The 56,207-nt window shown below is 38.2% G+C and carries 67 protein-coding genes (2 of these 67 cut by a window edge); 15 read left to right on the top strand and 52 right to left on the bottom strand.

The genetic code is table 11. The features are described 5' to 3' along the window. The 4 genes from QF042_RS05755 to QF042_RS05740 all read right to left on the bottom strand — a co-directional run. A protein-coding gene (locus QF042_RS05755; protein WP_307526197.1) for an RNA polymerase sigma factor crosses the window boundary here: on the bottom strand, positions 1 to 39 show its beginning. 480 nt of this gene lie to the left of the window's left edge; 39 of the gene's 519 nt are visible here — the first part of the coding sequence; it begins with the start codon at positions 37 to 39; its stop codon lies off the left edge, out of view. A gap of 124 nt (positions 40 to 163) precedes the next feature. After that, a complete protein-coding gene (locus QF042_RS05750; RefSeq protein WP_307526195.1) occupies positions 164 to 814 on the bottom strand; it encodes a response regulator transcription factor in 651 nt (216 codons plus the stop codon). Between the two features lie 40 nt (positions 815 to 854). Continuing rightward, positions 855 to 1,931, bottom strand: coding sequence for a PAS domain-containing sensor histidine kinase (locus tag QF042_RS05745; protein ID WP_307526194.1), 1,077 nt, complete (start codon positions 1,929 to 1,931; stop codon positions 855 to 857). A gap of 521 nt (positions 1,932 to 2,452) precedes the next feature. Continuing rightward, positions 2,453 to 2,878 (bottom strand): helix-turn-helix domain-containing protein, encoded by a 426-nt coding sequence (locus tag QF042_RS05740; RefSeq protein ID WP_307526192.1) that lies wholly within the window; start codon positions 2,876 to 2,878, stop codon positions 2,453 to 2,455. 269 nt (positions 2,879 to 3,147) lie between these two features. Between QF042_RS05740 and QF042_RS05735 the strand changes: the two genes are divergently transcribed. From QF042_RS05735 to QF042_RS05705, 7 genes are all read left to right on the top strand, one after another. Next, complete coding sequence (locus QF042_RS05735; RefSeq protein WP_307526189.1) at positions 3,148 to 3,564, top strand: DUF1801 domain-containing protein; 417 nt, start codon at positions 3,148 to 3,150, stop codon at positions 3,562 to 3,564. A gap of 389 nt (positions 3,565 to 3,953) precedes the next feature. Then, on the top strand, positions 3,954 to 6,371 hold the full coding sequence (locus QF042_RS05730) for a S9 family peptidase (protein WP_307526187.1): 2,418 nt from the start codon (positions 3,954 to 3,956) through the stop codon (positions 6,369 to 6,371). A 410-nt stretch (positions 6,372 to 6,781) separates the two neighbouring features. After that, a complete protein-coding gene (locus tag QF042_RS05725; protein ID WP_307526185.1) occupies positions 6,782 to 7,672 on the top strand; it encodes a J domain-containing protein in 891 nt (296 codons plus the stop codon). A 5-nt stretch (positions 7,673 to 7,677) separates the two neighbouring features. Continuing rightward, positions 7,678 to 7,983, top strand: coding sequence for a chaperone modulator CbpM (locus QF042_RS05720; protein ID WP_307526183.1), 306 nt, complete (start codon positions 7,678 to 7,680; stop codon positions 7,981 to 7,983). Between the two features lie 94 nt (positions 7,984 to 8,077). Continuing rightward, on the top strand, positions 8,078 to 9,652 hold the full coding sequence (locus QF042_RS05715; RefSeq protein WP_307526181.1) for a helicase HerA-like domain-containing protein: 1,575 nt from the start codon (positions 8,078 to 8,080) through the stop codon (positions 9,650 to 9,652). 124 nt (positions 9,653 to 9,776) lie between these two features. Next, positions 9,777 to 10,676: a sugar phosphate nucleotidyltransferase gene (locus tag QF042_RS05710; protein WP_307526179.1), complete on the top strand. Its 900-nt coding sequence runs from the start codon at positions 9,777 to 9,779 to the stop codon at positions 10,674 to 10,676. After that, a complete protein-coding gene (locus tag QF042_RS05705; protein WP_307526177.1) occupies positions 10,667 to 11,743 on the top strand; it encodes a phosphotransferase enzyme family protein in 1,077 nt (358 codons plus the stop codon). Before QF042_RS05710 ends, QF042_RS05705 begins: the two co-directional genes overlap by 10 nt. Positions 11,744 to 11,917: 174 nt before the next feature. Here the strand turns inward: QF042_RS05705 and QF042_RS05700 are convergent, their stop codons facing one another. Then, the gene (locus QF042_RS05700) at positions 11,918 to 13,129 is read right to left on the bottom strand and encodes an IS4 family transposase (RefSeq protein ID WP_307526175.1); all 1,212 of its coding nucleotides are present in this window, start codon (positions 13,127 to 13,129) and stop codon (positions 11,918 to 11,920) included. 528 nt (positions 13,130 to 13,657) lie between these two features. After that, positions 13,658 to 15,568: a molecular chaperone DnaK gene (gene dnaK, locus QF042_RS05695; RefSeq protein WP_307526173.1), complete on the bottom strand. Its 1,911-nt coding sequence runs from the start codon at positions 15,566 to 15,568 to the stop codon at positions 13,658 to 13,660. A gap of 431 nt (positions 15,569 to 15,999) precedes the next feature. Between dnaK and QF042_RS05690 the strand changes: the two genes are divergently transcribed. Next, positions 16,000 to 16,359 (top strand): DUF1304 domain-containing protein, encoded by a 360-nt coding sequence (locus QF042_RS05690; protein ID WP_307526171.1) that lies wholly within the window; start codon positions 16,000 to 16,002, stop codon positions 16,357 to 16,359. Positions 16,360 to 16,495: 136 nt separating this feature from the next. Here the strand turns inward: QF042_RS05690 and QF042_RS05685 are convergent, their stop codons facing one another. Next, positions 16,496 to 17,683 carry an SAM-dependent methyltransferase gene (locus tag QF042_RS05685; protein WP_307526169.1) on the bottom strand — a complete coding sequence of 396 codons (1,188 nt, stop codon included), beginning with the start codon at positions 17,681 to 17,683 and terminating at the stop codon, positions 16,496 to 16,498. 321 nt (positions 17,684 to 18,004) lie between these two features. Here QF042_RS05685 and QF042_RS05680 point away from each other — a divergent pair, with 321 nt between their 5' ends. Together QF042_RS05680 and QF042_RS05675 are read left to right on the top strand one after the other, a co-directional pair. Continuing rightward, positions 18,005 to 19,666 carry a GMC family oxidoreductase gene (locus tag QF042_RS05680; protein WP_307526166.1) on the top strand — a complete coding sequence of 554 codons (1,662 nt, stop codon included), beginning with the start codon at positions 18,005 to 18,007 and terminating at the stop codon, positions 19,664 to 19,666. Positions 19,667 to 19,677: 11 nt separating this feature from the next. Further along, positions 19,678 to 20,310: a gluconate 2-dehydrogenase subunit 3 family protein gene (locus QF042_RS05675; protein WP_307526164.1), complete on the top strand. Its 633-nt coding sequence runs from the start codon at positions 19,678 to 19,680 to the stop codon at positions 20,308 to 20,310. 181 nt (positions 20,311 to 20,491) lie between these two features. On the opposite strand, the gene QF042_RS05670 is transcribed toward QF042_RS05675, so the two are convergent. From QF042_RS05670 to QF042_RS05500, 35 genes are all read right to left on the bottom strand, one after another. Then, entirely contained in the window at positions 20,492 to 23,461 is a 2,970-nt protein-coding gene (locus QF042_RS05670) for a glycoside hydrolase domain-containing protein (RefSeq protein WP_307526162.1), read from the bottom strand. Positions 23,462 to 23,791: 330 nt separating this feature from the next. Further along, positions 23,792 to 24,316 carry a 50S ribosomal protein L17 gene (gene rplQ, locus QF042_RS05665; RefSeq protein WP_307526161.1) on the bottom strand — a complete coding sequence of 175 codons (525 nt, stop codon included), beginning with the start codon at positions 24,314 to 24,316 and terminating at the stop codon, positions 23,792 to 23,794. Between the two features lie 111 nt (positions 24,317 to 24,427). Next, positions 24,428 to 25,420 carry a DNA-directed RNA polymerase subunit alpha gene (locus tag QF042_RS05660; protein WP_025145205.1) on the bottom strand — a complete coding sequence of 331 codons (993 nt, stop codon included), beginning with the start codon at positions 25,418 to 25,420 and terminating at the stop codon, positions 24,428 to 24,430. Positions 25,421 to 25,505: 85 nt separating this feature from the next. Then, entirely contained in the window at positions 25,506 to 26,114 is a 609-nt protein-coding gene (rpsD, locus tag QF042_RS05655) for a 30S ribosomal protein S4 (RefSeq protein WP_029282720.1), read from the bottom strand. A gap of 62 nt (positions 26,115 to 26,176) precedes the next feature. Beyond that, positions 26,177 to 26,566, bottom strand: coding sequence for a 30S ribosomal protein S11 (gene rpsK / locus QF042_RS05650; RefSeq protein ID WP_131532654.1), 390 nt, complete (start codon positions 26,564 to 26,566; stop codon positions 26,177 to 26,179). Between the two features lie 95 nt (positions 26,567 to 26,661). Next, positions 26,662 to 27,039, bottom strand: a complete 378-nt coding sequence (gene rpsM / locus QF042_RS05645; protein ID WP_307526157.1) for a 30S ribosomal protein S13 — start codon at positions 27,037 to 27,039, stop codon at positions 26,662 to 26,664. Between the two features lie 68 nt (positions 27,040 to 27,107). Beyond that, positions 27,108 to 27,224 carry a 50S ribosomal protein L36 gene (rpmJ, locus tag QF042_RS05640; protein ID WP_010599887.1) on the bottom strand — a complete coding sequence of 39 codons (117 nt, stop codon included), beginning with the start codon at positions 27,222 to 27,224 and terminating at the stop codon, positions 27,108 to 27,110. Position 27,225: 1 nt separating this feature from the next. After that, positions 27,226 to 27,444 (bottom strand): translation initiation factor IF-1, encoded by a 219-nt coding sequence (infA, locus tag QF042_RS05635; RefSeq protein ID WP_010599888.1) that lies wholly within the window; start codon positions 27,442 to 27,444, stop codon positions 27,226 to 27,228. Between the two features lie 71 nt (positions 27,445 to 27,515). Beyond that, positions 27,516 to 28,301, bottom strand: a complete 786-nt coding sequence (map, locus tag QF042_RS05630) for a type I methionyl aminopeptidase (RefSeq protein ID WP_307526155.1) — start codon at positions 28,299 to 28,301, stop codon at positions 27,516 to 27,518. Positions 28,302 to 28,309: 8 nt separating this feature from the next. Beyond that, the gene (gene secY / locus QF042_RS05625) at positions 28,310 to 29,650 is read right to left on the bottom strand and encodes a preprotein translocase subunit SecY (RefSeq protein WP_187072094.1); all 1,341 of its coding nucleotides are present in this window, start codon (positions 29,648 to 29,650) and stop codon (positions 28,310 to 28,312) included. A 7-nt stretch (positions 29,651 to 29,657) separates the two neighbouring features. Then, entirely contained in the window at positions 29,658 to 30,104 is a 447-nt protein-coding gene (gene rplO / locus QF042_RS05620) for a 50S ribosomal protein L15 (protein ID WP_307526152.1), read from the bottom strand. Between the two features lie 104 nt (positions 30,105 to 30,208). Beyond that, a complete protein-coding gene (gene rpmD / locus QF042_RS05615; protein WP_010599892.1) occupies positions 30,209 to 30,388 on the bottom strand; it encodes a 50S ribosomal protein L30 in 180 nt (59 codons plus the stop codon). Positions 30,389 to 30,392: 4 nt separating this feature from the next. Continuing rightward, entirely contained in the window at positions 30,393 to 30,911 is a 519-nt protein-coding gene (gene rpsE / locus QF042_RS05610) for a 30S ribosomal protein S5 (protein ID WP_010599893.1), read from the bottom strand. A gap of 17 nt (positions 30,912 to 30,928) precedes the next feature. Continuing rightward, positions 30,929 to 31,282, bottom strand: a complete 354-nt coding sequence (gene rplR, locus QF042_RS05605) for a 50S ribosomal protein L18 (protein WP_029278655.1) — start codon at positions 31,280 to 31,282, stop codon at positions 30,929 to 30,931. Positions 31,283 to 31,287: 5 nt separating this feature from the next. Then, on the bottom strand, positions 31,288 to 31,845 hold the full coding sequence (gene rplF, locus QF042_RS05600; RefSeq protein WP_307526151.1) for a 50S ribosomal protein L6: 558 nt from the start codon (positions 31,843 to 31,845) through the stop codon (positions 31,288 to 31,290). A gap of 18 nt (positions 31,846 to 31,863) precedes the next feature. After that, on the bottom strand, positions 31,864 to 32,262 hold the full coding sequence (gene rpsH, locus QF042_RS05595) for a 30S ribosomal protein S8 (RefSeq protein ID WP_056869756.1): 399 nt from the start codon (positions 32,260 to 32,262) through the stop codon (positions 31,864 to 31,866). A gap of 175 nt (positions 32,263 to 32,437) precedes the next feature. Beyond that, positions 32,438 to 32,707 (bottom strand): 30S ribosomal protein S14, encoded by a 270-nt coding sequence (gene rpsN / locus QF042_RS05590; RefSeq protein ID WP_025145214.1) that lies wholly within the window; start codon positions 32,705 to 32,707, stop codon positions 32,438 to 32,440. Further along, entirely contained in the window at positions 32,707 to 33,273 is a 567-nt protein-coding gene (rplE, locus tag QF042_RS05585; protein ID WP_088301915.1) for a 50S ribosomal protein L5, read from the bottom strand. The genes rpsN and rplE overlap by 1 nt, the downstream gene beginning before the upstream one ends. Continuing rightward, positions 33,270 to 33,611: a 50S ribosomal protein L24 gene (gene rplX / locus QF042_RS05580; protein WP_116250180.1), complete on the bottom strand. Its 342-nt coding sequence runs from the start codon at positions 33,609 to 33,611 to the stop codon at positions 33,270 to 33,272. Before rplX ends, rplE begins: the two co-directional genes overlap by 4 nt. Position 33,612: 1 nt before the next feature. Continuing rightward, positions 33,613 to 33,981, bottom strand: coding sequence for a 50S ribosomal protein L14 (gene rplN, locus QF042_RS05575; RefSeq protein WP_010599900.1), 369 nt, complete (start codon positions 33,979 to 33,981; stop codon positions 33,613 to 33,615). A 1-nt stretch (position 33,982) separates the two neighbouring features. After that, positions 33,983 to 34,237: a 30S ribosomal protein S17 gene (gene rpsQ / locus QF042_RS05570; RefSeq protein WP_010599901.1), complete on the bottom strand. Its 255-nt coding sequence runs from the start codon at positions 34,235 to 34,237 to the stop codon at positions 33,983 to 33,985. 13 nt (positions 34,238 to 34,250) lie between these two features. Continuing rightward, a complete protein-coding gene (rpmC, locus tag QF042_RS05565; protein ID WP_025145217.1) occupies positions 34,251 to 34,463 on the bottom strand; it encodes a 50S ribosomal protein L29 in 213 nt (70 codons plus the stop codon). Positions 34,464 to 34,536: 73 nt separating this feature from the next. Beyond that, positions 34,537 to 34,959, bottom strand: a complete 423-nt coding sequence (gene rplP, locus QF042_RS05560; protein ID WP_010599903.1) for a 50S ribosomal protein L16 — start codon at positions 34,957 to 34,959, stop codon at positions 34,537 to 34,539. A 40-nt stretch (positions 34,960 to 34,999) separates the two neighbouring features. Then, positions 35,000 to 35,851, bottom strand: a complete 852-nt coding sequence (rpsC, locus tag QF042_RS05555) for a 30S ribosomal protein S3 (protein WP_215124795.1) — start codon at positions 35,849 to 35,851, stop codon at positions 35,000 to 35,002. Between the two features lie 9 nt (positions 35,852 to 35,860). Continuing rightward, on the bottom strand, positions 35,861 to 36,223 hold the full coding sequence (rplV, locus tag QF042_RS05550; RefSeq protein WP_029278650.1) for a 50S ribosomal protein L22: 363 nt from the start codon (positions 36,221 to 36,223) through the stop codon (positions 35,861 to 35,863). A 7-nt stretch (positions 36,224 to 36,230) separates the two neighbouring features. Then, positions 36,231 to 36,497 (bottom strand): 30S ribosomal protein S19, encoded by a 267-nt coding sequence (gene rpsS, locus QF042_RS05545; RefSeq protein WP_010599906.1) that lies wholly within the window; start codon positions 36,495 to 36,497, stop codon positions 36,231 to 36,233. Beyond that, positions 36,497 to 37,321, bottom strand: a complete 825-nt coding sequence (rplB, locus tag QF042_RS05540; RefSeq protein ID WP_057932151.1) for a 50S ribosomal protein L2 — start codon at positions 37,319 to 37,321, stop codon at positions 36,497 to 36,499. Before rplB ends, rpsS begins: the two co-directional genes overlap by 1 nt. Before the next feature lie 20 nt (positions 37,322 to 37,341). After that, a complete protein-coding gene (gene rplW, locus QF042_RS05535) occupies positions 37,342 to 37,632 on the bottom strand; it encodes a 50S ribosomal protein L23 (RefSeq protein ID WP_086547743.1) in 291 nt (96 codons plus the stop codon). A gap of 1 nt (position 37,633) precedes the next feature. Further along, entirely contained in the window at positions 37,634 to 38,263 is a 630-nt protein-coding gene (gene rplD, locus QF042_RS05530) for a 50S ribosomal protein L4 (RefSeq protein ID WP_307526140.1), read from the bottom strand. 4 nt (positions 38,264 to 38,267) lie between these two features. After that, complete coding sequence (gene rplC / locus QF042_RS05525; protein ID WP_029278646.1) at positions 38,268 to 38,885, bottom strand: 50S ribosomal protein L3; 618 nt, start codon at positions 38,883 to 38,885, stop codon at positions 38,268 to 38,270. Positions 38,886 to 39,164: 279 nt separating this feature from the next. Beyond that, positions 39,165 to 40,460: a hypothetical protein gene (locus QF042_RS05520; protein WP_307526136.1), complete on the bottom strand. Its 1,296-nt coding sequence runs from the start codon at positions 40,458 to 40,460 to the stop codon at positions 39,165 to 39,167. 87 nt (positions 40,461 to 40,547) lie between these two features. Continuing rightward, entirely contained in the window at positions 40,548 to 40,943 is a 396-nt protein-coding gene (locus QF042_RS05515; protein WP_307526134.1) for a DUF1634 domain-containing protein, read from the bottom strand. Then, positions 40,943 to 41,776, bottom strand: coding sequence for a sulfite exporter TauE/SafE family protein (locus tag QF042_RS05510; protein ID WP_307526132.1), 834 nt, complete (start codon positions 41,774 to 41,776; stop codon positions 40,943 to 40,945). Before QF042_RS05510 ends, QF042_RS05515 begins: the two co-directional genes overlap by 1 nt. Positions 41,777 to 41,957: 181 nt before the next feature. Beyond that, positions 41,958 to 42,551 (bottom strand): hypothetical protein, encoded by a 594-nt coding sequence (locus tag QF042_RS05505; protein ID WP_307526130.1) that lies wholly within the window; start codon positions 42,549 to 42,551, stop codon positions 41,958 to 41,960. A gap of 10 nt (positions 42,552 to 42,561) precedes the next feature. Further along, positions 42,562 to 43,818: a prephenate dehydrogenase gene (locus QF042_RS05500; protein WP_307526128.1), complete on the bottom strand. Its 1,257-nt coding sequence runs from the start codon at positions 43,816 to 43,818 to the stop codon at positions 42,562 to 42,564. Positions 43,819 to 43,989: 171 nt separating this feature from the next. On the opposite strand from QF042_RS05500, the gene QF042_RS05495 reads away from it, so the two are divergent. After that, the gene (locus tag QF042_RS05495; protein WP_307526126.1) at positions 43,990 to 44,601 is read left to right on the top strand and encodes a hypothetical protein; all 612 of its coding nucleotides are present in this window, start codon (positions 43,990 to 43,992) and stop codon (positions 44,599 to 44,601) included. A gap of 670 nt (positions 44,602 to 45,271) precedes the next feature. On the opposite strand, the gene QF042_RS05490 is transcribed toward QF042_RS05495, so the two are convergent. From QF042_RS05490 to QF042_RS05475, 4 genes are all read right to left on the bottom strand, one after another. Beyond that, the gene (locus QF042_RS05490) at positions 45,272 to 46,159 is read right to left on the bottom strand and encodes a PorP/SprF family type IX secretion system membrane protein (protein ID WP_307526123.1); all 888 of its coding nucleotides are present in this window, start codon (positions 46,157 to 46,159) and stop codon (positions 45,272 to 45,274) included. A 4-nt stretch (positions 46,160 to 46,163) separates the two neighbouring features. Further along, a complete protein-coding gene (locus QF042_RS05485) occupies positions 46,164 to 46,667 on the bottom strand; it encodes a gliding motility-associated C-terminal domain-containing protein (RefSeq protein WP_307526121.1) in 504 nt (167 codons plus the stop codon). A 5-nt stretch (positions 46,668 to 46,672) separates the two neighbouring features. After that, positions 46,673 to 48,889 (bottom strand): hypothetical protein, encoded by a 2,217-nt coding sequence (locus QF042_RS05480; RefSeq protein WP_307526119.1) that lies wholly within the window; start codon positions 48,887 to 48,889, stop codon positions 46,673 to 46,675. Positions 48,890 to 49,165: 276 nt separating this feature from the next. After that, a complete protein-coding gene (locus tag QF042_RS05475; RefSeq protein WP_307526117.1) occupies positions 49,166 to 50,509 on the bottom strand; it encodes a deoxyguanosinetriphosphate triphosphohydrolase in 1,344 nt (447 codons plus the stop codon). A gap of 136 nt (positions 50,510 to 50,645) precedes the next feature. Here QF042_RS05475 and QF042_RS05470 point away from each other — a divergent pair, with 136 nt between their 5' ends. The 4 genes from QF042_RS05470 to QF042_RS05455 all read left to right on the top strand — a co-directional run bounded on the left by QF042_RS05470 (position 50,646) and on the right by QF042_RS05455 (position 51,968). Further along, complete coding sequence (locus QF042_RS05470; protein ID WP_307526115.1) at positions 50,646 to 50,990, top strand: hypothetical protein; 345 nt, start codon at positions 50,646 to 50,648, stop codon at positions 50,988 to 50,990. Then, on the top strand, positions 50,977 to 51,294 hold the full coding sequence (locus QF042_RS05465) for a hypothetical protein (protein WP_307526113.1): 318 nt from the start codon (positions 50,977 to 50,979) through the stop codon (positions 51,292 to 51,294). Before QF042_RS05470 ends, QF042_RS05465 begins: the two co-directional genes overlap by 14 nt. A 107-nt stretch (positions 51,295 to 51,401) precedes the next feature. Further along, positions 51,402 to 51,764, top strand: coding sequence for a hypothetical protein (locus tag QF042_RS05460; protein WP_307526112.1), 363 nt, complete (start codon positions 51,402 to 51,404; stop codon positions 51,762 to 51,764). 9 nt (positions 51,765 to 51,773) lie between these two features. Then, complete coding sequence (locus QF042_RS05455) at positions 51,774 to 51,968, top strand: YtxH domain-containing protein (protein WP_307526111.1); 195 nt, start codon at positions 51,774 to 51,776, stop codon at positions 51,966 to 51,968. A 275-nt stretch (positions 51,969 to 52,243) separates the two neighbouring features. On the opposite strand, the gene QF042_RS05450 is transcribed toward QF042_RS05455, so the two are convergent. The 6 genes from QF042_RS05450 to rpsL form a co-directional block, all read right to left on the bottom strand. Continuing rightward, positions 52,244 to 52,513 carry a hypothetical protein gene (locus QF042_RS05450; protein WP_307526110.1) on the bottom strand — a complete coding sequence of 90 codons (270 nt, stop codon included), beginning with the start codon at positions 52,511 to 52,513 and terminating at the stop codon, positions 52,244 to 52,246. A gap of 136 nt (positions 52,514 to 52,649) precedes the next feature. Beyond that, the gene (locus QF042_RS05445; RefSeq protein WP_307526109.1) at positions 52,650 to 52,943 is read right to left on the bottom strand and encodes a hypothetical protein; all 294 of its coding nucleotides are present in this window, start codon (positions 52,941 to 52,943) and stop codon (positions 52,650 to 52,652) included. Between the two features lie 51 nt (positions 52,944 to 52,994). Beyond that, positions 52,995 to 53,300, bottom strand: a complete 306-nt coding sequence (gene rpsJ, locus QF042_RS05440) for a 30S ribosomal protein S10 (RefSeq protein ID WP_008244591.1) — start codon at positions 53,298 to 53,300, stop codon at positions 52,995 to 52,997. A gap of 140 nt (positions 53,301 to 53,440) precedes the next feature. Next, positions 53,441 to 55,555 (bottom strand): elongation factor G, encoded by a 2,115-nt coding sequence (gene fusA, locus QF042_RS05435; protein WP_307526108.1) that lies wholly within the window; start codon positions 55,553 to 55,555, stop codon positions 53,441 to 53,443. Positions 55,556 to 55,685: 130 nt separating this feature from the next. Further along, positions 55,686 to 56,153 (bottom strand): 30S ribosomal protein S7, encoded by a 468-nt coding sequence (rpsG, locus tag QF042_RS05430; protein WP_307526105.1) that lies wholly within the window; start codon positions 56,151 to 56,153, stop codon positions 55,686 to 55,688. Between the two features lie 17 nt (positions 56,154 to 56,170). Further along, positions 56,171 to 56,207: the end of a 30S ribosomal protein S12 gene (gene rpsL, locus QF042_RS05425; protein WP_029278631.1), read on the bottom strand. The gene runs 377 nt beyond the window's last position; only the last 37 of its 414 coding nucleotides appear in the window; its start codon lies beyond the right edge, outside the window — the gene reads right to left on this strand; the stop codon is at positions 56,171 to 56,173.

The following is a 56,207-nucleotide window of genomic DNA, read 5'->3' as shown; positions in this document are numbered from 1 at the left end:
GTATTGGTATATGTCACAATTGAAATTTAATGTTTCCATGATAGTTTTAGGGCTTTTTGTAGATATTCAACAAACAGCACCATTCAATGTTATTTGTAGAAATACGCGATTTTTTACGGTTTATTAAAAACGTTAAAAAATTGCCCTTAAACGATCAAAAATACTAGGCTACATAACCATTTCGCATGGCAAAACGCACTAAAGAAGCAGAGTTTTTCGTGCCGGTTCTACTGATTAAAGCTTCTCTTTGGCTCTCTACTGTTCGCCTGCTTAAGTACAATTTATCAGCTATTTCCTGATTCGTCAAGCCATCAGCAATGAGTTTTAATACGTTAATTTCGCGTTCAGAAAAATTGATTTCGGTATTCATTTTTTGCGAAAGCATATTTAACTGGGTATTAAAACGCTCTAAAATGGAGATGCATAAATTAGAAGAAAGGTAGCGTTTTCCCTTCATTACATGCTGTAGGCAAAACAGCAATTCATCTTCTTCAATGTCCTTTGATAAGTAAGCAAAAGCTCCTGAGATAAAGGCATTTGAGGCATACTTTTCATCGTCTAAAATAGATAAAACAACTACTTTAGTAGTGTATCCCCGCTCTTTAATGGTTCCGGCTAAACCTATTCCATCGAGGCCTGGCATTACAATATCTGATAAAATGATATCAGCTTTTATTCCTTTTTCGAGAAGTTCCAAAACTGCTAAACCGTCTGATACTTCTGCAACAACTTTGATGCCTTCATGTTTTTCTATAAGTGCTTTAAGTGAGGTCCGGATAATATGGTGATCATCCGCAAGAATAATGTTAATCATAATTCAAATATAACTTACGCCATTTTAAAATTAAAAACGGCTACTTAGGTAGCTCGATATAGAAGGTGGTTCCGATGCCAATTTTGCTCTTAAACCAGATCTTTCCCTGATGTAACTCCACAATGGCCTTGATTATACCCATACCAAATCCTCCCGATTCTTCACCTTTAAGGCCTGGCCTTAAGGTTTCGGGTAAGTGGTCAAAAAGCCCGGCCTGCAGCTCTTCCGGAATTCCGATCCCATTATCAGCAACGGTAATTAAAACAGTATTTTCATATTCCTCGGCATGTAAAGTAATATTTCCTTGATCGGCAGTAAATTTTAATGAATTTGAGATGAGGTTATTTATAACCTGTAAAAATTTCATGCTATCAAGATGCAGATAAATTTGTTCAGCAGAACTTGTAAACTTAATGTTCCTCATTTTACCTAGCTTCGATCGTTTATAAAAACGAACCACATCTCTAAGTTCCCAAACCAAATCCGCCCGCTCCTTGCCAATTTCTACTATCGATGATTTTAAAAATTCCCGGTTAATCATGCTCCGTACCAAAAGCAGGTTACGCTCGCACATATCATGAATAAACGCTAGCGAATTTATCATCTGCTCATTGCCTGTTTGCGCAACGCCATCTTTCATAGATGAAGCAGTTAATTTCATCATGGCCAGCGGTTCTTTTAAATCGTGCGCCAATACTTCTAATGTTATATTTTTTCGGGCGTTTATTTGTTCAATATGGATCTTATTGTGGCGCATTATCGTGGTATCTTCTACTGTACCCACTAAATGCTTAACTTCTCCATCTGAAACTGCAAACACAATTACCCGCACATATTTCTCTCTATCAGCAAACAGCAAACGGAATTCATATTTTTTCTCCGTACCATCTTCAAGGCATTCCTGATAACAGGATATTACATGTGCCAAATCTTCAGCATGTACCTGCTCTGCCAGTAACTGCGGATTGGCTATAATTTCGTCAAGGCCGAGTTCCCAAATATTACTTATCGATTTATTGAGGTATGTGAAATTTTGTTCGGTAAAGTCGAAAATAAAATATCCATCAACAGAACGGTCGCCCAGGTTACAAAAAAGCTCTTTATTTAATTCGACCATGATTTATTGTTTGGTGGTTAACCAATAAATAATTTAATTATCTCATTGGTAGTAACCACATCACAAACACCGCACACCGTAAAAAGTTTTTATATAAAAAATTGCGTTTAATTGCCTCGCAAACGAACATATAAATAACGGTTAAGTTATTTCCAGAGATATTAACATTTTCCACACGATGTGCAAAATTATTTTGCAAATAAAAACTAACTATTGCCTAAATTGTTAAACATAAAAGAAAGATAAAAAAGTCCTGTGAGCGGGAGATCCGCGGAGGGCAGGCACACCATAGAGAAGACACCATTTTTCTTATCAATAGCCATCGCACAGGTGGCTATTTTTGTTATATATCAGGCTATTTCAAAAACACCTTTTTACTTGTTTGGGAAATAATTTCTCCTTTTAAATTGCAGATAATATTACCATGTTGAAGACAGGAAAATGAAATAAACCAGTGTAATGCGAAATAAAAGAAAAATCTAACGGGATGACTTATCGCATTTCTATTTGTTAAAACTTAGTTATTGATATAAAAATGTTTCAGGTCTTTTATTTCTAAGTGGAAATTCCTTATTAATTGGATCGAGCTCTTGTGGCTCTTCTGTAATTAAAAGGTCGTTGTATTTTTCTAACAGATGAATATATTTATTCATCCAGAAATACACAGAATTATTATCCGAACCGATCTGTTTACCGGGATCTGCAGTTTGATTGGTGGATTCGGGGTTGTACTTGGGGAAAGCTTCTGGAAATGCCGAAGAAAGATCCTGACCTAATAACTTGCCTACCTGCCAAATTACTTCATGCCCAATTCTGTCTTGACCAAACCAGTTGTAAATTGTTCTGCGGCTCACATTAAGCTTCCTGGAAAGCTCGCTGATGCCCATACGATCTCTGCGCACTAAACGCTCAAGAATTTCTCCTTGTTTTAATTGTTGTGTTGTCATTGAGATAATTAATTTTTAAAAATGAAAAAAATAATTAAATCAGTTATCGGGGACGATTGACAATTCAAATGTAAGAATAAGTGTAAAAGGTTGTATAAAAGGTGTTAATTTTTTGACATATGTCAAACTCCATTAACAAATTATTGTAAAAACCTCGAAAACAGGCTGTTGTTAACCATGTTGTTTTTTTGAAATGGCGTATTACTTTAAATACAATCATCACGAAAATGAAATTATTTAGCTAAACTTATATTCATAACAAAAATGATATGGCACAGAATAAAACTACAGAAAACGATTTAAGCGTTTCTGATTTTCTAAATACCATTCCTGAAGAAAATAAAAGAGTTGATTGTTTTAACTTATCGGATATTATAAGCCAGGTAACTGGCTTTAAAGCTAAAATGTGGGGTAATGCCATTGTTGGTTTTGGAAGTTACCATTATAAATATGAGAGCGGCCGTGAAGGTGATGCCCCTTTGGTTGGTTTTTCGCCACGTAAAGATACCATAGCTTTATATCTATCTGCTCAATTTAAAGATCGTGAAGAACTCCTGGCTAAATTTGGCAAGCACAAAACAGCAAAAGCCTGTATATACATAAAAAAAATGAGCGATATCCATATCGACGTTTTAACAGAAATGATTAGCAATTCCGTAGCACGGATCAGTAGTTTGTATCCTTAAATGATGGAGGATAAAAAATCTAGGATGGAATTTGGCTTTCCGTTGATTAACCAAAGTATTTTTTGCCACGGAAGCACAGACGACACGGAATTAATTGGCTAATTATCATCCTGATTGCAACGAAGAATCTTAATCATGGATATTATTATGTGCCTATTTTGCAGTTAAAGATTGTCACATGCATAACCTTAACTTTTCTTAACTCCTAAATGGTTAAAACATGATTACCATTGAGAAATTAAGAAGAGGCATTTATTAAAAAAATTCTTCACTGCATTCAGAATGACAGCAGGAAGTATTCGCTTAACCATGTAAATAAGAAGTTACGCTACAATAATTTAAATTTTACAATATTTGATTATTCCTTATTCTGAATAAACTAACTGGAAATGATTAAAAAACTACACCTCTATTTATTGATAGCAGGCGCTTGTGTTTCGCTTAATTCGGCCGCACAAGATGCAGTAAGCTACCAAACACCTCCAAAAGAAATTGCCGATTTATTACTTGCCAAACCAACACCTGGCGTAAGCATTGATGGCAAAGCAGAATGGATCTTATTTAGCGAGCGCAATTCTTATCCTTCGGTAGAAGAGCTGGCCATGCCCGAATACAGGATTGCAGGGCTAAGGTTAAACCCAAATAATTACTCACCAAGCAGACAAACCTATATTAACAATTTGAGTTTAAAAAACATCAAATCCAACCAAACGTTTCAAGTTGCAGGATTACCAACACCTTTATACGCCAGCAACATTAGCTGGAACCCATCAGAAAATAAAATTGCCTTTACCCATACCACTCAAAAAGGAGTAGATCTTTACATTATTGATCTGATTACAAAAAAAGCAGTTAAAACCAATAAGGCTTTTTTAAACGTAGTTTTAGGGAGTGGTCTTACCTGGTTAAATGATAACACCATTATCTACCGTACAGTAACTAAAGCAGCAAGTGCTGCACCAACAAAACCCTTAATGCCTAAAGGGCCAACTATACAGCAAAACTTAGGTAAAGCTGCACCTAGTGCCACTTTTCAGGATCTCATTAAATCACCTTTTGATGAACAATTGTTTGAGTTTTTTGCAACCTCGCAATTGGTAAAAAATACAGCAGGTATAGAAACAGCCATTGGTAAACCAGCTATTTATGGCTCTACAAGTTTATCGCCTGATAAAAATTACATGATGATCGAAACCATCCGCAAACCTTTTTCTTATCTGGTTACCGCAAATGGATTTCCATCCACAGTAAGCATTACCGATTTAACCGGTAAAACCATTAAAGTGATCGCTGAGTTACCTTCATCAGAGGGAACTCCATCTGGCTATGATAATACACAAAATGTACCTCGCGGTTTCGACTGGAGAGATGATGAACCTGCAACATTGGTTTGGAGCAAGCCATTGGACAGTGGTTTAATTAAAAAAGATGTTCCCTATCATGATGCAGTTTATGCGTTAAGCGCACCTTTTACCGGAGCAGAAAAAGAATTATTTAAAACAACTACCCGTTACCGTGGTGTACAATGGGGCGATGCCAACCTTGCCCTTATTATGGAAGGTTTACGTAGCAAACAAACCAGTAAAGTGAGCCGTTATAACCCCACAACCGGAGCAGTGGAAGAATTGTACAGCCGTAACCAGACAGATGCCTATGGTAACCCAGGCACGCCGGTTACTACTAAAAACAAATATGGCAGGCAGGTAATTAAAACGGTTGACAATGGCACTAAACTGTTAATGAATAATATAGTAGGTTCATCAGAAAAAGGAGATTTGCCTTTTCTGGCCAAATTCGACTTAACTACTAAGAAGAACGAAATTATCTGGCGCAGCGCCGAAGGAACCTTCGAATATGTAAGTGATGTAATTAACCCTGATAAACTGGTATTACTCACCCGTAAAGAAAGCCAGAAATTAGTACCCAACTACTTTATTAAAAACCTGATGCTTCGCATCGCCGATCAATCAATTACGAATTTCACTAACCCATACCCATCTTTAGAAGGCATTACCAAACAGAAAATTTCTTATAAACGTGCCGATGGTGTAGATTTAACAGGCGACCTGTATTTACCAAAGGGCTACAATAAGGATAAAGATGGGCCATTACCCTCGTTAATTTGGGCTTATCCACGCGAATTTAACTCTGCAGCAGATGCCGCACAGATCCGTGGATCGAAAGATAAATTTACAACCATTAGCTGGGCTTCTCCTATTTTTTGGGTAACCCGTGGTTATGCGGTGCTAGATAATGCAGAAATGCCAATTGTTGCCAAAGACGGTAAAAAACCTAACGATACTTTTGTAGATCAGTTACAATTAAATGCTGAGGCAGCTATTAATAAACTGGCAGACTTAGGCGTTGGCGATAAAAAACGTATGGCTGTTGGGGGGCATAGTTATGGCGCATTTATGACCGCAAACTTATTGGCCCATACCAATCTTTTTGCTGCAGGTATTGCCCGTAGCGGAGCTTATAACCGTACGCTTACGCCCTTTGGTTTTCAAAATGAAGAACGTACCTATTGGCAGGCACCTCAGTTGTATTACGAAATGAGTCCATTCAGTTATGCCGATAAAATTAAAACTCCGATATTGTTAATCCATGGCGATTCTGACGATAATCCAGGCACCTTCCCTATTAATAGCGAACGTTTGTTCAATGCCATTAAAGGAGCTGGTGGTACTACCCGTTTTGTATTTTTACCGTACGAAGCACACAGTTACCGTGGCAAAGAAAACCTGTTGCACATGCTTTGGGAGCAAGACCAATGGTTAGAAAAATACGTAAAAAACAAAAAATAATTCTCTCTACCTTTATCGATTAAAGTGCCTCTATATGGGGCACTTTTTTTGTTTAGTTTTTTCCGTGGTGTCAGATATTTCTATCTGCACTCAACCCATTGTCCTTTAAAGTCAGCTGGTAACAGCTGACTGCACTTCTAAACAAATATTTAATTCAATCACTTAGTTTCTTCCTTTTTGATAATTAGCATTGTTTTAAGTGATGGATCAGCCAGATGGCAACATTTGACAGCACATTTATATATTTAATATTATAATTAAAAACCTTAATGTCCTTAATCTCTTAATGGTCAAAACTTGCAATAATAATGGCTAACGCGGTTAACACAATCCCATTGAAATACACCATTATTAAACCTACATTTATACAATAAAACTGAACATTCCCTTTACTTATTTGTTAAACGATTATGGACTACATAGACTATTATAAAATCCTCGATTTAAAAAAAGATGCAACAACCGAAGATATTAAAAAAGCATATAGAAAATTAGCCCGAAAATATCACCCCGATCTTAACCCCAACAATGAAGAAGCCAATAAAAAATTCCAGCAAATTAATGAGGCTAATGAGGTTTTAAGCGATCCTGAGAAACGGAAGAAATATGATAAATATGGTAAAGATTGGCAACATGCCGATCAGTTAGATGCCCAGCAACAGCAGCAAAGGCAATACCAATCGCAAGGCGGGGGTTATGGCAATAGCTATTCCGGAGGTTTTGGCGGCGAAGATTTTTCTGATTTCTTTTCCTCCATGTTTGGTGGTGGAGGTAGAAGCAGTAGAAATTCTCCTTTTAAAGGACAGGATTACAATGCCGATCTTCAACTAAACCTGCTCGATGCCTATACTACACACAAACAAACTTTAACTGTAAATGGTAAACAAGTGCGTATTACCATCCCAGCAGGTGTAGAGAATGGCCAGAAAATTAAACTACCGGGTTATGGTGCACCAGGTGTTAACAATGGCCCTCCCGGAGATTTGTACATCAAATTTAATATTACGGATAACCCTAAATTTAAACGAAAAGGAAACGACATTTATATCGAGGAAGAAATAGATGTATATACCGCCATTTTAGGAGGCGAAAAAATTGTAGAAACCTTAAACGGCAAGGTTAAGCTTAAAGTACCTGAAGGTACACAGCCCGATGCTACTTTACGTTTAAAAGGAAAAGGGTTTCCCCTTTATAAAAAAGAAAATCAGTTTGGCGATTTATATATCAAGTGGAAGGTAAAATTACCAACCAACCTAAATGTCGAACAAAAAGAACTATTCGAAAAACTTTCCAAATTCTAACCATTATGGGAACCAATCTAATACCTGTAGAAGACATATGTGCTTATCACCATGTGGAGATTAACTTTATCCAATCGCTGGAGGATTTTGGCCTGATCCATACTACGGTTAAAAAACAATCGCTCTTTTTGCCAGTTGATGAATTGACCAAATTGGAGCAGTATCTTCGTTTAGCGCAAGATCTGGAGATCAACTTAGAAGGCATCCATGCTGTTTCCCATCTGCTTAATCAGGTAGAACAAATGCAGGAAAAAATAACTGCGCTACAGAACGAACTAAATTATTATAAGCAATTTAGCCAGCATCACTAAACAACCGTTTGTGCATAATTTTGCGTCAAAACTAGGAACAAAAAAACAACCTTTTTAAGATTTGTTTCTTAAATTGGCAATCTAATTTTAAAAAATGAGCGATCTTTCTTCAAAATTCATCGAAAAAATAAAATCATCCTATGCCCCTACAGGCTCATACATTTATTTAGGTGCCGGCATTTTAGACGGTCAGGTTTATAGCGAAGCTGAGGTTAATTTGTCTTTAAAAATGATGAACAGACACGGCTTAATTGCCGGGGCAACCGGAACAGGTAAAACACGGACCCTGCAATTATTAGCAGAACAACTGTCAGATGCCAGCGTTCCTGTTTTTATGTTGGATGTTAAAGGAGATTTATCGGGTTTAAACCAACCAGGTTCCATCAATCCAAAAATAGAAGAAAGAGCACAACAGCTCAACAAACCTTTTTCTCCTTCTGGCTTCCCCGTCCAAATTTATTCGCTTTCGGGCAAAATGGGTGCTCAGATGCGGGCAACAGTATTGGAATTCGGCCCAACACTTTTATCAAAGGTGTTAGATCTAAACGATACCCAGTCAGGTGTTATGGCAGTAATATTTAAATATGCCGATGATAACAAAATGCCTATTATCGACTTAAATGATTTAAAGAAACTGGTTTCTTATCTATCAGAAGGTGCCGGCGCAGCCGAAATAAAAAGTAGTTATGGTACTATTTCTACAGCTACTTCTGGTACCATATTAAGAAAAATTGTAGCCATAGAGCAGCAAGGATTAGCAGGCATGTTTGGCGAAAAGTCTTTTGATATTGAAGATCTTTTCGAACGTGTTGATGGCAAAGGGACCATAAGTTTGTTAAACATTGCCGATGTTCAAAATCAACCTGTATTATATTCTACATTTTTATTGAGCTTACTGGCTGAATTATTTAACACCATGCCCGAAGTTGGCGATTTAGATAAGCCAAAACTGATATTCTTTTTTGATGAAGCACATTTATTGTTCAAAAATTCTTCGAAAGCATTTTTAGAACAGATTGAAACCATCATCAGGTTAATCCGCTCAAAAGGAATTGGTGTTTTCTTCTGTACCCAGGCCCCTACCGATGTGCCTGAAAGTGTTTTAGGGCAATTAGGTAACCGTGTACAACATGCATTAAGGGCATTTACGCCTAATGATGTGGATGCTTTGAAAAAAACAGTTAATACGTATCCAAAATCAGATTTTTATGAGATTGATAAAATATTAACCTCATTGGGAACAGGCCAGGCTTTGGTTACTGTATTAAATGAAAAAGGTATTCCAACGGAGGTATCTGCTACCATGCTTACTCCACCAAGGGCAGTAATGGGACCGCTAACAGCTGCAGATTTCGATCAGCTTGTTCATGCCAGTCCAATATACACTAAATATAAAGACCCTATTGATCCTGAAAGTGCTTATGATATTTTAACTAAACGCATTAATGAGCAAACTGCGGCAGCAGAACAGGAAAAACAGGAAGCGGAGGCTCAAAAACAGGCCGAACAAGAAAGCAAAGCTAAACCAGGCGAAAAGAGTCTTGTTGAACAGGTAATGGGTGCAACAATAACCCGCCAGATTGGTAAAGAAATTGTTCGTGGCATTTTTGGTATGCTTACAGGAAAGAAAACACGTTCAAAAACTGGCGGCGGACTTTTTGGATTTTAAAAAACTAATAATTAACAGTAAAAAAACGCTCAAATAATTAATTTCGCAAAATGAAGCCTGGATGATAAGTTAAATATTTCATCATAAAGGATTCACCCACAAAATAAAAAACAATAAATAATTGATGAAACCCACCCTATTAATATTGGCTGCAGGTATGGCAAGCCGTTACGGAAGTATGAAACAGATTGATGGTTTTGGCCCTAATGGCGAAACCATTATCGATTATTCTATATATGATGCCATTAATGCAGGCTTTGGTAAAGTTGTATTTATCATTAAAGAAGAGTTTGTAGATAACTTTAAAGCTATTTTTGAGCCTAAACTTGCGGGTAGAATTGAAACTGATTATGTTTTCCAAAATTTCGATTTAAAACAATTTGGTATAGAAGAAGAAATATACAGAGAAAAACCCTGGGGTACAGCTCATGCAATCCTTTCGGGCAGGAACGTAATTAAAGAACCTTTCTGTGTAATTAACGCTGATGATTACTATGGTTTTGATGCCTTTAAAAAAATGGTCGATTTCTTAACTACAGAGGTGACAGACAGCAACTATGCCATTATCGGTTATGAGATTGGCAAAACTTTATCAGAATTTGGTGCTGTTTCGCGTGGCGTTTGCAAGGTAGATGCATCAGGCAATCTTGAAGAGATTGTAGAACGCACAAAAGTTTATCCTAAAGACGGTAATATCTTTTACGAAGAAAATGGCGAAGAATTTCCTTTGGCTTATGAAACTCCCGTTTCAATGAATTTCTGGGGATTTACACCAGCAGTCTTCAAAATTACGGAAGAATTGTTCAGAGAATTTGCAGAAGCAAACAAAGACAAACCAAAGGCAGAATTCTTTATCCCGTTAATTGGCGAAAACCTGGTAAAAAGTAATATAGCAACCTTTAAAGTAGTGCCTACCGCTAACAAATGGTTCGGAGTAACCTATAAAGAAGATAAACCGTATGTTCAGGACAGTATTAACCAATTGGTTAAAAATGGAACATATCCAGAAAAACTATGGAACTAAATTTAGATTCCGAAGTTTTAAAAGCCTACGGATACGCTAAAGAAAATACAAAAATTACGCAAATAGGTACGGGTTTAATTAACCGTACTTATTTGCTTTCGCCCCTATCCGAAAAGAAGAAATATATTCTTCAAAACATAAATACTTCGGTTTTTAAATCGCCACAAGCTATTGCGAATAATCTCCGCGCTATTGCCGATTACCTTACTTTCACTTATCCTGAGTATCTTTTTATTAAGCCTGTTTCTACAACAAATAGTGAAGAAATGGCGCATATCCATCATGAATATTGGCGGATGCTTCCTTTCGTGCCCAATACCATCTCGCTAGACGTTTTAGCCGATCCTAAGCAAGCATATGAGGCTGCTAAACAATTTGGCAAACTGAGCAGATTGTTAGATCATTTTGACGCGAAAACACTTCAGCCTACTATCCCGGGTTTCCACAATTTAGGTTTAAGGTACGAACAGTTTACATCAGCATTAAGCCAGGCAGCAGAAATGCTAAAGCATAAGGCAAAAGCACAAATTGAAGATGCTTTGGCACATAAGTACATTTTAGATTATTATACCTCATACTCACACAGGACTGATTTTCCAGATCGTGTAATGCACCACGATACTAAAATCAGCAATGTTTTATTAGATGATGAAACCTATGAGGGGATTTGCGTAATTGATCTGGATACCATCATGCCCGGTAAATTCATTTCCGATTTGGGCGATATGATGCGCACTTACCTTTGTGCTTTCTCCGAAAATGAAACCGATCTTGATAAGATAAAGATACGTTTACCCTACTTTGAAGCGATGATAAGAGGCTATCTATCGGAAATGAAAAGCATTTTAACCCAAACAGAAAAAGAACTTATCTTATTTTCGGGCAAATACATCATTTATATGCAGGCATTGCGTTTTTTAACCGATTTTTTAAGTGGTAATAATTATTATCCGACAAGCTATTCTACACAAAATTTAGATAGGGCAAAAAATCAATTTAAACTACTGTATGAATTATCTATAAATGAGAAAGAATTACAAGATATTATTGAAGAGAATTTGGTTTAATACTTCATCTTTACTTTCAAAGAACCGATAATCTCAGTTCGGTTTATATTCATTCATAAAAATCAATTTTAGTTCTGCTATCTAACGCGATCGTCATGCTGAATTTATTTCACTGTTGTCCGGTAAAAATAGATTTTAACGATAAAACAAGTTTTATCCGCATTCTAGAGGTGTTTATGTCTTAAAATCTATTTCCAAGGCCCCCAATTTTAGCTGGTTGTTATTACCTTTTCCCATACTTAGCTTTTCAGGATTGTTAAGGAATTTGTACAAGCTAATGTAGCTCATCATGTGTAGCCTGATAATTGACCTTAAATTGGAAAATGCCCATTTTCTTTTGAGCTGTACCTGTACAACTTTTATCAGCAGATCGGATATAAAAGCACACCATATCTGGATTGCGTTTTCATTGTCCCCAAGGAAATATTTAAGGGGAAAGTTCTGCTTTACCCTTTTGAAGAGCATCTCGATGAGCCAGCGCTTTTTGTATATTTCTGCGATCTCTTCGGGCAACAGGGAGAAATTGTTGGTTAGGAATTCGAATGTCCGTCCCGATTCCGCATCAAAAAAGGTAACCATACGTACGTTCAGCCTGATCTTTTCCCGTTGCGTACGTGTCCCCTGTATCAATATCTGATCATTCTGCACACCTGCCATCATGCTCTGCAGGGTCAGTTCCCTACTTTCAACGATCTCATATCTTGCATCTTTTTTCTGTCTGGTGACAAAAAAAGCGCCCTGTTTTCCGATTCTCTCATACTCCGAATAATCCACATAACCTTTGTCAAAAACAATAAATGACCCTTCTTCAAGGTCTATCTCTTTCAGGAAGGGCATGTCATTCGCACTAGCGGCAGTAAAACTGATTTTTAAGGGCACATGCTCAGCTGCACCGATCAGGGTGTGAACCTTGATCCCGCCCTTTCTTTTTCCGTTCATCTTCCCAGGGCTGGGCGCATCGAGTATCCGTTGGAAAAGCGTGATGGTGGATGAATCCGCAATGAAGAGCTTATCATACTGTTTTAATCGGCTGTCCGGTAAAAGATGCCGGTGCCGTTTGTATAAAAGCTCGTAAATCTGTTGAAAAACATCGAAAGGCCTTTTACTGTTGGCATCGCACAGGGTACTTCTTGCCGGGGGGCTGCTTATACCCAAATGAAGAAGCTTGGAGTGGCATGCGTGCATCCCGCTGACCACTTCGCGGGTGCTGGTGCAATTGTTCAAGCTACTATAGAGCATTGTAACCAGGTGGCAAAAAGTATCAAAATACTTATAATAATGGTCGTAACCGCCACGGCGTGACAATGACCTCACAGAATTTCGGTCGATCAAACTTAATAGCTGGTTTAAGACCGGCTGTCCGGTAAAAAATGTATTTTTGCTCATGCTGTTGGTTTAAGCGTCGTAACTCAAATATAACAGCCTAAAGGGTAGCTTTAATCGCTACCCTTTTTTATTAATAAAAATAATTTCTCCGGACAACAGTGAATTTATTTCAGCATCTTTCTTGCAAGTAGACCCTGAAATGAATTCAGGGTGACGAAGCTAGAAAAATCGCTATCCAAACACTTCCCAAAAGCACTAAACTCCCCTTCCTAAACCCGACAGCAGCGAAAATACTTTTTAAAAACAGTAGCTTTTATATGAAGCAAAGTAACAAATGAAAAAGATGCTTCGTTCCTCAGCATGACAGTTGTTGTTTAAAAAGATTGTAGCGAATGGCGGGACTATAGTTTCCGAAAAGCACCTGAACATTCATTTCCAAATCTTGCTGATCATATAAGCTCAAAACCTATCAGGTTTTAAAAACCTAATAGGTTTGAACCAAAGACACAAAAAAAGCGTTCCTGAACTTAATCAGAAACGCTTTTTATATCCTCCCAAGACTCTCGACTCGGGAATCAGACTCAAGACTTATTTCTTATCGTCTTCTTTTACTTCTTCAAAATCAACATCAGTAACGTTATCGCCACCACCTTGAGGCTGACCATCAGCTTGTGGTTGTTCGCCACCCTGAGGTTGCTCACCAGCTTTGTACATTTCTTCTGATGCTACGTTCCATGCAGCTTGTAATTCAGCTTGTGCTGCATCGATATCTGCAAAGTTACGTGATAAATGCGCTGCTTTTAATTTCTCTAAACCAGCTTCGATTGGTGCTTTTTTATCAGCAGATAATTTATCACCAAACTCTTTTAATTGTTTCTCAGTTGAGAAAATTAAAGCATCAGCACCGTTGATTTTATCAGCTTCTTCTTTCTGCTTAGCATCATCTGCTGCATTAGCTTCAGCTTCTTCTTTCATTTTTTTGATCTCCGCATCAGTTAAACCTGAAGATGCTTCGATACGGATTTTTTGCTCTTTACCAGTAGCTTTATCTTTAGCACTTACGTGTAAAATACCGTTAGCATCAATATCGAAAGCAACTTCTACCTGAGGCACACCACGAGGTGCTGGTGGAATACCATCTAAAATAAAACGGCCAATTGTACGGTTCTGAGCAGCCATTGGGCGCTCACCTTGTAAAATATGGATTTCTACTGAAGGCTGGTTATCAGCTGCAGTTGAGAAAGTCTCCGATTTTTTAGTTGGGATAGTTGTGTTAGACTCGATTAATTTAGTCATTACACCACCCATAGTTTCAATACCTAATGATAAAGGTGTAACGTCTAATAACAATACATCTTTCACATCACCAGTCAACACACCGCCTTGAATAGCAGCACCGATAGCTACAACCTCATCAGGGTTAACACCTTTACTTGGTTCTTTACCGAAGAAAGCTTTAACCGCTTCCTGGATAGCAGGAATACGTGTAGAACCACCTACCAGGATAATTTCGTCGATATCGCTTGTGCTTAAACCAGCATTTTTCAAAGCAGATTTACAAGGGTCGATAGTACGTTTAATTAAGCTATCAGCCAATTGCTCAAATTTAGCACGAGATAATGTACGTACTAAGTGTTTAGGGCCACTAGCATCAGCAGTAATGTATGGTAAGTTAATTTCAGTTGAAGTTGTGCTTGATAATTCAATTTTCGCTTTCTCAGCAGCTTCTTTTAAACGTTGTAAAGCCATTGGATCTTTAGCTAAATCCATGCTGTTTTCAGCTTTGAATTCGGTAGTTAACCAATCAATAATAATGTGGTCAAAGTCATCACCACCTAAGTGCGTATCGCCATCGGTCGATTTTACTTCGAAAACACCATCACCTAATTCCAATACAGAAACGTCATGTGTACCACCACCACAGTCAAACACAACAATTTTCATGTCTTTATGTGCTTTATCTAAACCATAAGCTAAAGCAGCTGCAGTAGGTTCGTTAATGATACGTTTTACAGTTAAACCTGCAATTTCGCCAGCTTCTTTAGTAGCCTGACGTTGCGCATCGTTAAAATAAGCTGGTACAGTAATTACTGCTTCAGTTACTTCCTGACCCAAGAAATCTTCGGCAGTTTTTTTCATTTTCTGCAAAATCATTGCAGAAATTTCTTGTGGAGTATATTTTCTGTCGTCGATTTCAACACGTGGTGTGTTGTTATCACCTTTAACTACTTTATAAGGTACACGCCCAGCTTCTTTCGCACTTTCGTCGTAGCTGCTACCCATAAAGCGTTTAATCGAATATATCGTTTTTGTTGGGTTGGTTATAGCCTGACGTTTAGCAGGCTCGCCAACCTTACGCTCACCGTTTTCTGCAAAAGCAACAATAGACGGTGTAGTACGTTTACCCTCACTGTTTGCGATAACTACAGGCTCGTTGCCTTCCATTACGCTTACGCAAGAGTTTGTTGTTCCTAAGTCTATTCCAATAATTTTTCCCATTGTATTTTAATTTCTCTTTTTAAAGTATTATAATTTCTACTCCTATCAAACAATGCTTGTGCCAATTGGTTTTTGGCAGATAATATGAGTAAAAGACTGATAAAATGTTAAAAAAGAGGCTATAGTTTACTGACAGCATGACAGAAACAAGCTGAAAGGCTAAAGCTTAAAGACTAAAGCAAAGTGCAAATTTCTTAAAATGATTTGAAAATGAAAGTCAGCAGTGCTTCGGTAGCAGCAGCCCCGCTAACCGCTTTACTTCGTTGCACTCGTGTTCGCTATTATCGGGTTTATTGAACAGCGTTTTAATGCGCTTCGGTGATAAAAAACAAACAGAATAATGAGTGATCATCTAAATGCCCTCAAAGTTTTATATATTTAAAGTACAATCAATCGATGCAATCATTTAAATCTGTGTAATCCCTTATAAAATGCAATTAGCAGCACAAATCGTAATCGGCTTAGTAGCTTTCATCCACATCTATATCCTTTGGTTAGAAATGTTTGCCTGGACCACCAGAGCACCAAAAGTTTTTAAAACCATACCAAAAGATTTATTTGTGCCAACCAAAACATTAGCAGCAAACCAGGGATTATATAATGGCTTTTTAGCAGCGGGTTTAATCTGGTCGTTATGCATAACCGATCATCACTGGAGATTTTATGTGGCTATATTCTTTTTAACCTGTGTAATTATAGCTGGCATTTATGGCGCTGCAACGGCGAGTAAAAAAATCCTTTATGTACAGTCGATACCAGCACTGATCGCTTTGATTTTGTTGCATCTGTAAGTTTGGTCATAACGGTTAGCATGATAGATTCTGAAACAAGTTCAGAATGACGATCACCTTAACGGCAAATTTGCATCATAATTTAGTTATGGCTTTGCGTTTCTTTGCGAAAAACCTAGCGTTCTTTGCGGTTAAACTACAACTCCAACAATTTTTCTAAATGATGGTAACCAATTCCAAAATATTCTTTGCTTGCTTTAATTTTCTGTAAAACATCTGCTTTCTTCTCTGCTCCATGCTCCTTGCCCTTTACCCCCACCACAAGCACATTCTTAGGCGTATGTGCATCCGAAATAAATTCGAACACTTTGGTTTTATATCCGAAGTATTCTAAAATCAGCGCTCGGATTCCATCCGTAACCATCTCAGCCTGACGTTCTAAAAAGATGCCATATTTAGTTAAAAATGAAACATCGTTCTTCACTTTATTTTGCTCAATTTCTCTGCGGATTTGTTTATGGCAACAAGGTGCAACAACAATCAGTTCGGCATTGGCTTTAATTCCCTTAAATATAGCATCATCCGTTGCTATATCGCAGGCATGTAACGCAATTAACAGATTTACATCGTCGGCCAGGTAATCTTCAATGGTCCCCTGAACAAAATCCAGTTTATCAAATGCAGACTTAACAGCAACCTGATTACACAGATCAACCATATCCTGGCGGTACTCCACTCCCACTACTTCGGTTTCCAACTTTAAAACCGAATGTAAGTAGTCGTATAGTGCAAAAGTTAAATAGCCTTTGCCAGAGCCCATATCGGCTACTTTTTTAATGGTTCCTGCAGGTAGTTCCTTAATTAAGGAGCTTAAAATTTCAATGTAATGGTTAATCTGGCGGAATTTATCCTGTGCATTTTTGAATACCTTACCTTCAGCATCGGTAATTTTCAGTTCCGTTAAATAAGACTTTGCATCAGGCATAATTAACCTTGCTTTCTCTTTGTCGTGACTGGCAGATGGGGCTGCTGCACTTGATGCCTTTGTTTCTCTAAAAACAATTTTGCCATTGTTCAGCTCCTCCAAAATCAGATCTTTTTCCGTAGTAAACAAGGTACCGATTTTAAAACCTTTATTCAGATAATCAGAAATCAAATCTATTGCTTCATCAACTGCATAGTTTTTTACCACATCACGGGTTTTGTAGCGATAGGTAAGAGCCAGTTTATCTTCGCGTTTGATCACCACCTTACGCACAAGAATCTGCTTTAATGCTTCCTCTTCTCCTTTATAGTTCCCTAAAGATACCTTTACAAAAGTTCCTGTATTTAGGCTTTCTTTTAAAGAGATGGTAAATTGTTCTATATATTCTGACACTGGCATTGATAATTTAACGACAAAGATAATCAAGTTTATCTGGAGCAGAACATATCCATGATAATGTAACAATAGGGCGACCAAGTTAAAGGCTTATTTGATTAAAAAACGGCTAATACTGCACTGACGTAATACGATTTAGAAATACACATAGGCAATATTATCTATATTGATTCCAAAATAGCTTAACACTTTTATTTCAAAAAATTAAGCTTTAGATTAGAGTATATAAAAATAGCTAACCACAATTCATGAGTGACTTTCAGATAAAAAAATCGCCTACCGTTTATGATGCCATTGTAGTATGGCTCAGGAGCTGGTGGCGGGATGGCAGCCTACGTTCTGGCACATGCTGGTCAAAAGGTTTTAATGCTTGAGGCCGGTCAAAATTTCGATCCAAGACTAGACTCACACCAATTGAAATGGCCTTGGGAATCGCCCCGTCGCGGCGCTAGTACAACGCGTCCATTTGGAGATTTTGATGCTTCTTATGGAGGATGGGAATTAGAGGGCGAGCCTTATACCCAAAAAAACAAAAGTGAATTCGAATGGTTCCGTTCGCGCATGCTCGGTGGCCGCACCAATCACTGGGGAAGGATTTCTTTGCGGATGGGTCCGGACGATTTTAAACCTAAAGATGGTTTAACCGATGCCTGGCCCATTACCTACGCTGACGTAAAACCTTTCTACGATAAAGTTGACCGCATGATCGGTATTTATGGAACAGCAGAAGGTTTAGAAAATGAGCCAGACGGAATTTTCATGAAACCGCCAAAACCACGATTAAACGAACTTTTCATCAAAAAAGGAGCAGAAAAAGCGGGAGTAAAAGTAATTACAGGCCGTGGGTCGGTCCTTACCGAGGCCTTACCCAATAACAGCGACCGGGCACCTTGTTTCTACTGTGGTCAGTGCGGAAGAAGCTGCAAGGTTTATGGCGATTTTTCATCCTCATCATGTTTGGTTAACCCTGCGGTAAAAACAGGAAATTTGACTGTAATTACCGATGCCATGGTACGCGAGGTAATTACCGATAAAGATGGTACTGCAAAAGGGGTTTCTTATGTAAATCGTAAAGACCTGCAAGAATACCAGGTAAATGGCAAACTCGTTATTTTAGGTGCCAGTGCCTGCGAATCGGCCCGTATATTATTGAATTCAAAATCAACTTCTCACCCAAATGGTTTGGCCAATAGCAGTGGCGTAGTTGGAAAATACCTGCACGATTCTACGGGAGCAAGTGTTTCGGGCTTTCTTCCACAATTAATGGATAGAAAACGTTACAATGAAGATGGCCTGGGCAGTGTACATATCTACTCGCCCTGGTGGTTAGATAACCGTAAACTCAACTTCCCACGTGGCTACCATATTGAATATTGGGGTGGTATGGGTATGCCTGCATATGGCTTTGGAGGCGGTGTAGCGCAAATGAACGGAATGGTACCTGGCAGAGATGGCAAAATGAAAGAAGCCGGAGGTTATGGAAAATCATTAAAAGATGATTATCGCCGTTTCTATGGCACTGGTGTCGGCATGGCTGGTCGTGGTACCGCAATTGCAAGAGAAAGTAACTACTGTGAAATAGATTCGGATACAGTGGATAAATATGGTATTCCGGTTTTAAGGTTTAACTACAAATGGGATAAAGATGAGATTCTGCAAGCTAAGCATATGCAAGAAACCTTCCTTTCGATTATGAAAGAAATGGGTGCGGTAGTTACTTCTGAAATTCAGGGAGCAGATACCAATTATGGTTTACTCAATCCCGGAAAAATTATCCACGAAGTTGGAACCATCCGCATGGGTGATGATCCTAAAAAATCGGCATTGAACAAATACTGCCAGGCGCATGACTGTAAAAACCTGTTTGTAGTTGATGCCGGACCATTTGTTCAACAAGGCGATAAAAATGCCACCTGGACTATTTTGGCACTTTCTATGCGTACTGCCGAATATATTTTAGCTCAAAAGAAAAAACAAAACATTTAAAGAATTACCATATGAACAGACGTGATTCGCTAAAAGCATTAGGTTTAACGGCCATAAGCACAACCGTGTTGCTTGATGCCTGCAAACAACCTGAAACAAAAACCGAAGTAGCCGCACCAGAAGAAACTGCAAAAGAAGCAGGAAGGGAGCAATGGGAAATAGACCGTGATAAGAAATTAAAAGCTGAAACCTTTTTCACTAAACATGAAATGGCTACCATTACTGTTCTGGCTGATATTATTATCCCTAAAGATGATGTATCGGGCAGTGCATCTGATGCTAAAGTGCCAGAGTTTATCGAATTCATTGTAAAAGATATTCCTGAACACAAAGTACCGATGCGTGGTGGCTTAAAGTGGCTGGACGTGTATAGCTTTAATAAATTCCAAAAATCATTTGTGGAGGCATCAGCAGATCAACAGATTTCGATTGTAGATGAAATTGCTTACCCTAAAAAAGCCCGACCGGAAATGCAGGCAGGGGTAACCTTTTTCAACAGAATGAGAAATTTAACTGCATCAGGTTTTTACACGACAGAAATTGGCGTAAAAGATATTGGTTATGTAGGTAATGCACCAAACCAATGGGCCGGTGTTCCAGCAGATGTATTGAAGCAATACGGTATGGAGAACGTAAAGGTATAACAAAAAAAATCGTCATCTCGACTGGAGCGCAGTCCCGAACTTTCGGGAGAGAGATTTATAATAGATTTCTCGACTGCGTTGCACTCCGCTCGAAATGACGATATAATATTTTCGCCTCGGTATGTGTCCCCACTTACCGAAATACTATGGTTCGTGAAGACACGAACCAAGGCTCAGGGGTTTACTCCACTATCAAAATCAAACCTTTTCCTTTTTCAACAGGAACTGATTTTCCATTAGGATAACTTCCCGAACTTTGGAACTTATCAATTGCAGGAGCTGCTATTTTTACTTTACCGGAATCTAAGCCCAGTTTAACCCAATCAATCGTTAAATTAACCTTTACGTCACCCTCTGCCCAACTGGCTAAGGCAATCATCGTTTTACCTTGTTTTTTATAAACTGTTGCCAATACTTTGGCATTATCTGTTTTAACCGGACAGTTTTCGCTCCAATAACCGATCATTTGAGATCCTTTAATGCCGAAGTTACCCCAGGCTTTCCACAGAGGTTTTGGATCACTCTTATCCGACCAGCCTAAACGGCTTGTCATGCCGTAAATCATCCCACGCCAAGGGTTTCCATCATCCTGTAACATCTCTCCCATTAAGCCGAAAGGAATTCCGCTTACTTCTGTTAAAAAGAAATCAGGATTGTTTTTTTGGTAATCGAAATATTCGCCAAACCATAAACGGTTTAAATAAGGGAAATGTTCCAGGTATAAAATGGCACTATTGTTAAAGCCATCACTTTTGTTATACTGATTGGCAGAGTGAAGATCAATAATACCCGGGTGGTTATCCTGTGTCAATACACGTTTAATCCGTTTCATGGTTACGCGATCGAAAGCCACATCATCCAAGTACACACCATCAATCCCAACGTTGTTTACCAACCAATTCATTCCTTCTACGTAATAGTTGTGCCAACGGTTCATTCCGCTGTTAATTACGGCCGCATCTTTTATTTCGGGAACAAACCAGGCAGCGATATAATTAGAATCTAAATGTTCCTGTAACCAGCTAAAGCCTCCTCCTTTACCCGGAGAATATACCTCAGTACCTAAACTTCTCAAAGCTGGCCACTCATAAGCATGGTTAGAAAGCTCGCGAACAGTATTGTAAATTTTAACTTTTAAACCTTTCGAGTGCGCATTACCGATATAATCTTTCATCTTTTTCCATTCGATAAATGGATAGTTGATCCAAGGGTTAATCGGCGTGGCATGGTGAATGTTCACTACTGTTGCACCCTTAGCTTTAATAGAATCTAAATCGCCATATTTATGATAGAAACGGTTATCCCATTGAAAATCGGTGTTCAGTAAATGGAAAGGTGTGATCAATAAATTAAAATTGTAGTATAACACATCACCCTTTTTCATGCTTCTAGCTCCAGTAAAGTTATCAGCAAGCATTGAACTGCCTTTAACATTGATCTGGATGCCACCTTTATCTCCATTACCCCACGATTTAGGCAACAATAAAGGCTTCTGAAGATAGAAATTAGTATTGAGCGGGCGAACATAGTTCTCATCTCTTAAGTTATAGTAAAGGCCCGCATTTACATTTCCAATCCAAACGGCATCCTGATTTTTATTGGCTACATCCCACTTCCATTTCACCGTATCTGGTCTAACGCCACCTTTTTCACCCAAACCCATCAAATATTTGGTTGAATTCTTATCGAAAGGGATATGAAAATCGACATTACTGAATTCAACATCCTTTAAAGCGGTAACCTTAACTACGTAATGTACGTAACCATCAAACTCTAAAGCGCCTTCCAAATCCATTTGCAGGTTTTCGGATGTATTCGTTGTGGCCCACTTTACCGTTCCGGCCTCTTTACTGGTAATCCGGAAATTACTCGGAACAAATTTCTCCTGCGTTTTTGGTGTATTAAAAAAGTGAAAGTGGATGGGCTCAGCCAGGATATTATTCGGTTTTTCGCTATAAGCTGTCATCTCAGCATTAAAGAAGGTCTGAATTTGCTTAGGGAAACCATCAGCATTGATTTCGAACTTTCTACCTAAAAGTGAAATTACATTGCCATCAACCGTTAGTGGTGTGTAAGGAGCAACAACCGTATTCGCTTGTGCTAAAGTAGAATTTAACCAGGTTAAGCGAGTCTGTTTATCTGGAGTACCTACACCAGCATCCGCTAAAATTGCACTACCTACAGTAATTTTGACATTAATTACTTTAGATTTCCCGTCGGCTTTAACCGTAAATTTTCCGGTATAAATACCTGCAGCGGTATTTTTAGGGATGTTAACAGTAATCCACATTGGCTGAATTTTACCAGAGGCTACATTTACAGTTTCAACCAAAGCTTTGTTATCGTAACTCGTTCCGTTGGTATTTAAGCAGTTGATATATTTTGAAGAAATTACCTTTCCTGTTGCAGTTTTTAAATCGCCGAAGCTAACCACTACATTTTTCAAATCTTTTAAAGCCAATACCCCCAGTTGAAAAGCATAATTTTCACCTTTGCTAGCAGAGCCTGTAAAAGTATTTGAGGCCCCTTTTTGTACCCAACGATAAGGCAAATCGTTTTGCATTTTTATTGGATACATTCTGTCCTCTGGAAAAACAATAAAAGCTTCTGATGGATATTTGGCCTTTATTGCAGCAGTTTCTTTACCAGTGGCAATAATTTCCATCGGGTAGAAAGAGTTGAAAGCATCAATTGACTGAACCTCGATTACAGAAGTATTCACTTTAACCTGTTTCGCCGTGGTTAACCAACCTTGATCAACCTGTTTAGGTTGTATGTAAACGCCTTTTGGATAATTGCTTCTGCCTTCGGTTTTATAGGCCAGGTAATACACGTAATATTTTCCAGCGCCAGCTGCTTCGAAATAAATATCAGCACTTTCTCTTGTCAGTTTATCGGTGCCTACAACCGAAACCGTTTTACCGTTTGCATCCTGGACGATGATCCCTTTTAGTTCTGGATGTTCATCCCTCCTGCGCCAATCAATTTTAGCATGCGCAATTTTGCCTGAACCGGTAAACTGTACAACAACCCTGTGATTACCTAACGAATCGGGATTCCAGGCATTGTTACCATTGGTATATTTTAGAGTTTGCGCATTAAGGGATAACTGTGCGAAAAGACAGAGTAATAAAAAAAGCCTAAATTTCATTTCAAATTTGTTTGAGGCTAATTTATAGATACCTGACTGAAATAATGCTATGTAATGAAAAAATGAGACAAACGTTTGATTGGTTTAGTTCAATTGTTCATTTGTCAATGGTTTATTAGTGGGTAGCATGTTACCTAATGCAGTTTAAGCCATAGATACTGGTGGTGCCAGATGTTACCATCTGGCACAAAAAACTAACCTTATTGCACAACGGTTTATAAGATCCAGGATATCCGTCAGATGGTAACATCTGACCGCACAAAATGGCATAGAAAACAAAAAAGTCCTGCTCTTTCGAACAGGACTTTCTTAATCTTAAGGTGAATAAAGTTATTCTCCTTTTGGTTCTTCAGTAGCAGGAGCTTCTTCAGCAGGAGCAACTTCTTCGACAACTTCAGCTTTCGCTTCAGCAGCTTTAGGTGTAGCAGTAGCTTTACTTCTACCACGACGAGTTGTTTTCTTCTCTTCTTTAGCTTCTACGTCTTTACCGTAAACTGTATTGTAGTCTACCAATTCAATTAAAGCCATCTCAGCGTTATCACCTAAACGGTTGTTTAATTTAATGATACGAGTGTAACCACCTGGACGGGTTGCAACTTTCTCAGCAATTTCGCGGAATAAGATTGTTACTACTTCTTTATCTTGTAAATAAGCAAATACTGTACGACGTGAGTGAGTAGTATCATTTTTTGATTTGGTGATAATTGGCTCAACATAAGTACGTAAAGCTTTAGCTTTAGCTAAAGTAGTTGTAATTCTTTTGTGCAAAATAAGTGATGAAGCCATGTTAGCTAACATCGCCTTTCTGTGGCTTGCGGTTCTACCTAAGTGGTTTACTTTTTTACCGTGTCTCATTGTTTTTTAATTGAGTGTATACCGTCTCGTTGCAGTTAAGCTGAGGGAATTATACACTGTGAAATAATAATTTGTTCAACGCTTTGCGCTAAGCGCATGGCGCCATGCGTTTTATTCTTCGTCTAATTTAAATTTAGACAGGTTCATACCAAATGATAAACCTTTTGATTTTACTAATTCTTGAATCTCTGTTAAAGATTTTTTACCGAAATTTCTGAATTTTAACATATCAGCAACATCGTAAGAAACTAAATCAGCTAAAGTACGGATATCAGCAGCTTTTAAGCAGTTTAATGCTCTAACTGAAAGATCCATATCCACTAATTCAGTTTTAAGGATTTTACGCATGTGTAAAATTTCCTCGTCAACTTCTTTAGTTTCTTCTTTAGCTTGAGATTCTAATACCAAATTCTCATCAGAGAATAACATAAAGTGTTGGATAAGAATCTTAGCCGCTTCTTTTAATGCTTCTTCAGGATGAATTGAACCGTCAGTAGAGATATCTAAAACCAATTTTTCATAATCCGTTTTTTGCTCAACACGAAAGTTTTCAATCGTGTATTTTACATTTTTCATTGGAGTATAAATCGAATCGATTGCGATTACACCTACAACAGCATCAGCAACTTTATTTTCTTCAGCTGGTACATAACCACGTCCTTTATTGATGGTTAATTCCACTTCCAAAGTAACAGATTTATCCATGTTGCAAATAACATGCTCAGGGTTTAAAACTGTAAAGTTGTTAGAGAATTTAGTGATATCACCAGCTTTAAACTGATCTTGACCATTAACGATGATGAAAACTTTTTCAGAATCACCCGAATCACCTGTTTTCTTAAAACGAACTTGTTTTAAGTTTAAAATGATATCAGTTAAATCTTCTACAACACCTTTCATGGTAGAAAATTCGTGAGATACGCCTGAAAAACGAATAGTAGTAATAGCATAACCTTCTAATGAAGAAAGTAAGATTCTTCTTAAGGCATTACCAATTGTTACACCGAAACCGGGCTCTAAAGGACGAAATTCAAATGTGCCATCGAAATCGGTTGATTTCTGCATGATCACTTTGTCTGGTTTCTGAAATGCTAAAATTGCCATTTATAATTTTTTAAATTCGTTATTGAATATATAGTAACATGAAAAAAGTTAATTACCCTTGTGAGGTAATTAACCAGATCATTTATTACTTTGAGTACAACTCGATGATTAAGTTTTCCTTAATGTTTTCAGGAATTTCATCACGTTGAGGGTAGGTTAAGAATTTACCAGTTAATTCACTGGCGTTCCACTCTAACCAAGCAAACTTATTAATCGTTCTACCTGCAACCGAGTTACTAATTGATTCTAAAGATTTAGATTTTTCACGAACAGCAACCACATCGCCAGCTTTTAACTGATATGAAGGGATATTTACAACTTCACCATTCACGGTAACGTGTTTATGGCTAACTAACTGGCGTGCACCAGAACGGGTTGTTGAAATACCTAAACGGTAAACTGTATTATCTAAACGTGCTTCTAATAACTGAAGTAAGTTATCACCGGTAATGCCAGCACGGGAAGATGCTTTTTTAAACAAGTTACTGAATTGTTTTTCTAATACACCATAAGTATATTTTACTTTTTGTTTCTCCATTAACTGGATAGCATATTCAGATTGTTTTCCTCTTCTTTTTGATGAGCCATGTTGCCCAGGAGGATAATTTTTTCTGTCTAACACCTTATCAGGACCGAAGATTGGTTCTCTGAATTTACGGGCGATTTTTGATTTTGGGCCTGTATATCTTGCCATTTTTTTTTCTGTTTTAAAGTATCATCAGGTCTGTAACCTGAGATTCTTAGCTTTAAAATTAATTAAACTCTTCTCTTTTTAGGAGGACGACATCCGTTGTGAGGAAGTGGAGTGATATCTTTAATAGACATTACTTCGATACCTGCTACTTGCAAAGTTCTGATTGCAGATTCACGACCTGAACCCGGACCTTTTACAAACACTTCAACTTTACGTAAACCTAAATCAAACGCAACTTTACCGCAATCTGAAGCTGCTTGACCAGCTGCATACGGCGTGTTCTTTTTAGAACCTTTAAAGCCCATTTTACCAGCAGAAGACCATGAAATGGTTTGTCCGCCGTTGTTTGTTAAGGTAACGATGATGTTGTTGAAGGTAGCATTGATATGCGCCTGTCCAACAGACTCAATTACAACGATACGTTTTTTTGTTACTTTTTTACTCTTAGCCATGTTTTTTATTACTGAATGAGAGAATGTTGACTGAGTGAATGAGAGAATGGCATCCATTCAATAATTCAATCATTCGAAATTCAATCATTTATTTCCTACTTAGTAGCTTTTTTCTTGTTAGCAACTGTTTTTCTCTTACCCTTACGAGTACGTGAGTTGTTTTTAGTACGCTGACCACGAGAAGGTAAACCTTTTCTGTGACGTAAACCACGGTAACAACCAATATCCATTAAACGTTTAATGTTTAACTGAACCTCTGAGCGTAAAGCACCTTCTACTTTAATCTCATCGTTAATCATTGTACGGATTGCCGTTAACTCTTCATCAGACCAATCTTGTACTTTTTTGTTTAAATCGATACCTGCAGTAGTTAATATACGTTGTGCAGTTGTTTTTCCAATACCGTAGATATAGGTTAAACCGATCTCTCCTCTTTTGTTTCTTGGTAAATCAATACCTGAAATCCTTGCCATATTTATTTATGTTTTGAGTAACTCCGAACGGCGGGCCACCGTTGTGCGGTTCATTACAATATTTTTAATTACCCTTGACGTTGCTTGTATTTAGGATTTTTCTTGTTGATTACGTAAAGTTTTCCTTTACGACGAATAATCTTGCAATCAGCGCTACGCTTTTTAATTGATGATCTAACTTTCATTTTATTTGTATCTATAAGTAATGCGTCCTTTTGTTAAATCATAAGGAGACATTTCCAATTTAACTTTATCTCCAGGAAGAATTTTGATGTAGTGCATCCTCATCTTTCCTGAAATATGCGCAATAATCTCATGCCCGTTCTCGAGTTCTACCCGGAACATCGCATTGGATAATGCTTCTCTTATTACTCCGTCTTGTTCAATTGAGGCTTGTTTAGCCATATTTTATTGATTGTTACTTAATTAGCTGCTTCTAAACAGGGTTGCAAAATTAAATAAAAAATTTTAATTATTTATTTTTTTTGTTGTAAAACTTCTTCTATTATAGAAAACGTTGATAAAACATCTGCTTTGCCCTTTTTTACAGCTATTGTGTGTTCAAAATGTGCCGATGGTTTATTGTCTTTACTGGTTACCGTCCATCCATCGTTATGGAATTTAACACCGGCTACGCCTGCATTGATCATGGGTTCTATTGCAATGACCATTCCTTCTTCAAGTTTTGGTCCTGCACCACGTTTCCCATAATTCGGAACTTCTGGTTTCTCATGAAGTTTTACACCAACACCATGTCCTACAAGCTCTCTTACTACACCAAATCCATTAGCTTCTGCATACTGCTGAACAGCGAAACCGATATCACCGATCCGCATACCAGCAACGGCCTTTTCTATCCCCAATTCCAGGCAACGTTTAGTAACCTCAACCAATTTCTGCTTTTCAGCATCAATTTCTCCGATAGAGAAAGTGTAGGCCGAATCGCCAAAATAATTGTTTTTAATTACACCACAATCAACTGAAATTAAGTCGCCCTCCTGGATTACGTATTCGCTCGGAAAACCATGAACAACCTGCTCATTTGGCGAAATACATAAAGAGTTAGGGAAACCATTATAGTTTAAAAATGCCGGAATCGCTCCGTGGTCACTTATAAACTCATAGGCTAATTTATCCAATTGGATAGTAGTCATGCCTGCTTTTATCACCTTGGCCACTTCGGCTAAAGTTTTAGAAACAAGCATGGAACTTTCTCTTATTAACTCGATCTCCTCAAGAGATTTGTAATAAATTTTAGACATCCGTTACACTACAACGCAGCGTTGCTACTTGCAGCAGGAATACCTGTTCTGCCGGTAACTCTACCCGTTTTCATCAAACCATCATAATGGCGCATCAATAAATAACTTTCGATCTGTTGTAAAGTATCCAATACAACACCAACTAAAATTAATAAAGAAGTACCACCAAAGAAGTGCGCAAATTCTTGTTTAATGCCAAACTTAACCGCTAACGAAGGTAAAATAGCGATGATCGCTAAAAATACTGCACCTGGGAAAGTGATTTTAGAGATTACATCATCAATAAAAGTTGATGTTGCAAAACCTGGTTTAACACCTGGGATAAAACCACCATTTTTCTTCATATCATCACTCATTTGAGTTGGATTCACTGTAATGGCAGTATAGAAGAAAGTAAATGCGATAATTAAAAATGCGAACGTTAAGCTATAAGCCAACGAAGTTGTGTTGCTGAACTGGATTAACCAAGAACCTTGTAATGAAGGAACAAACTGCATTAAAGCACCTGGAATAAACATTAACGCCTGAGCAAAAATGATCGGCATAACACCAGCAGCATTTACCTTTAAAGGAATGTACTGACGAACACCACCAAACTGGCGGTTACCAACAATTTTCTTTGCGTATTGTACAGGTACTTTACGTACACCTTGAACAATTAAAATGGTAAACATTACCACAGCAAATAATGCAACAATCTCTAAAACCAATGCAACCGGGCCTCCACCTTCACTAGATGAGCCTACACGTGCACTAAACTCCTGAGAAATTGCAACTGGTAACCGGGCAATAATACCAACCATAATGATTAGTGATGTACCGTTACCAATACCTTTATCAGTAATTTTTTCACCTAACCACATTACAAATAATGTACCTGCTGTTAATACAAACGTAGATAACACTAAGAATAAAGTATTTGGCAATAAAATAGCTTCTGCCGGAACTTGCGTTTTAACGTAACCAACAGATTGAACGATTGTGATCGCTACCGTTAGGTAACGGGTAATCTGGTTCATTTTCTTTCTACCACTTTCGCCCTCTTTCTGCATTTTTTGGAAAGAAGGAACAGCAATACCTAATAGTTGCACCACAATGGACGCAGAGATATAAGGCATTACCCCCAATGCTAAAATAGACACACGAGAGAAAGAACCTCCGGCAAACATATCTAGTAAGCCTAAGATTCCTGATTTTTCGTTATTGCCTAAAGCAGTTGGATCTACACCTGGCAAAACCACGTGAGATACGAAACGGTATACCAAAAGAATTAAGAGCGTAAATAATATACGCTCTTTTAATTCCTGAATTTTCCAGATATTACTTAAAGTAGTAAATAGCTTCTTCATTTAATAATTACAATTTTACAATAGAACCACCTGCAGCTTCAATAGCTTTTTGTGCGGTTGCAGAGAACGCATGTGCTGTAATTTCTAGCTTTGCTTTAACTTCACCACGACCTAAAATTTTAACTAAGTCGTTTTTAGAAGCTAAACCATGTACTTGTAAAGCAGCGAAATCGATAGTTGTTAAGCTGTGTTTTTCAGCTAAAGCTTGTAAAACATCTAAGTTTACACCAACATATTCTGTACGGTTAATTGGTTTGAAACCAACTTTAGGCACACGACGTTGTAAAGGCATTTGACCACCTTCGAAACCGATTTTGGTTTTGTGACCTGAACGAGAACCCGCACCTTTGTGACCACGGGTTGAAGTACCGCCACGACCAGAACCTGTACCACGACCAATTCTTTTACTGTTTTTTGTAGAACCTACTGCAGGTTTTAAATTACTTAAATTCATTTTTTTGAATTTGTGTTGCCCTTCGCTTTCACTAAACAGGTACAACGATTAAACATATATAAAGGTAGTACCGGCTTTTACCCATACTACCTTTAAAACTTTTACTAGATTGCTTCGATTGCTACCAAATGGTTCACTTTGCGAACCATACCGATAATTTGTGGTGTAGCTTCAACCTCAACACTTTGGTTCATTTTAGATAAACCCAAAGCCTGAACGGTTCTTTTTTGGCGCTCGCTTCTGTCGATAACGCTTTTTACTTGTGTTATTTTGATCTTAGCCATGATATTATCCGTTAAATACTTTGTTTAAATCTATACCACGAGTTTGAGCTACTGTATAAGCATCACGCATTTTAGTTAATGCATCAACAGTTGCTTTTACCACGTTGTGTGGGTTAGATGATCCTTTAGATTTTGCTAATACGTTATGCACGCCAGCACTCTCTAATACAGCACGCATCGCACCACCAGCAATTACTCCGGTACCTACTGCAGCTGGTTTGATTAAGACAAAACCACCTGAGAATTTACCGATTTGCTCGTGAGGAACAGTACCGTTTAAAATCGGAACTTTTACCAAGTTCTTTTTAGCATCATCCACACCTTTAGCGATTGCTTCAGTTACCTCTTTCGCTTTACCTAAACCGAAACCAACAACACCGTTTTCATCACCTACAACAACAATTGCAGAGAAGCTGAAAGTACGGCCACCTTTGGTTACTTTGGCAACACGTTGTATACTAACCAAACGATCCTTTAATTCGATATCGGTGGTTTTTACTCTTTTTATATTAATAGTTGACATCTTACTTTTTCTTCAGATTAAAATACTAAACCAGCTTCGCGGGCACCCTCTGCCAACGATTTTACACGACCGTGGTATAAATAGCCGTTTCTATCGAAAACAACTTCTTTAACACCTGCAGCGATTGCTTTTTCGGCAACTAATTTGCCTACCGCAACCGACTGATCGCTTTTGTTTCCAGTACCAGTAAAATCTTTCGATAATGATGATGCTGATGCTATTGTTTTACCGGTTACATCGTTAATTACCTGCGCATAAATCCCTTTATTGCTTCTATATACAGATAACCTTGGACGTTCTTCTGAACCGGTAAGTCTTTTTCTGATCCCTTTTTTAATACGATCTCTTCTTGATAATTTTTTACCTGCCATGATTACTATTTTTTAGATGCTGATTTACCTGCTTTTCTTCTTAACACTTCACCTACAAACTTGATACCTTTACCTTTATATGGCTCTGGTGCACGTAACGAACGGATTTTCGCTGCTACCTGGCCGATCAATTGTTTGTCAATACTTTCTAAAACGATTTTAGGAGTCTGACCTTTTTCTGAAGATGTAGTTACTTTAATCTCTTCTGGTAATTGGAACACATAATGGTGAGAATAACCCAAAACTAGATCTAGTGTATTACCTTGGTTTGTAGCACGGTAACCAACACCTACTAATTCTTGAGTTAATTTATAACCTTCTGTAACACCAATAACCATATTGTTAAGCAATGAGCGATATAAACCGTGTAATGCTTTGTGTTTCTTTTGTTCTGAAGGACGTTGAACTGTTAAAATTCCGTCTTCCTGACTTACAGTGATATCTGTATCAACTGCTTGTGTTAATTCACCTTTAGGACCTTTTACGCTTACTACGTTATCTTTAGATACGGTAATTGTAACACCTGCAGGGATTGTAATTGGGGCTTTTCCTATTCTTGACATTGTGCTGTTCTCCTAATATTAATAAACGTGACACAATACCTCACCACCAATGTTTAATTTGGCTGCTTCTTTATCGGTCATTACACCTTTAGAAGTAGATAAGATTGCGATACCTAAACCGTTTAATACTCTTGGCATATTTTCAACACCAGCATAGTTTCTCAAACCTGGTTTACTAATTCGCATCAAAGTACGAATAGCAGGAACTTTAGTAATCGGATTGTATTTCAAAGCAATTTTAATGGTGCCTTGAACTGTAGTATCTTCAAACTTGTAGTTCGCGATGTAACCTTTATCGAAAAGAACTTTAGTAATTTCTTTTTTAAGGTTTGATGCAGGAATTTCTACAACACGGTGGTTGGCCTTAATGGCATTCCTTACTCTTGTTAAATAATCTGCTATTGGATCTGTATTCATTTTTTATTGTTTTTGATAGTGGTTTCCTTCTGCTACTCAGCTGTGGGACCTGCTATCGGTTAAAATTCTTTTTTAGTATAGACATGAGTATCAAGTAATAAGATACAAGTATCAAGTCCGATATGGTCCTGATACTTGCTACTCTATACTTGATACTCAGTACTAGTACTTTATATTACCAAGATGCTTTTTTAACACCTGGTATTTTACCGTCTAGTGCCATTTGGCGGAACGTTACCCTTGAAATACCAAAGGTACGCATATATCCACGAGGGCGACCAGTTAATTTACAACGGTTGTGTAAACGTACCGGAGATGAGTTTTTAGGTAATTTATCTAAACCCTCGAAATCTCCTGCAGCTTTTAATACTGCACGTTTTTCAGCGTATCTAGCTACCAATTTTTGGCGCTTAACTTCGCGTGCTTTTACACCTTCTTTTGCCATTATTCTGCTGTTTTTTGATTTTTAAATGGTAATCCGAATTGTTTCAATAACTCAAGCGCCTCAACGTCAGATTTTGCCGAAGTTACGAAAGTTATATCCATACCTAAAATTTTATTGATTTTATCGATATTAATCTCAGGGAAGATGATTTGCTCAGTAACACCTAATGTATAGTTACCTTTTCCATCAAATCCTTTATCATTGATACCTTTGAAATCACGGATACGAGGCAAAGCTACAGAGATCAAACGATCTAAGAACTCGTACATATTGTTATCGCGTAAAGTAACACGTACACCTACTGGCATACCTTTACGTAATTTAAAGTTAGAGATATCTTTCTTTGAATTAGCCGGAACCGCTTGTTGACCAGTGATGGTTGACAACTCAACGATTGTGGTATCCATAATCTTTTTATCAGTAACAGAAAAACGACCAACACCCTGATTGATACAGATTTTTTCCAATTTAGGAACCTGCATTACAGTTTTGTACTGAAATTTTTCTTTTAGTGCATTTACAACTTCTTCTTTGTATTTGCTTTTTAATCTAGGTGTAGCCATTATTTAATCTCCTCTCCTGAAATTTTAGCAACTCTAACTAATTTACCATCTGCGTTAAGTTTACGACCTACGCGGGTAGCTTTACCAGATTTTGGATCAACCAACATCAAGTTAGAAATGTGAAGAGCAGCTTCTTTTTTAATAATACCACCGTTAGGATTTGCAGCATTTGGTTTAGTATGTTTAGATACTAAGTTAACGCCTTCTACAATGGCTCTGTTTTTATCTATAAGTACTGAAAGTACTTTTCCTTGTTGACCTTTTGAATCGCCAGCAATGACTTTAACTAAATCTCCTGTGCGGATTTTAAGTTTTGATGGTGTATTTACTTTGTTTCCCATTTTATAATACCTCCGGTGCTAATGATACAATTTTCATGAATTGTTTTTCACGTAGTTCTCTCGCAACCGGGCCAAAGATACGTGTACCTCTTGGCTCATCCTGTGCGTTCAATAATACAGCTGCATTATCGTCAAAACGGATATAAGAACCATCTTTACGACGGATTTCTTTTTTAGTTCTTACAACAACTGCTTTAGAAACTGTACCTTTTTTGATGTTACCAGAAGGTAACGCGCTTTTTACGGTAACAACTACTTTATCACCAATTGAAGCATAACGTTTGCCGGTTCCACCTAGCACACGAATTACCAATACTTCTTTTGCGCCGCTGTTATCAGCAACGTTTAATCTCGATTCCTGTTGTACCATCTTATTTAGCTCTTTCTAAAATTTGTACCAATCTCCAGTTCTTGTTTTTACTCAAAGGACGAGTTTCCATAATCAATACTGTATCACCGATACCGCATTCGTTTTTCTCGTCGTGAGCCATAAATTTGGTAGTTTTCTTTACGAACTTACCATAAATCGGGTGTTTTACTTTACGCTCCACGCTCACTACAACAGATTTATCCATCTTGTTGCTTACCACTAACCCGGTTCTTGTTTTTCTTAATTGTCTTTCCATGTCGACTCTCAAATTATTTAGTTTCAGTAGCTGACTCAGTGTTTTTCACTTTAGTCAACTCAGTGTTTAAACGGGCTATGTCTTTCCTTACTTTTGCAATGCGTGAAGGATTTTCGATAGCTGAAATAGTGTGAGCGAACTTTAATTTTGATAAGTTCTCTTTTTCTTCCGCAATCTTAGCTACTAATTCTTCTTTTGAAAGCCCTGTGATTTCTGAATTTTTCATTTTTCTTTTTCTTTTACGTTGAGTGTAGCGGTTATAATAAACAAGTATTTACAACATTCACCTCAACTCTTTACTATGCTTCTACGTAATCTCTACGTACTACGAATTTGGTTTGGATCGGTAATTTCTGAGCTGCTAAACGCAATGCTTCTTTAGCAACTTCTAAAGGCACACCTTCAGCTTCGAAAATTACACGTCCTGGTCTTACAACTGCTACCCAATATTCAGGAGCACCTTTACCTTTACCCATACGTACCTCAGCAGGTTTCTTAGTTACTGGTTTGTCCGGGAATATCCTGATCCATACTTGACCTTCACGTTTCATGAAACGTGTTACGGCAATACGGGCAGCCTCTATCTGGCGACTTGTGATCCAAGTAGCTTCTAAAGATTTGATACCGAAAGATCCGAATGCTAATTCAGCTCCACGAGAAGCTAAACCCTTCATTCTGCCTTTTTGCATCTTCCTGAACTTCGTTCTTTTTGGCTGTAACATTTTATTTTGTTCTAATCGTTAAACGATGTTAATAAATCAATTATTTACGAGGACCTCTGTTAGCGCCTGCGCCACCACCTCTATTTGCTCCGGGACCACCTTGACCTGGACCACGACCACCACCTTGGTTTCCACCACGTCTGTCGTTACCACCGCCACGGTTATCTCTTCCACCACCACGGTTATCTCTTCCACCGAAAGCTGGTTTATCTGATGCGCCTTTTGGACCGTTGTTTGTTGCACCAATGTTTGGAGACAAATCACGTTTTCCATAAACCTCACCTTTACAGATCCAAACTTTAACACCTATTTTACCATAAGTAGTTAAGGCTTCAGCTAAAGCGTAGTCAATATCAGCACGGAATGTATGCAAAGGCACTCTTCCTTCTTTGTACTGCTCAGTACGTGCCATCTCAGCACCACCTAAACGACCAGAAGTCATGATTTTGATACCTTCAGCACCCATACGCATGGTTGATGCGATAGAGGATTTCATTGCTCTACGGAATGAGATCCTTGCTTCTAATTGTTTTGCAACACCTTCTGCAACTAATTGTGCATCAAGTTCCGGGCGTTTAATTTCGAAGATGTTAATTTGAATTTCCTTTTTAGTTAATTTCTTTAACTCTTCTTTAATTTTATCAACCTCAGCACCTGCTTTACCGATTACGATACCTGGACGAGCTGTGTGGATAGTTACCGTGATACGTTTTAACGTACGCTCGATTACTACTTTTGCAACACCGCCTTTAGCGATACGGGCAGAAAGATATTTTCTTATTTTCTCATCTTCAACTAATTTATCGGAGTAGTTGTTGCCACCGAACCAGTTAGAATCCCATCCTTTGATGATACCTAACCTGTTACCTATTGGATTTGCTTTTTGTCCCATTTCCTAAAATTAGTTTTGAGTTGTTTCTGTACTTTTACTATCTACAATCAGCGTTACGTGGTTAGAACGTTTACGAATTCTATATCCACGGCCTTGAGGAGCTGGACGTAAGCGTTTTAACTGACGGCCACCATCAACCATAACTGTTTTTACAAAAAGTTGGTTTTCTTCAGGGCGAGCACCTTCATTTTTAGATTCCCAGTTTTTGATAGCAGATAATAATAATTTCTCAACTCTTATTGCTGCTTCTTTATTGGTAAACTTTAAAATGCTTAATGCTTTTTCTACACGTTCACCTCTGATAAGATCTACAACCAAACGCATCTTACGCGGTGAGGTTGGACAATTGTTTAATTTTGCTATTGCTTCCATTGTCTAATTATTTTTTCTTTTCAGCGTGTCCTCTGAATGTTCTGGTTGGAGCAAATTCTCCCAACTTGTGACCAACCATGTTTTCTGTAACGTACACAGGGATAAATTTATTTCCGTTGTGTACAGCAAATGTATGATTCACGAAATCTGGTGAAATCATTGATCTGCGAGACCAAGTTTTGATTACAGACTTTTTGCCTGAATCATTCATAGAGTTTACTTTTTTCTCTACGTTATGGTCAATATAAGGTCCTTTTTTTATCGAACGAGCCATTATTTCTTCCTTCTCTCTATGATGTAACGATTAGAATATTTTTTAAGTTCTCTGGTTTTGAAGCCTTTAGCTAAAACACCATTTCTTGAACGTGGGTGACCACCTGATGATCTACCTTCACCACCACCCATTGGGTGATCGACAGGGTTCATCGCTACCGGTCTAGTTCTCGGACGACGGCCCAACCAACGTTTACGACCTGCTTTACCTAATACTTCGTTTGCGTGATCTGAGTTAGATACAGCACCGATAGTAGCCAGACAAGTAGTCAGGATTAAACGGGTTTCGCCTGAAGGCATTTTTAAAGTAGCATATTTACCATCGCGGGCAGCTAATTGTGCGTAAGCACCTGCACTACGAGCTAATTGTGCTCCTTTTCCAGGATGGATTTCTACGTTGTGTACGATAGAACCTAATGGAATGTTCGATAATTTTAAAGTGTTACCTACTTCTGGTGCTGCTTTGTCGCCCGATAATAATACCGAACCAACTTGCAATCCTTCAGGAGCGATGATATAACGCTTCTCGCCATCTGCATAATGTAATAATGCGATGCGGGCAGTACGGTTTGGATCGTATTCAACAGTAGCTACTGTTGCAGGAATATCGAATTTATCGCGTTTGAAGTCGATTAAACGATATGATTTTTTGTGACCACCGCCCATGTAGCGCATAGTCATTTTTCCTGTATTGTTACGTCCACCAGACTTTTTTGATGATACAACCAATGATTTTTCGGGCTTGGTTGCTGTAATCTCCGTAAAACTAGCACCAACTCTGAAGCGGGTACCTGGAGTAACTGGTTTAAATTTTCTTAAGCCCATAGTTATAATGAATTATTAAATTAAAGGGTTGCGTAATAATCTATTGTTTCGCCGTCTTTTAACGTTACGATTGCTTTTTTGTATTTCGGGCTACGGCCTGATACAAAACCTGCTTTAGTGTAACGAGATTTAGCTTTTCCATCAACAACCATAGTGTTAACTGCAACGATGGTTACACCGTACAATTTCTCAATGGCTTGTTTAATCTGGATTTTGTTAGCCTTGTGGTTAACGCTAAACGTGAAACGATTAGATTTCTCAGTTAAAGCTGAAGCTTTTTCGGTTAATATTGGTTTTTTTAAAATGTCCATATTATTTGGCAAATGCCTCCTCCAAAGTTTTAACAGAATCAGCAGTTAACACAAGTACACCAGCGTTTAATACATCATATGTATTCAAATCTGCTGCAGCAATCACTTTAGTTTTCTGAACGTTTCTGCTTGATAAATAGATATTATTATTTTGTGCAGGTAAAACCAATAAAGTTTTTTGAGTACCTACGTTTAACGCAGCCAATAAACTTGTATAGTTTTTAGTTTTAACTGTATCGAAGTTGAAATCTTCTAAAATTACCACATTGTTATCTTTTGCTTTATAAGCTAAAGCAGATTTACGTGCTAATGATTTTAATTTCTTGTTCAATTTAAAACTGTAATCACGTGGCTGAGGACCGAAAACACGACCACCACCGTTAAATAACGGAGATTTAATGCTACCAGCACGGGCACCACCTGTACCTTTTTGTTTGTATAGTTTGCGAGTTGAACCAGCAATCTCATTACGTTGTTTAGATTTGTGAGTACCTTGACGTTGGTTAGCCAAATACTGTTTTACATCTAAATAAATCGCGTGGTCGTTAGGCTCGATACCAAATACCGATTCAGGAAGTTGCACCTTGGCACCTGTTTCTTTACCTGAAATGTTTAATACTTTAACTTCCATCTGATTACTTGTCTAAGATTACGTAAGAACCTTTAGCTCCTGGAATGGAACCACTAACTACTAATAAGTTTTGCTCAGCATAAACTTTCAAAACCTGTAAGTTCTGAACTTTTACCCTGTCTCCACCTGTTCTTCCAGCCATGCGCATTCCTTTGAATACACGTGAAGGGAATGACGATGCTCCCAATGAACCTGGGGCACGTAAACGGTTATGCTGACCGTGAGTCTGCATACCAACACCGGCAAATCCGTGGCGTTTTACAACACCTTGAAAACCTTTACCTTTTGAGGTACCTACAACATCAACAAAATCGCCTTCTGCGAAAGAATCAACCGTTACTACATCACCTAAATTAAGTGAAGTTGTAAACGAATCAAATTCTACCAGCTTGCGTTTCGGAGTTGTGTTTGCTTTCGCGAAATGGCCTTTCAATGGTTGAGTTGTGTTTTTCTCTTTTTTCTCATCGTAACCCAGTTGGATTGATGAATAACCATCTACTTCTTCGGTTTTTACCTGTGTAACTACACAAGGTCCAGCCTCGATTACCGTACAAGGAATGTTTCTTCCTTCGGCATCAAAGATACTGGTCATTCCTACTTTTTTTCCAATAATTCCTGACATTTTATCTTTTCTTTTTAACACCCATCGAAGCAGTAGGGCTTCGTTCAAGGTGGTTGTACATCCCCCGAAAGGGACGGCAAAGATAGGCAAGAAATATTAATTTTCAAATAGTTAGCCAAATATTTTTTCAAATAAATTGCTGATATAATGGGATTTAACCTAAAAAGTGAGGTTAATGAGCTATTAGGGTGCTTAAAGCAATGGCTATAAATTTGATTAAAAGCACTTTAGACTATATTCCAGGTTCAAAAATACCCTAATTTAATCATTATTTGCAGTTTAGTAAACCTCTCCCAACTTGGCTTTTACCAGTGCTAAAAGATCAAGTATTGCATTTTCACTACATGCATATTTATAAATCTCGGCGATCAGCGCATCGCTACAGATGATGGCATCAATTAAATTACCTTTAGCGATAAAATATTGGCACAGTGCAGCATAAAAAAGCATAAATTCACCTTCCGAAAACGCCGTTCTCTGTGGGAATGCCTCATCAAGTTTGTAGTTGTTATTCAGTAACTTTAAGCCTTTCTTCAGTTCACGATCAATCATTGCTGCATGGGCCACATAAAGCCGTAAGTATAAGAAATCAGGAAAAAGTTGCATCCCCTTTTTGGCTATGGCATCAGCTTTTGCATTAAGTCCTACAAGTTTATATTGCAAAAATAATTCTGCATAAAACAAAGGATTATCAGGATTTTTCATTATAAGGGAATGAATCTGACTAATACTTTCGAGGCTTTTTGTTTCAAAAATCGATTCATACTCTTCAGCACACTCAATAATGTTATCATCCAGATCGCCATCAAGGCTATAAATCCCTGGTTCTACCTTATGATCCCAAATTTCGGCAACATAATCTTCATCTAAGGTAACGGTTTCACTGTCATCAAATTTATCACGGTAAGCCCCTGTAAAAACATAATATATCTGTTTGAAACCTGGATCTTTTTTACCTTCGCGAATTTCATTTAATTCATTACCCGGGAACAATTCATTTTCATCGTCAAACTCATCTTCATCATCATCACTAAAAAATAGATAATTACCAGGTCCAACGTTTTTATCTAATGTGGCCAATATTTGATTTACTTTCGCGGGACTGTCGTTAGGCCCAACATAATAGGCAGGTACACCATCATCTCCAAATTCGATATCGATTAATGGAATGCGATCATCATCCTCTTCCAATATAAATTGGGTTATCGCCCAATCTTTATGCGGCTTAAAGCCACAATCATTAGCAAAAGCCTCCGCTCCGTAGATGATGTTATGTAACTTATTATATTCTATTTCATCACCTTGTATGTAATCTACACAATCTTCCAGCTCTGCTTCTGATACATTGAACTTAAAAGTAGTATCCTTTACCCCTAAACATTTCAGGTCTATAAGATAAATACCTAAGGTAAAATTCCCATTAGTATGTTTGCGGCTAACCAACGTGTTTGCAAGGCCTGTTTCCTCCCAGTCGAAAGAGATGTAACACTTCCCAAGTTGTAATTCCCTAGCACGGGTTTTGATAAAATTTTCGGGTTTTTGAAACAGTTGAACTACCTTAGCTGATTTTGCCATTGGATTATACTTTTAATAATTCTCTTGGCAGCAATTTTAATTGTTTAAACTGATATAAAAAAAAATATTTTTAAATTTTGACAGAGATTAATGCGCTATACCACCATTTAAACTGATGGTTATGATCGTCAAAATGATAAATCCGATGAGCACATAGAGGTAATCGCGTTCGATTAAAAAGCTAAAAATAGCGAATACAATGCGGGCAATCGGCGTAAAAATAAGCATCAGGATCCCAAACTGCACAATGGCATCACCTTGAAAAGTACTTAGTCCCTTAAATATAGCCACTATGGAAGAAAACTTGCTCAGCTCGGGCTTAAAAACTTTATAGTCAGTAATGGCCCCATTATTATGAATCAGGAAAATAGCACCACCTATTAGTACAATACTCATCGAAATAATTACACCCGCACGCAGCAGCGTACCCAGAATTACCTGGATATCTTTATCGTTTAGGTTTTCTTTTCCAGTTGTATCCATTATAATCCGCTTATTCCTTTATATATCATCTGCAGTGCCAAAAAGGTAACTACAATGGCAAATACAATTTTAAGTTTATCGGTTTTGGCCCTCAGCAAAATTTTCGAGCCAACTGTTGCCCCCGTTAAAACGCCGATACACACTGGCATGGCAATCCCGGGATCGATCTGGCCACGGTGTAAATAAACCACTGCACTGGCCGCTGCCGTAACGCCCATCATAAAATTACTGGTGGTAGTTGATACCTTAAACGGCAAACGCATAATGTTATCCATGGCGATTACTTTTAATGCGCCGCTGCCGATGCCCAGCAGTCCAGATAAAGTTCCTGCGAAAAGCATCATCAGGAAACCACCAGGTACATGCTTTACTGCATATGGGTGATCTACACCTTTATCCGGAAAAGATCCGTTGAGTTTAAAAAACTTAGCCCATTTATCGGTATTATCCAAAGTAGTATGATCTACCTTTTTCTTTAAAGTCATGATGGCCGAAAAGATCAGGATGCAGCCAAATAGGATAGCGATGTAGTTCGCATTAAGATAAACCGCTACAATGGCACCGCATACCGCCCCTATTGTGGTGGCGATTTCAAGGAACATACCTATCCGGATATTGGTAATCCCTTCTTTTACATAAGCTGCTGCCGAACCTGAAGAGGTAGCGATAACAGAAACAATAGATGCACCAATGGCATAATGAATATCAACCCCCAAGGCCAAAGTAAGTAAGGGAATAATAATTACGCCCCCACCTAAACCTGTTAGTGAACCCAATAATCCGGCTAAAAAAGCACCTAGTAAAACGATAATGGTAAACAGCAATACCGACATGCGGGCAAATATAATGCACTGTTTTTGGGTAAACGAAAGATTATAGGAATAAAATAAAGTCTATATGTTATATGGATAAATAGAATTTTGAATGAGTGAATGATTGAGTAGGTGAGTTTTAAAGGAGAGAATAATAGGCGTATACCCATTCAATAATTGATTCATTCAAAATTCAATCATTCTATATTTTATAGTGCAGCTTACTTTCTTTATTCAAATCAACATCTCGAAAACTTTCCAACAGCTCAAAAGCAACTTGCCTAACCGTTTCGGGTATAGGATTAATGGTCGATTTGTTGCCTTCAGCATCTTTAACTGTCCAGCCAGAAGTGTTAAGCAACAATGGATTTGAACTAGCCACTGATTTAATTATTTTAGCCCTCGTAAAGGCAATTCCATCCGAATCAATGATCACTTTTTTGTTGTTCCACCAGTTTTCTTGTGATACGCTTTTTAATTCTGAAGGGTCTAATTTGGCAGCATAACTCCAGCCCTTCCCTGCCTTGTGTTTCAGTTTTAATAAACCAATAAAATTGGTAAGGCTTTTTGGATTATACATTTCCGAACTACAGTACATATTGAGCTGACTCAGTTTAAGCTGACTCAACAATGCTTTCGAATGATCAGTGTTGTGAAAAATCGGCACTATTTTCTCCGCAATGGATTGTATAACGGCCTCATTTTCCTGATCATATTCACCACAAAGTATTTCGATATCTTTTAATTGTTGCTGCAATAGCGAAACCAGTTCAGGTTTATTCAGAATGGTCTTCATCCTTTAATAGTTACTTACCCAATCGTTTAATCATCTCTGCACTTAAATCCCTTCCATCATTTAAACGGTTGGCAAAAAATGATTTGGCGGCTTCAAAATGTTCTTTGTAACCTTTTAAATCACCATAGCCAATAATCGATGCCCATTCGTGCACAGCGGTATGAAATTCCAGATCATCGCCACGGATGGATTTATCATACAAAGCAGTATGGATCGATTCCTCTAGCATTGCTTCATTTTTGAAAAGATATTCGGCTATACCCAACCTCAATTTGAACGGTGGTGTTTGGCAGATCAGGTTATCGTAAGGGTTTACGCCCATTTTGTACCAGGCATATACCATACTCAACAAACTTAAATGCGAATTTGGTTTCTGTTTATGGCTGGCATCAGATAGGCTGAATTCTTTCATGATGTTATCATCCAATAACAAAAGGGCACGACTTTCGTGAAAAACGAAATCGCGGGCTGCATAGATCTTTTCCCTAAATGCCACTTCATTTTCACAGATCATCAGCTTAAACAGTTCAGATTCTGCCTGGGCATAATATTTTACCTGTTTCTGCGCATAAGGATTTAAAATAGCCAAACCAGCATAAATGTGCGATTTGTAACTAAAAATCCTCAGTGTAGTCAAAATTTTCACATTATCGATGCCACCCGCATAAGCCGGATTATCCCAGGGAAAGAAACCTGCATTTTTCCAAGCGGAGCCCATGCTTTCGAAACCCATGTGTGTTACCGCCTGCGTATCGGCCACAATACGATCGTGTTCCCTGTAATCGTCCATTTCAATAATGTTCGATTTTAAAGATTTATAAATTTCTAAAGCTTTGGCATACACCACATCGGTAGCACGGTGACGCACCACCACAAGCGTTTGTCCCTCCGGACTAAATGCCGGGCCATGTAAAGAATGGCAGGTTACAATCTGGGTATCCTCTGGAAGGTGTTTTTCGAAAGCAGCAATTTCCGGATGTTTAACCGAGGTTTGCCCGGCAACTATGGCACCGTATTTTGTAGAGCGGGCAAAAGTAGCCACCACCTCATCAATTTTTTCGGCTTCAACGCAATAGATAATAAAGTCTGATTTACGGGCAACCTCATGTCCACCAATTAAAACTTCGATTCCTTTAGGTTCCAGCTCATTTTTTAAATCTGTAAAACGTAAGGGCATATCTGCTCCACATACTTTGTAACCAGCGTTTACAAACGATAGTGCATACAATTTGCCCATATCGCCCAAACCAATAATTCCTATTTGCATGAAACAAATGTAATCTATCGCAAATAAATTTATAATAAAACTTAGATAAAATTGTTATTTAGAATGTTAAACCAAAACAATTTTATCGATTTGCCAAAACCTTAAACAAATTATATTAACCGGGAAATAGATAAAAATGTAGTTTTACATTCTAACACCTATATTTAAACTATGCAGAAAATTAAACACACCCTATTGTTTTTAGGCGCTATGCTATTTTTAAACGTTGCGTTTGGGCAAGCTTTACCTGACACTACGAAAAATACCGATCCATCTTTAAATGGCCAGTATCAGTTCATGTTAAAAAAATCTAAAAGCTTCAACGGCGCAAGGCTGATCAATCCATCACGCTTATCGTCCCTATGGAAAAGTGTTAGTGATACGCTAAGAAAAGAACGTAAGCAACTGCAGGAAGCCCGTCAGGAAATTAAAGCACAGGCCGATAACATTTCGACCTTAAAAGGCGAAGTAAATGGAAAAGAAAGTTCGTTGGCCAATGCCAATGCAGCTGTTAACGAAATTAAATTTTTAGGCATATCTTTTAATAAAGGCACTTATAATACCATTGTTTGGGCCATTATTATTGTACTTGGAGTAGGTTTGGCCTTTGTAATTTTCCAATCTGGCAAATTAAGGCACGAAGCAAAGTACAGAACGGAGCTTTATCAGGAAGTAGCCGATGAGTTTCAGGCGCACAAGGTAAAAGCTAAGGATAAAGAAATGAGGCTTGCACGTGAGCTGCAGGATGAAAGAAATAAATGGGATGACGGCAGGGGAAGATAACCTTTACCGGACATTTTAAAATAAATTAAACCTGGTTGTTTTTTGGTAAAGCAGGGCTTGTGGTGCTTCGGTTCCGCTGGCCCCGCCATTCGCTCCTTCCGATGAAGGATCGGAACCGCTGCTGTCGGGTTTATTGAATCTGGGCCTGTGGTTATGGAAACCAACCGATGCCTAAAACACGAAACGTTCCTACGGAACAAAAAAAACACTTTTTTCTACCGAGGCGCCGTCCCGATGGGACGAATAATTAATTATACGAGACAAAAAGGATAGGCGGTAGCTAAACACACGTGTTTTCTTCTTAGCTTGATGACATTGCCCAATTGGACGGAAGACAAGGAGGCAACTTTATCACCACAAATCGTCCCGTCGGGACGGCTGCTTGGTAGCCAATTATATAATTGGCGTTTTTCGTTCCGTAGGAACGTTTGGTGATAAACCTATTAATAAATCTACATTGTTGGCCACCTAAACCCGATCAAAGCGAGATGCCGATATTTCCATCGGCAGAAGCGGGAGCGGGACTGCTCTTCCCCAAGAGCTACTGCAACTGCTTTCCAAAGAAATAACTGAATTAAAAAAATGATTAAATTATACGAGAAATCTGCAAATACATTTAACAGTAGATTTCTCCATTCCGTTGCACTTCAGTCGAAATGACGATAACAGCTTAATTTTTGATGCTGTACTTCAAACCCACCTCAAATTCGCCATTGCTATAATTCTGCATTTTTGAAGTGTTGGTGGTATACTGAAACAAAATCGAAAACTGATTTTTGTAGTTTGCACCAAAACCCGCTGTAAAACTGTTGGTGCTATGATATATGCCATTCACCATGAGTTTATTCTCTAAAAACTGAAGGTTTACACCAGCATCAAAAATACCATCATAATTCTGTACCCCTCTGTACACCAATTTCGGTTCGATACTGTTAATTACCTTATCTGTGCTAAATTTGTAACCTGCGGCAATAAAATAGATCGATCGGTCTACCACGTTTCGCAATACATCTCTTTTAAAAAACCGTTTAAGATTAGGCAACGCACCCTGCAGCGTCAATTTATCGGTGCGATAAGCCACTCCAAAATCGCCATCCAAATATAGCCTGCGATCATTAAAGCTATTGAGCACATCATCGTCTAAATCGCCTTTGGCTTTACCAAGGTCGACCCATTCGTTCATAATGCCGGCCGATAAACCAAAATCCAGGAAGTTAGCCCCACCGTTTAAAGGTAAATGATAAGCATAGGTTACGGTTGCCCTTGTACGGTTAATGGCTCCTGCGCCTTCATTATAAAAAAGTATACCCAAGCCTACTTTAGTATCAGCTAAACCATAATCACCCGTTAAATATTGAATCTTTGGCGCACCATCTACCCCAGTCCACTGCGTTTTAAATGCCGCATTTAAATTTAATCCAGGTGCTAAACCAGCCATTGCCGGGTTGGCCAGAAACTGGTTCTGGTAATAGATGCTCCCCATGGGGTTAAGTTGAGCAAGTGCCGGTGTAACAAACAAAAACAACAGCGCCGCTATATAACATTTTATTTCTCTCACGCTGCTATTTTTTATATAAGATTGATATAAACCCTTTAATAGATCCATCTGCACCTAAATCGAGCATATAATAATAGGTATCCTCCGTTAGTGGCTTCCCGTTAAAGTTGCCATCCCAGTTGTTCTGGTAACTTTGGGTAGCATAAATTAACCTTCCTCCCCTATCAAAAATGGATAATTTGTTGTTCGGATACTTTTCTAAGCCCTTAACTACAAAAAAATCGTTTTTTCCATCTCCGTTTGGAGTAAGAATATTATTTACAATGGCTACTTCGGCTGTGGTCTGTATAATCAAAAAGGGTTGTAAAAAACCTTGAGTCAATATATTGTTGCCAGCCTGATAAGTTTGCACGAGAGTCATTTCTCCTATACTGAAATCGTATAATTGATTGTTAATCTGACCACTGCCACTGGCCGAATTAACCACATAGGGCAAACTTTGCGCATTTACCTTTCTCCCTAAAAACATCAACAGCAGGAGAACAAACAAATAGGATATTTTTCTCATCGTGTTTAGTTTAAAGAAATCCAGGTCGAACCATCACTTTGGATGGTGAAAGTTTTTGCTCCTGTAATGGTGGTTACATTAGAATCATCGTTCAACAAAACCGGACTATTTAAAGTAACATCACCTGATGATAAAGCCTTCACAATGACATAAACTCTTCCTTTACAGCTGGAGGCTATTGGAAGATTAACGCTTACCGCTGTGCCTGCATTTTTTATCCGGACTGTGTAATGACTCGCATCGAGGGTTAATGCCCCTGTGGCAGTATAGGTTAAAACACTTGCTGCAACAGAACCATTAATGTTTAAAGTACTGGTATTTGCTGGTGCATAAGCTATAGAAGATGCAGCGATAGTTCCGTTAAGGGTTAATGCCCCCCCATTCGCTGTAAAATCGCCAGCTATTAAAGGGTATGAAGTACTTGAGTTAGCTATAACTAATGTATTATTTACGTTTGTGCTGTTAGCAGCAGCATTGCTTCCGATAAAAATATTCCCAGCCCCATTGTTTTTCGAGCCTGCGGCATAACCTACTGCGGTGTTGTTATCGCCGTTACTGACTGCAAGCGCCAGGCTCCCTATGGCTGTGTTTGATGTACCTGTTCCATTTGCCATTAATGTATGTGTACCCAAGGCAGTATTGTTAGAGCCTACCGTATTAATTGCTAAAGCCTGCGAACCAAAGCCGCTGTTGTTGATGCCACTAAAACTGCGCTGCAACACCAGGTAACCAAAGGCACTGTTCTCGTAACCCGAAATATTAACCGATAATGCCTCGCGCCCGAATGCACTGTTGTTAAAGCCAGATACATTGGCGGTAAGTGTTTTATAACCGTAAGAAATATTATTTTCAGATGAGTTGCCTAAACGGCCAGATTTTAAACCGTTAACTAAAAAGTTAATGGCTACATCATCTGTATTACCCAAAAAATTGTTTTGATCGGTGTTACCAGTATTCCCTTTTAATGCCCAGGCATTGGCGTTTGCAAATAATGTTCTACTGATTAATTCGGGCTTTCCTGTTGTTGCATTGGTGATGTAAACTTTGTTTGCGTCGCTCAGGCCATCAGTAGTTAGTTTAGCCACAGTAACCGAAGCATCGGCCAGCTTTGGGCTAGTTACCGATCCATCGGCAAGTTGAAGCGTATTTACGGCCAAATCGTCAATATTAATATTTTTAACTTCTTTGCTTCCAATTTTTACCGAGGTTACTGCAGCATCGGCTAATTTCACAGTTGTTACCGATCCATCTGCCAGTTTAAGGGTATTAACCGCTCCTGCATTGATATCAATTACCACATCCTTCAATAAAGCCGTAACGCCATTAGCACTGATGCTTAAATCAGTTGAGGTTAATGCCTTAGCTCCTGACAGCTGACTCACATCCAATGTTACTGGTTTCCATGTAGCACCATCAAATAGAAGCACCTGATTATTGATCGGTGAAGTGGCATTTAATATTTTTCCCTGGAGATTAGCTAATGTAGGATTTGGGTAGTTCCCCGTTAAATCGCCACCAGCTACTCCGGTTGATGGACCAACCGGGCCTACATCACCTTTATCTCCCTTATCGCCTTTTACTCCAGGTACCCCCTGCAAACCTTGTAATCCGGTAGCTCCAGTTGCCCCTATGTCTCCTTTTACGCCTTGTGGGCCTGTTGCCCCCACCGCTCCTTGCGCACCCGTTAAGCCAATTGGCCCCTGAGCACCAATTGCTCCTGCAACCCCTGCCGGGCCTTGTGGACCTACAGCACCTGCAATACCTTGTGCACCAGCAGGGCCGGCAACACCTGGATCTCCTTTTGGCCCGATGGGTCCGTTGGCAGCGTACAGTGCATAAGGCACACTTAATAATTGTGCAGTTCCGGCCAAACTAAAATTTGTACCATTATCAGGATCGATTTCGACCTTAACAAACTTTAATCCGCTTGCCCAGCTTACGCCAGCTATTGTACCACTAACCGAGTTTGCACCAGTAGCCCCGATTGCCAATGCATATAAACCTAAGGCATTGGTCGCTACATTTCTCACTTCCAAATATTGAACGGTTCCCGTTGAGGATCCATCCAGAATACTAATCCTCAAGGCGATATTTTTATTGGCCAGTGGGGTGCCGTTAGCATTTCTTGCTGCGCCCTGATAGTTAAATTGTTGTGGGGCTTGCGCTTTAACAGCCAAGGTCAAGCCCATGCTTAACAAAGCAATTAGTAAAAGTTTTTTCATGAATCGGGATGAGATCTAAAGCGTCGGGCTTAAAAATAAATGAGCCTAACGATCAAATCTAACAATTAGTATAAGTTGCTGCATCCGCTTTACACCAAAAGCTAATTACAAATACTAAAACGATTTTAAGCTACTAATAATCAACAACTTAAATAAAATTTAATTTCATTATTTTACACAAGCACGAATTTTAAGATCAGTTTAGCACTGAAAATCGAAACAAATAGCATCAACTAGCAATTAGTTGAAAGATAAAAGCGAAACCAGAATGCGTTTTTAGGTTTCTGAAGGAAAGGATATTCCTTTAATATTACGGTATAAATCAACCGCGTACAAATCTGTCATGCCGGAAACAAAATCCAATACACTCTGTATGATAGAATAAATATCGGTCAAATCGGTATGATATTGTTTAGGGATCAGTTTAACCAGTTTTTTATAATAGTGTGTATTGTTATGAATAAGTGCAGGGACAAACTCTTCTAATAAGCCAGCCATAATTTTGTAGCCAGCAACCTCTTTCTGTATTACTGACGAGAAGTTATAAATGCGCTCAACTGAAATTTTCTCCACGGCTTTCCAGGCTGAGATATAGGGTTCGGGCAGTAAATCGGTTAAACTATGGTTAAGTTCACCCATTAGTAATTTTTCTTGTTCCCTGAAAAATATGGTTGCACATTGGTTTGTTAAGGTATTAATCGCTTTGGCCCGGAGCAGACCAATTTTGGCATCATCGTCTTCATAATCGTTCTTCAATCGGTCTTCTATCGTAGTCGAATTGGCAAAAGGCAACAGGTAATGCTTTACTTCTTCGTAAGAAAGGATTTTCAGGCGGTGTGCATCTTCCAAATCAATGATGCTATAGCAGATATCATCGGCAGCTTCTACCAGATAAACCAAAGGGTGGCGTTTGTAAATGACGTATTCGTTCTCTTCTTTCTCTAAATGAAGTTCGGTTGCGATCTTTTTGAAAGTTTCTTCTTCTGATTGAAAGAAACCATATTTCTTTCGGTGCAGCAAACCCTTTTGCTTACCAGCAATTGAGGCGCAAGGATATTTTGCAATCGAAGCCAAAGTAGAATAGGTTAAGGCGTAGGCATCGTTTCCTTTTCCTTTTAACGGATGGGTAAGAATCCGGATGGCATTTGCATTACCTTCAAAATTAATTAAATCGTGCCACTGCGATTTATTCATTTCTTTCTGATAAACTTTCCCATCGCCATCGGTAAAATATCGCGAGATCGCTGCTTCTCCTGAATGCCCAAAGGCCGGGTTTCCTAAATCGTGCGCCAGTGCAGCGGCAGCTACTATATTACCTACTTCATTAATTAAAGGAACATCTTTAATCAGTTGGGGCTGATGTTCTTCTACACTTTTTAAAAATATATTTGCCATTGAGCGGGCTACACTGGCAACCTCTAAACTATGCGTTAAGCGGTTATGTACAAATACACTTCCTGGCAATGGGAAAACCTGGGTTTTATTTTGCAACCTCCTAAAAGGAGACGAAAAAATCAACCGGTCATAATCACGCTGAAAATCTGAACGTGCCCGATCTGTGCTGGCACCATATTGCTCTTGTCCGTATCTCTTATTCGAAAGTAAATATTTCCACTCCATTTATCCCGTTGGCATTTAAAATTTGGCGCAAGTTAAACAAAACGCGAAAATGGTTAAGCATAAAGCATCAGGTAAAATTATATGACATCAATTAAAAGATATATTTATATTCGCAATAAAATTAAACAAACAAATAATGAAAAAAATCTTATTAACGCTCGCTATCTTATGCTGCTTTACGGTTTTGACCAAAGCACAATTTGAAGGCTCGAAGCAAATTTTTGAAAGTCCGAAATTAAAGGAAACGATCAAAACACAAAAAATTGTGGCCATTTTACCTTTCGAAGTAAAAATCTCTTACAGGAAGCAACCAAAAAATTTCAATCCAGAAGCCAACAAAAATCAGGAAGAATCGATGGCAAAGTCGATACAGGCTAGCATGTATACCTTTTTGCTAAGGAAAGCGTCTGACTATACTGTAACTTTCCAGGATGTTGACAAAACAAATATCTTATTAAAAAAAGCTGGTGTTTTTAGGTAAGTTAGACGAAACGACTAAAGATGAACTAGCCAAAATACTTGGTGTTGATGCGGTTATCGGTGGCCGTTTTGAAACAGAGCAAACCAAATCTGAAGCGGGTGCAATCGCCTCAGCAGTTTTATTCGGTGGTTTCGGCGGAAAATCTGGAACAGGAACCATGTTCCTAACCATTAACAATGGGCCTGATGGCGAACTCTTATGGCGCTTCTTTAAAACTATGGATGATACCATTATGAGTTCTACCGATGATATGGTAGAACGGATGATGCGAAAAATATCACGGAATTTCCCATATAAAAGTTAAAACGAAGGCAGATAGAAATATCTGCCTTTTTTGTTACTTCTCATTTATGATTGTCCTTATTCAAACTATTTAGTTTGCATTCTGTTTATTGATAAAGCGATATATCCATGAAAACGAACATATATAACAAGGAAGAGCATATTGAAGGTTACGTAGGATCAGGTGATGAGCAATCAGAAAAATCTGATGTACAAAAAGCTTATGAAGCCGGTAACAACACCGATATAGTAACCAGTTATGGCAAAGAACCGAGCGAATTGATTACGGGAAATCCGTTGGCAAAAGATGGTCGCGATAATTCTGGTACTCAAGGTAAAGATTCACTTAGCGACGATGCATATAACAGTTCTGATAAAAACCCGACCATACAGAGTGCAGCGAGTCATACAGGAAGTTCATCTGAAGATTTTAAAACGAATACCGGTATTAATGAGGCTGACGAAAATCATGCATTAAATACAGGAATTTAACAGACAATTATGGGACTATTAAAATATGCCATTTTAGGCGCAGCAGCCGTATATGGCTTTAAATATGCCACAAAAAAGCGGGCAACTGATGGAAAGTCGTTAATTGATGACTTTAAGGAAAAAGCTCCAGGATACGTGGATAAGGTTAAGAATTATTCTGAAAAAATAAGACAGGATTATCGGCAAACAAGCGATTTGTATTAATAATTAATCTGACATAAGAGACATGTATAATTGACATATGTCAATATATTAATGCTATACTCCTTGTAAATTGATGATAAGTTCTTGAAATTTGCAGCGCTATAGGATTCGCGACAAAGATTAAAAAAATCAGAGACTAAACTATTTAAGGGCATTTGCTACTTGATTAACGCATTTCAGTTGTGGAGTCCTAACTAATTTCCATCTACCGGAAAATGCATACAAGCTTATAAAGGGATTATTCTATATGGATAGTCTCTTTATAAATAACCAGATTATAAATCTTGCCCGCTCAAACCTTTTTCATTATTCTTGTTTCTATTTCCGATGTCTTCACCCTGACTTAAATTTGAATTATTTAAATTTTCATTTACAGTATGGGTATGATCATTTTCTGTTTTCAATAAATGCGACGCTTCTGGTTGATCTTTACGCTTAAAATCGGTGCGTTTATGCCCGTAAGTAGCCTCTCCATTATCCCATTCTATATCTTCCTCATTGTGGTTACTCTCCGAATTAGGGTCTATACTTTTATTCTCATTCATTTCCATAGCCATCATTTTTTGTATATACTTCTATATTAACAACAGTTGGTACAATAAAAAGTTTACGCCAGGCGTTAATATATAGTATCCAAGATCCAAGCATATGATTTTACCCAATCCTACAATCAATTTGCTACTATTGTACCCCTTTGCTTTGATCTATCTCTGTACTACTATCTAAATCATCTTTAGTTGATCCATTTGTATCCCGACGCTTTGGTGGATTTTCCATCCTGCTTTCTTCGAGCTCAGAAAAATCACCATCTTTTTGATTGGTCACTTCGCCATATGAGGAAGGTTTATCTTTCAATTCTTCTTTAGGATCAGCAAAATCCTGTCCTTCAACTGGTAATCCTTTTTGCTTCTTATCTTCCTTAGTCATATCAGTACAACCCGATAATGTTGCTTTTGTTTTGGAATTTGAATACATAAAAAAAGGCCCCGATTTGCATCGAGACCTTTCCTGTTCTTTTAAAACCAATTAAACTTTGATTTCAACTTCAACACCGCTAGGTAATTCAAGTTTCATTAAAGCATCAACTGTTTTAGAGTTAGAGCTATAAATATCCAATAAACGTTTGTAAGCGCATAATTGGAATTGCTCTCTAGCTTTTTTGTTTACGTGTGGAGAACGTAAAACAGTAAAGATTTTTTTCTCTGTAGGAAGTGGAATTGGTCCACTTACAACTGCACCCGTAGGTTTAACAGTTTTTACGATTTTCTCAGCAGATTTATCTACTAAGTTGTAATCGTAAGATTTTAATTTAATTCTGATTCTTTGGCTCATCTTATATTTAATTATGGCTTTCTGTTAGAGCTATTAATAACAGAAACCGGATTTATCATTTATAGTATCAAAGATACAAGTACCGAGTATCAAGATTGGACAATCCGTCTTGATACTTGATACTAAAATACTTGTTCTAACTAGTCTTCAGATTTTACTCTTCCTTTAGATTTAGCAACTACTTCATCCTGTACGTTTTTAGGCGCAGCTTCATAGTGGTCAAATTCCATTGTAGAAGTTGCACGGCCTGAAGTGATTGTACGTAACTGCGTTACATAACCAAACATTTCAGAAAGTGGCACAGTAGCTTTAATTACCTGAGATCCATTACGGGTATCCATACCTAATAATTGACCACGACGACGGTTCATATCACCGATCACATCACCCATGTTTTCTTCAGGGGTTAAGATTTCGATTTTCATGATTGGCTCCATCAAAGTAGGTTTACATTTAGGTAAAGCCTCGCGATATGCCATTTTAGCTGCAAGCTCAAATGATAAAGCATCTGAATCGACCGCGTGGAATGAACCATCTGTTAAACGAACTTTCATATCAGGAAGTGGATATCCTGCTAATACGCCATTCGCCATAGATGCAGCAAAACCTTTTTCTACTGAAGGGATAAATTCACGAGGAATTGAACCACCAGTAATTTCGTTTACGAACTGTAAACCACCTTTTTCGAAATCAGCATCAATTGGTGAGATAACTACTGAAATATCAGCAAATTTACCACGACCACCTGATTGTTTCTTATATGTTTCACGGTGTGTTGTTGTACCGAAAATAGCTTCTTTGTAAGCTACTTGTGGCGCACCTTGGTTAACCTCTACTTTAAATTCGCGTTTTAAACGGTCAATTAAAATATCTAAGTGTAACTCACCCATACCAGAGATAACCGTTTGACCAGTTTCCTGATCAGTTTGAACTCTGAATGTAGGATCTTCTTCAGCCAATTTAGCTAAGCCCATACCCAATTTATCAACGTCAGCTTGAGTTTTAGGCTCAATAGCTAAACCGATAACTGGCTCAGGGAAGTTCATTGATTCAAGAATGATTGGATTTTTCTCATCACAAAGTGTATCACCAGTTTTGATATCTTTAAATCCAACTACCGCAGCAATATCACCAGCAGCCACATTTGGCACAGGGTTTTGCTTGTTAGCATGCATTTGGAAGATACGGGAAATACGTTCTTTGTTTTCTGAACGGGTATTATAAACGTAAGAACCTGCTTCCAGGTTACCTGAATAAACACGGATAAAACATAAACGGCCTACAAATGGGTCAGTTGCAATTTTAAATGCTAAAGCTGCAAATGGCTCATTGATACTTGGTTTTAATAAAACTTCAGCACCTGTATCTGGATTAAGACCTGTTACACCTTCTGAATCAAGAGGTGAAGGCAATAATTCCATCACGTAATCCAACATGGTTTGAACACCTTTGTTTTTGAAAGATGAACCACAAACCATAGGAACGATTTTAGCATCTAAAACAGCTGCACGCAAAGCATCTAAAATTTCGCGCTCAGTGATTGAGTTTGGATCTTCAAAGAATTTCTCCATTAAAGACTCATCATAATCAGCAACTGATTCTAGTAATTTCTCTCTCCACTCAGCAACCTCATCCAACATATCATCTGGGATAGGCACTTCAGTAAAGGTCATACCTTTATCATGCTCATTCCAAACAATACCACGGTTGTTAATTAAATCAACCACACCTTTAAATCCGTCTTCAGCACCGATAGGTAATTGCAATGGAACTGCATTACTACCCAACATATCTTTTACTTGTTTAACAACTTTTAAGAAGTCGGCTCCAGAACGGTCCATTTTGTTAACGAAACCGATACGGGCAACATTATAGTTGTTAGCCAAACGCCAGTTGGTTTCTGATTGAGGCTCAACACCATCAACTGCAGAAAACAAGAACACTAAACCATCTAATACACGTAACGAGCGGTTTACCTCTACGGTAAAATCAACGTGTCCTGGTGTATCGATAATGTTCATGTGGTAAGCCTGACCTCTGTATTTCCACTCAACCGTAGTTGCAGCAGAAGTGATCGTGATACCACGTTCTTGCTCTTGTGCCATCCAGTCCATTGTTGCAGCACCTTCGTGTACTTCACCAATTTTATGACTTACACCAGCATAATAAAGAATACGCTCAGTTGTTGTAGTTTTACCTGCATCAATGTGAGCCGCGATTCCAATATTTCTTGTAAATTTTAAATCTCTTGCCATTATGTTTTTAGTATTGATTGCACCGATTTAAAAGATTTCACCGATCATTTTATATAATCGGTGAAATCAATTTTATCTGTGTAATCCTATAATAATCTGTGTAATCTTACTAATCTGTTAATCCTAATTACTAGAATCTGAAGTGAGAGAACGCTTTGTTAGCCTCAGCCATTTTATGCGTATCTTCTTTTTTCTTAACAGCAGCACCTTCGCCTTTAGCAGCAGCTACGATTTCACCAGCTAATTTCTCTTTCATGGTTTTTTCGCCACGTTTACGAGCGTATAAAATTAACCATTTCATACCTAAAGCTGTTTTACGCTCTGGTCTAACCTCAGTTGGAACCTGGAAGTTAGCACCACCAACACGACGAGATTTAACCTCTACAGCTGGCATAATGTTAGTTAAAGCACGTTTAAATATCTCTAAACCGTTTTCACCTGCTTTTTTCTCAGCAATTTCAACAGCATCGTAAAAAATAGAATAAGCGATAGATTTTTTTCCATCGTACATCATATTGTTTACAAAACGAGTTACCTGAATATCATTAAATTTTGGATCAGGAAGAATAATTCTCTTTTTTGGTTTTGACTTTCTCATTTCTTATTTCCTCCCGATTATTTCTTTTTACCTTTTGTTGGTGCCGCAACTACC

Origin of the sequence: Pedobacter sp. W3I1 (assembly GCF_030816015.1) — a bacterium.
GTDB lineage: Bacteria > Bacteroidota > Bacteroidia > Sphingobacteriales > Sphingobacteriaceae > Pedobacter.
This window is presented reverse-complemented; position numbering and strand designations above follow the sequence as displayed.

What these genes read in the sequence shown, in the direction of transcription:
- rpsK (WP_131532654.1), bottom strand. Translation starts at nt 26,566, where the DNA reads ATGGCTAAGAGTAAAAAAGTAACAAAAAAACGTATCGTTGTAATTGAG.
- QF042_RS05455 (WP_307526111.1), top strand. Translation starts at nt 51,774, where the DNA reads ATGGGACTATTAAAATATGCCATTTTAGGCGCAGCAGCCGTATATGGC.
- rplD (WP_307526140.1), bottom strand. Translation starts at nt 38,263, where the DNA reads ATGGAAGTTAAAGTATTAAACATTTCAGGTAAAGAAACAGGTGCCAAG.
- rplP (WP_010599903.1), bottom strand. Translation starts at nt 34,959, where the DNA reads ATGTTACAGCCAAAAAGAACGAAGTTCAGGAAGATGCAAAAAGGCAGA.
- rpsG (WP_307526105.1), bottom strand. Translation starts at nt 56,153, where the DNA reads ATGAGAAAGTCAAAACCAAAAAAGAGAATTATTCTTCCTGATCCAAAA.
- rplF (WP_307526151.1), bottom strand. Translation starts at nt 31,845, where the DNA reads ATGTCAAGAATAGGAAAAGCCCCAATTACAATCCCTGCAGGTGTTACA.
- rplR (WP_029278655.1), bottom strand. Translation starts at nt 31,282, where the DNA reads ATGGCAGGTAAAAAATTATCAAGAAGAGATCGTATTAAAAAAGGGATC.
- QF042_RS05720 (WP_307526183.1), top strand. Translation starts at nt 7,678, where the DNA reads ATGGGAACCAATCTAATACCTGTAGAAGACATATGTGCTTATCACCAT.
- QF042_RS05710 (WP_307526179.1), top strand. Translation starts at nt 9,777, where the DNA reads ATGAAACCCACCCTATTAATATTGGCTGCAGGTATGGCAAGCCGTTAC.
- QF042_RS05475 (WP_307526117.1), bottom strand. Translation starts at nt 50,509, where the DNA reads ATGGAGTGGAAATATTTACTTTCGAATAAGAGATACGGACAAGAGCAA.
- rplW (WP_086547743.1), bottom strand. Translation starts at nt 37,632, where the DNA reads ATGGACATTTTAAAAAAACCAATATTAACCGAAAAAGCTTCAGCTTTA.
- rpsC (WP_215124795.1), bottom strand. Translation starts at nt 35,851, where the DNA reads ATGGGACAAAAAGCAAATCCAATAGGTAACAGGTTAGGTATCATCAAA.
- rpsS (WP_010599906.1), bottom strand. Translation starts at nt 36,497, where the DNA reads ATGGCTCGTTCGATAAAAAAAGGACCTTATATTGACCATAACGTAGAG.
- QF042_RS05745 (WP_307526194.1), bottom strand. Translation starts at nt 1,931, where the DNA reads ATGGTCGAATTAAATAAAGAGCTTTTTTGTAACCTGGGCGACCGTTCT.
- infA (WP_010599888.1), bottom strand. Translation starts at nt 27,444, where the DNA reads ATGGCTAAACAAGCCTCAATTGAACAAGACGGAGTAATAAGAGAAGCA.
- rpsQ (WP_010599901.1), bottom strand. Translation starts at nt 34,237, where the DNA reads ATGGAAAGACAATTAAGAAAAACAAGAACCGGGTTAGTGGTAAGCAAC.
- rpsD (WP_029282720.1), bottom strand. Translation starts at nt 26,114, where the DNA reads ATGGCAAGATATACAGGCCCAAAATCAAAAATCGCCCGTAAATTCAGA.
- dnaK (WP_307526173.1), bottom strand. Translation starts at nt 15,568, where the DNA reads ATGGGAAAAATTATTGGAATAGACTTAGGAACAACAAACTCTTGCGTA.
- rpmD (WP_010599892.1), bottom strand. Translation starts at nt 30,388, where the DNA reads ATGGCTAAGATCAAAATAACACAAGTAAAAAGCGTTATCGACAGAAGC.
- rplQ (WP_307526161.1), bottom strand. Translation starts at nt 24,316, where the DNA reads ATGAGACACGGTAAAAAAGTAAACCACTTAGGTAGAACCGCAAGCCAC.
- QF042_RS05740 (WP_307526192.1), bottom strand. Translation starts at nt 2,878, where the DNA reads ATGACAACACAACAATTAAAACAAGGAGAAATTCTTGAGCGTTTAGTG.
- rpsM (WP_307526157.1), bottom strand. Translation starts at nt 27,039, where the DNA reads ATGGCAAGGATTTCAGGTATTGATTTACCAAGAAACAAAAGAGGAGAG.
- rpsJ (WP_008244591.1), bottom strand. Translation starts at nt 53,300, where the DNA reads ATGAGCCAAAGAATCAGAATTAAATTAAAATCTTACGATTACAACTTA.
- QF042_RS05445 (WP_307526109.1), bottom strand. Translation starts at nt 52,943, where the DNA reads ATGTATTCAAATTCCAAAACAAAAGCAACATTATCGGGTTGTACTGAT.
- QF042_RS05515 (WP_307526134.1), bottom strand. Translation starts at nt 40,943, where the DNA reads ATGGATACAACTGGAAAAGAAAACCTAAACGATAAAGATATCCAGGTA.
- rplC (WP_029278646.1), bottom strand. Translation starts at nt 38,885, where the DNA reads ATGTCAGGAATTATTGGAAAAAAAGTAGGAATGACCAGTATCTTTGAT.
- QF042_RS05715 (WP_307526181.1), top strand. Translation starts at nt 8,078, where the DNA reads ATGAGCGATCTTTCTTCAAAATTCATCGAAAAAATAAAATCATCCTAT.
- QF042_RS05480 (WP_307526119.1), bottom strand. Translation starts at nt 48,889, where the DNA reads ATGAAAAAACTTTTACTAATTGCTTTGTTAAGCATGGGCTTGACCTTG.
- QF042_RS05505 (WP_307526130.1), bottom strand. Translation starts at nt 42,551, where the DNA reads ATGAAGACCATTCTGAATAAACCTGAACTGGTTTCGCTATTGCAGCAA.
- QF042_RS05700 (WP_307526175.1), bottom strand. Translation starts at nt 13,129, where the DNA reads ATGAGCAAAAATACATTTTTTACCGGACAGCCGGTCTTAAACCAGCTA.
- rpmC (WP_025145217.1), bottom strand. Translation starts at nt 34,463, where the DNA reads ATGAAAAATTCAGAAATCACAGGGCTTTCAAAAGAAGAATTAGTAGCT.
- rpsN (WP_025145214.1), bottom strand. Translation starts at nt 32,707, where the DNA reads ATGGCAAAAGAAGGTGTAAAAGCACGCGAAGTTAAGCGCCAAAAATTG.
- map (WP_307526155.1), bottom strand. Translation starts at nt 28,301, where the DNA reads ATGTCTAAAATTTATTACAAATCTCTTGAGGAGATCGAGTTAATAAGA.
- secY (WP_187072094.1), bottom strand. Translation starts at nt 29,650, where the DNA reads ATGAAGAAGCTATTTACTACTTTAAGTAATATCTGGAAAATTCAGGAA.
- QF042_RS05470 (WP_307526115.1), top strand. Translation starts at nt 50,646, where the DNA reads ATGAAAAAAATCTTATTAACGCTCGCTATCTTATGCTGCTTTACGGTT.
- rpsH (WP_056869756.1), bottom strand. Translation starts at nt 32,262, where the DNA reads ATGAATACAGATCCAATAGCAGATTATTTAACAAGAGTAAGGAATGCC.
- QF042_RS05730 (WP_307526187.1), top strand. Translation starts at nt 3,954, where the DNA reads ATGATTAAAAAACTACACCTCTATTTATTGATAGCAGGCGCTTGTGTT.
- rplO (WP_307526152.1), bottom strand. Translation starts at nt 30,104, where the DNA reads ATGAATTTAAGTAATTTAAAACCTGCAGTAGGTTCTACAAAAAACAGT.
- QF042_RS05680 (WP_307526166.1), top strand. Translation starts at nt 18,005, where the DNA reads ATGGCAGCCTACGTTCTGGCACATGCTGGTCAAAAGGTTTTAATGCTT.
- QF042_RS05510 (WP_307526132.1), bottom strand. Translation starts at nt 41,776, where the DNA reads ATGTCGGTATTGCTGTTTACCATTATCGTTTTACTAGGTGCTTTTTTA.
- QF042_RS05690 (WP_307526171.1), top strand. Translation starts at nt 16,000, where the DNA reads ATGCAATTAGCAGCACAAATCGTAATCGGCTTAGTAGCTTTCATCCAC.
- QF042_RS05735 (WP_307526189.1), top strand. Translation starts at nt 3,148, where the DNA reads ATGGCACAGAATAAAACTACAGAAAACGATTTAAGCGTTTCTGATTTT.
- rplN (WP_010599900.1), bottom strand. Translation starts at nt 33,981, where the DNA reads ATGGTACAACAGGAATCGAGATTAAACGTTGCTGATAACAGCGGCGCA.
- rplB (WP_057932151.1), bottom strand. Translation starts at nt 37,321, where the DNA reads ATGGGCTTAAGAAAATTTAAACCAGTTACTCCAGGTACCCGCTTCAGA.
- fusA (WP_307526108.1), bottom strand. Translation starts at nt 55,555, where the DNA reads ATGGCAAGAGATTTAAAATTTACAAGAAATATTGGAATCGCGGCTCAC.
- QF042_RS05450 (WP_307526110.1), bottom strand. Translation starts at nt 52,513, where the DNA reads ATGAATGAGAATAAAAGTATAGACCCTAATTCGGAGAGTAACCACAAT.
- QF042_RS05675 (WP_307526164.1), top strand. Translation starts at nt 19,678, where the DNA reads ATGAACAGACGTGATTCGCTAAAAGCATTAGGTTTAACGGCCATAAGC.
- rplV (WP_029278650.1), bottom strand. Translation starts at nt 36,223, where the DNA reads ATGGAAGCAATAGCAAAATTAAACAATTGTCCAACCTCACCGCGTAAG.
- QF042_RS05750 (WP_307526195.1), bottom strand. Translation starts at nt 814, where the DNA reads ATGATTAACATTATTCTTGCGGATGATCACCATATTATCCGGACCTCA.
- QF042_RS05725 (WP_307526185.1), top strand. Translation starts at nt 6,782, where the DNA reads ATGGACTACATAGACTATTATAAAATCCTCGATTTAAAAAAAGATGCA.
- QF042_RS05500 (WP_307526128.1), bottom strand. Translation starts at nt 43,818, where the DNA reads ATGCAAATAGGAATTATTGGTTTGGGCGATATGGGCAAATTGTATGCA.
- QF042_RS05485 (WP_307526121.1), bottom strand. Translation starts at nt 46,667, where the DNA reads ATGAGAAAAATATCCTATTTGTTTGTTCTCCTGCTGTTGATGTTTTTA.
- QF042_RS05460 (WP_307526112.1), top strand. Translation starts at nt 51,402, where the DNA reads ATGAAAACGAACATATATAACAAGGAAGAGCATATTGAAGGTTACGTA.
- rplX (WP_116250180.1), bottom strand. Translation starts at nt 33,611, where the DNA reads ATGGGAAACAAAGTAAATACACCATCAAAACTTAAAATCCGCACAGGA.
- QF042_RS05520 (WP_307526136.1), bottom strand. Translation starts at nt 40,460, where the DNA reads ATGGCAAAATCAGCTAAGGTAGTTCAACTGTTTCAAAAACCCGAAAAT.
- QF042_RS05685 (WP_307526169.1), bottom strand. Translation starts at nt 17,683, where the DNA reads ATGCCAGTGTCAGAATATATAGAACAATTTACCATCTCTTTAAAAGAA.
- rpmJ (WP_010599887.1), bottom strand. Translation starts at nt 27,224, where the DNA reads ATGAAAGTTAGATCATCAATTAAAAAGCGTAGCGCTGATTGCAAGATT.
- QF042_RS05705 (WP_307526177.1), top strand. Translation starts at nt 10,667, where the DNA reads ATGGAACTAAATTTAGATTCCGAAGTTTTAAAAGCCTACGGATACGCT.
- QF042_RS05495 (WP_307526126.1), top strand. Translation starts at nt 43,990, where the DNA reads ATGCAGAAAATTAAACACACCCTATTGTTTTTAGGCGCTATGCTATTT.
- QF042_RS05660 (WP_025145205.1), bottom strand. Translation starts at nt 25,420, where the DNA reads ATGGCAATTTTAGCATTTCAGAAACCAGACAAAGTGATCATGCAGAAA.
- rpsE (WP_010599893.1), bottom strand. Translation starts at nt 30,911, where the DNA reads ATGTCAACTATTAATATAAAAAGAGTAAAAACCACCGATATCGAATTA.
- QF042_RS05670 (WP_307526162.1), bottom strand. Translation starts at nt 23,461, where the DNA reads ATGAAATTTAGGCTTTTTTTATTACTCTGTCTTTTCGCACAGTTATCC.